32 protein-coding genes are annotated in these 41,601 nt (G+C 38.4%); 13 read left to right on the top strand and 19 right to left on the bottom strand.

Features of this window, described 5'->3' with window-relative positions; genetic code table 11:
* On the bottom strand, positions 1-2,107 hold a 2,107-nt coding region (locus PLA12_06750; protein HOQ32192.1), incomplete at its 3' end, for a VCBS repeat-containing protein.
* 84 nt (positions 2,108-2,191) lie between these two features.
* Between PLA12_06750 and PLA12_06755 the strand changes: the two genes are divergently transcribed.
* On the top strand, positions 2,192-2,905 hold the full coding sequence (locus tag PLA12_06755; protein ID HOQ32193.1) for a metallophosphoesterase: 714 nt from the start codon (positions 2,192-2,194) through the stop codon (positions 2,903-2,905).
* A gap of 45 nt (positions 2,906-2,950) precedes the next feature.
* On the opposite strand, the gene PLA12_06760 is transcribed toward PLA12_06755, so the two are convergent.
* Entirely contained in the window at positions 2,951-3,685 is a 735-nt protein-coding gene (locus tag PLA12_06760; protein ID HOQ32194.1) for a hypothetical protein, read from the bottom strand.
* 141 nt (positions 3,686-3,826) lie between these two features.
* The gene (locus tag PLA12_06765) at positions 3,827-4,147 is read right to left on the bottom strand and encodes a flagellar biosynthesis anti-sigma factor FlgM (protein HOQ32195.1); all 321 of its coding nucleotides are present in this window, start codon (positions 4,145-4,147) and stop codon (positions 3,827-3,829) included.
* A 238-nt stretch (positions 4,148-4,385) separates the two neighbouring features.
* Between PLA12_06765 and PLA12_06770 the strand changes: the two genes are divergently transcribed.
* The 6 genes from PLA12_06770 (at position 4,386) to PLA12_06795 (ending at position 9,376) form a co-directional block, all read left to right on the top strand.
* The gene (locus PLA12_06770; GenBank protein ID HOQ32196.1) at positions 4,386-5,774 is read left to right on the top strand and encodes a hypothetical protein; all 1,389 of its coding nucleotides are present in this window, start codon (positions 4,386-4,388) and stop codon (positions 5,772-5,774) included.
* Positions 5,764-7,554: a hypothetical protein gene (locus tag PLA12_06775; GenBank protein ID HOQ32197.1), complete on the top strand. Its 1,791-nt coding sequence runs from the start codon at positions 5,764-5,766 to the stop codon at positions 7,552-7,554. Before PLA12_06770 ends, PLA12_06775 begins: the two co-directional genes overlap by 11 nt.
* A gap of 311 nt (positions 7,555-7,865) precedes the next feature.
* Positions 7,866-8,033: a hypothetical protein gene (locus tag PLA12_06780; protein ID HOQ32198.1), complete on the top strand. Its 168-nt coding sequence runs from the start codon at positions 7,866-7,868 to the stop codon at positions 8,031-8,033.
* A 78-nt stretch (positions 8,034-8,111) separates the two neighbouring features.
* On the top strand, positions 8,112-8,603 hold the full coding sequence (locus PLA12_06785) for a hypothetical protein (protein HOQ32199.1): 492 nt from the start codon (positions 8,112-8,114) through the stop codon (positions 8,601-8,603).
* A 12-nt stretch (positions 8,604-8,615) separates the two neighbouring features.
* A complete protein-coding gene (locus tag PLA12_06790) occupies positions 8,616-8,894 on the top strand; it encodes a hypothetical protein (GenBank protein ID HOQ32200.1) in 279 nt (92 codons plus the stop codon).
* Positions 8,895-8,980: 86 nt separating this feature from the next.
* Positions 8,981-9,376 (top strand): YkgJ family cysteine cluster protein, encoded by a 396-nt coding sequence (locus tag PLA12_06795; protein ID HOQ32201.1) that lies wholly within the window; start codon positions 8,981-8,983, stop codon positions 9,374-9,376.
* 70 nt (positions 9,377-9,446) lie between these two features.
* Here PLA12_06795 and PLA12_06800 read toward each other — a convergent pair whose 3' ends face one another.
* From PLA12_06800 to PLA12_06820, 5 genes are all read right to left on the bottom strand, one after another.
* Entirely contained in the window at positions 9,447-9,704 is a 258-nt protein-coding gene (locus PLA12_06800; protein HOQ32202.1) for a hypothetical protein, read from the bottom strand.
* A complete protein-coding gene (locus PLA12_06805) occupies positions 9,705-11,585 on the bottom strand; it encodes a DUF4838 domain-containing protein (GenBank protein ID HOQ32203.1) in 1,881 nt (626 codons plus the stop codon). It abuts the gene before it with no gap.
* A gap of 223 nt (positions 11,586-11,808) precedes the next feature.
* Positions 11,809-13,287 carry a sulfatase-like hydrolase/transferase gene (locus PLA12_06810; protein ID HOQ32204.1) on the bottom strand — a complete coding sequence of 493 codons (1,479 nt, stop codon included), beginning with the start codon at positions 13,285-13,287 and terminating at the stop codon, positions 11,809-11,811.
* A gap of 102 nt (positions 13,288-13,389) precedes the next feature.
* Positions 13,390-14,313, bottom strand: coding sequence for a DUF1559 domain-containing protein (locus tag PLA12_06815; protein HOQ32205.1), 924 nt, complete (start codon positions 14,311-14,313; stop codon positions 13,390-13,392).
* 134 nt (positions 14,314-14,447) lie between these two features.
* Positions 14,448-16,376: a SurA N-terminal domain-containing protein gene (locus tag PLA12_06820; protein ID HOQ32206.1), complete on the bottom strand. Its 1,929-nt coding sequence runs from the start codon at positions 16,374-16,376 to the stop codon at positions 14,448-14,450.
* Between the two features lie 141 nt (positions 16,377-16,517).
* Between PLA12_06820 and PLA12_06825 the strand changes: the two genes are divergently transcribed.
* Positions 16,518-17,534, top strand: a complete 1,017-nt coding sequence (locus PLA12_06825; GenBank protein HOQ32207.1) for an alpha/beta hydrolase family protein — start codon at positions 16,518-16,520, stop codon at positions 17,532-17,534.
* 20 nt (positions 17,535-17,554) lie between these two features.
* Here PLA12_06825 and queF read toward each other — a convergent pair whose 3' ends face one another.
* Positions 17,555-18,037 (bottom strand): preQ(1) synthase, encoded by a 483-nt coding sequence (gene queF, locus PLA12_06830; protein ID HOQ32208.1) that lies wholly within the window; start codon positions 18,035-18,037, stop codon positions 17,555-17,557.
* Positions 18,038-18,124: 87 nt separating this feature from the next.
* Between queF and PLA12_06835 the strand changes: the two genes are divergently transcribed.
* The 3 genes from PLA12_06835 (at position 18,125) to PLA12_06845 (ending at position 23,776) form a co-directional block, all read left to right on the top strand.
* Positions 18,125-20,143 (top strand): VCBS repeat-containing protein, encoded by a 2,019-nt coding sequence (locus tag PLA12_06835; protein HOQ32209.1) that lies wholly within the window; start codon positions 18,125-18,127, stop codon positions 20,141-20,143.
* A 131-nt stretch (positions 20,144-20,274) separates the two neighbouring features.
* A complete protein-coding gene (locus tag PLA12_06840; GenBank protein HOQ32210.1) occupies positions 20,275-20,889 on the top strand; it encodes an MBL fold metallo-hydrolase in 615 nt (204 codons plus the stop codon).
* Positions 20,890-20,899: 10 nt separating this feature from the next.
* Complete coding sequence (locus tag PLA12_06845; protein ID HOQ32211.1) at positions 20,900-23,776, top strand: LysM peptidoglycan-binding domain-containing protein; 2,877 nt, start codon at positions 20,900-20,902, stop codon at positions 23,774-23,776.
* A gap of 226 nt (positions 23,777-24,002) precedes the next feature.
* Here the strand turns inward: PLA12_06845 and PLA12_06850 are convergent, their stop codons facing one another.
* From PLA12_06850 to PLA12_06860, 3 genes are read right to left on the bottom strand one after another with little or no spacing between them, the layout of a single operon-like run.
* Positions 24,003-25,049 carry a metallophosphoesterase gene (locus PLA12_06850; GenBank protein ID HOQ32212.1) on the bottom strand — a complete coding sequence of 349 codons (1,047 nt, stop codon included), beginning with the start codon at positions 25,047-25,049 and terminating at the stop codon, positions 24,003-24,005.
* Entirely contained in the window at positions 25,046-26,188 is a 1,143-nt protein-coding gene (locus tag PLA12_06855) for a hypothetical protein (GenBank protein HOQ32213.1), read from the bottom strand. The genes PLA12_06850 and PLA12_06855 overlap by 4 nt, the downstream gene beginning before the upstream one ends.
* Before the next feature lie 32 nt (positions 26,189-26,220).
* Positions 26,221-29,928 carry a M4 family metallopeptidase gene (locus tag PLA12_06860; protein ID HOQ32214.1) on the bottom strand — a complete coding sequence of 1,236 codons (3,708 nt, stop codon included), beginning with the start codon at positions 29,926-29,928 and terminating at the stop codon, positions 26,221-26,223.
* A gap of 344 nt (positions 29,929-30,272) precedes the next feature.
* Between PLA12_06860 and PLA12_06865 the strand changes: the two genes are divergently transcribed.
* Positions 30,273-32,060 (top strand): SpoIIE family protein phosphatase, encoded by a 1,788-nt coding sequence (locus PLA12_06865; GenBank protein ID HOQ32215.1) that lies wholly within the window; start codon positions 30,273-30,275, stop codon positions 32,058-32,060.
* An 86-nt stretch (positions 32,061-32,146) separates the two neighbouring features.
* Entirely contained in the window at positions 32,147-33,634 is a 1,488-nt protein-coding gene (gene rmuC / locus PLA12_06870; GenBank protein ID HOQ32216.1) for a DNA recombination protein RmuC, read from the top strand.
* Here the strand turns inward: rmuC and PLA12_06875 are convergent.
* The 7 genes from PLA12_06875 to sufB all read right to left on the bottom strand — a co-directional run bounded on the left by PLA12_06875 (position 33,631) and on the right by sufB (position 41,121).
* Complete coding sequence (locus PLA12_06875; GenBank protein HOQ32217.1) at positions 33,631-34,611, bottom strand: DUF1559 domain-containing protein; 981 nt, start codon at positions 34,609-34,611, stop codon at positions 33,631-33,633. The two genes, rmuC and PLA12_06875, sit on opposite strands and share 4 nt — an antisense overlap.
* A gap of 56 nt (positions 34,612-34,667) precedes the next feature.
* Complete coding sequence (nadA, locus tag PLA12_06880) at positions 34,668-35,729, bottom strand: quinolinate synthase NadA (GenBank protein ID HOQ32218.1); 1,062 nt, start codon at positions 35,727-35,729, stop codon at positions 34,668-34,670.
* A 95-nt stretch (positions 35,730-35,824) separates the two neighbouring features.
* Complete coding sequence (locus tag PLA12_06885; protein ID HOQ32219.1) at positions 35,825-36,280, bottom strand: SUF system NifU family Fe-S cluster assembly protein; 456 nt, start codon at positions 36,278-36,280, stop codon at positions 35,825-35,827.
* Positions 36,277-37,491 carry a cysteine desulfurase gene (locus PLA12_06890; GenBank protein HOQ32220.1) on the bottom strand — a complete coding sequence of 405 codons (1,215 nt, stop codon included), beginning with the start codon at positions 37,489-37,491 and terminating at the stop codon, positions 36,277-36,279. The genes PLA12_06885 and PLA12_06890 overlap by 4 nt, the downstream gene beginning before the upstream one ends.
* A gap of 86 nt (positions 37,492-37,577) precedes the next feature.
* A complete protein-coding gene (gene sufD / locus PLA12_06895; protein HOQ32221.1) occupies positions 37,578-38,891 on the bottom strand; it encodes a Fe-S cluster assembly protein SufD in 1,314 nt (437 codons plus the stop codon).
* Between the two features lie 11 nt (positions 38,892-38,902).
* Positions 38,903-39,691 carry a Fe-S cluster assembly ATPase SufC gene (gene sufC / locus PLA12_06900; protein HOQ32222.1) on the bottom strand — a complete coding sequence of 263 codons (789 nt, stop codon included), beginning with the start codon at positions 39,689-39,691 and terminating at the stop codon, positions 38,903-38,905.
* Entirely contained in the window at positions 39,688-41,121 is a 1,434-nt protein-coding gene (gene sufB / locus PLA12_06905; protein ID HOQ32223.1) for a Fe-S cluster assembly protein SufB, read from the bottom strand. The genes sufC and sufB overlap by 4 nt, the downstream gene beginning before the upstream one ends.
* Positions 41,122-41,601 lie beyond the last annotated feature (480 nt).

The following is a 41,601-nucleotide window of genomic DNA, read 5'->3' on the forward strand; positions in this document are numbered from 1 at the left end:
ATACCACCGAGATAGTACTATCTCCATTAATAGATATTAAGTCTGGAAACCCGTTATTATCAATGTCCCATGAAAACACGGATTTGGGATTTTTACCTATCTTAATGGAACCTGTGCTTACAAAACTTCCATCGGGCTTTGCTCCAAAAACAACAACGGTTTGCCCCGTAGGATGAATGGTAACCGCCTCCAAATCTCCATCACGGTCTAAATCCACCATTAATAACCCCCTCGGATTTCCGTTAGTTGCATACCTCTTTTGTGTGCTTTTATCAAATGTTCCATCTCCATGGCCAAACCAGCATACAAAACGGGATGGAGATTGGTCATCGGCATCATTCGGGTCTTTACTACTTACAAATAACAAATCTAACTTACCATCATGGTTTACATCAGCTAACTTCACCGCCATTGGGTAATCGCCTACAATTGTTTCTTTAGCGGAACCAAAAGCACCTGTGCCATCTCCTAAAAGAACCGAGACCGTATCTGCCCCCGGATTAGCTGTAACAATATCCTTGTTCCCATCATTATTCACATCACCTACAGCGACTGATGATGGATAGGGAAGATGAGAAAAGGTAGGATCTTTAATAGAATAAGTTCCTTTTTTTTGAAAAACCCCTTGACCATTATTCAAATAAACGGTTACACCCATTACCTCTCTTTCACAAAAAACAAGGTCTACGGAATTATTGTTATTATCAATCGGAGTAGATACAATAGACTGAATAACACCCGAAACATCCCATTTCCCTTTCTCTGTTAAAGAAAGGTCTGTGTTAACCTGAAAAACCTTAAAATAGGCACTTCGATTGGAACAGATAATAATTTCATTTACAGAATCCCCATTATAATCGCCAAAAGTCATTGTCCCTATATCTCCATCCAATAGAGGCCGCGTTTCCATCCTGCTAAACGCCTTTCCATCTCCATAGATTACACCTACACGATTTAATCCCGAAAGAGTAAATATCAAATCTTTTTTAGTATCTGCATTCAAATCTACTTTATCTATATCAATAGCACCAACACCTAAATTTATCATTTTTTGATATGTAAAATTTCCTCCTTGTGAACCATAAAAAATCTCTGCAGCTGCAAAAGGTCCGTTAGCAAGTTCCCCCGTGCTTAATGTCAATTCCCCGTATAACAATCCAAGTATATCTAAATACCCATCTTCATTCAGGTCTTCTATTAAAATCTTCATCGGAAATGCCTGTGATTGTAAAGTATTTGTTAAGGTAAAACCTCCATGGGTATCATTGATGAATAAGGAGTAATTTCCACTCCCTGCATTTGCAACGATTAAATCTGGATAAGTATCTGCGTTAATATCCATCGTTTCTATACCTCGGGGATAAGTACCAACGGCATAATCTAACTTTGTTGAAAAAGGACTATTGGTCTGACTTAATAATACAGAAATATTATTAGAATCCCGATTAGAAACGACCAAATCCACTTCTCCATTTTTATCTAAGTCAATAGATAATAGCCATCGAGGACTACTACCGCATGGAATATATTGGCACTCACTCCAAGTCCTGTTTCCCGCATTTAGAAGATAACCAATCTCCCCTGTTCCTGATGCCGCCACAAGAATATCAGCAAGTCCATCTCTATTAATATCCGAAAACACCAGAGCCAACGGCTTTGCCCCTGCTTTTAAAGCAATTGCTTGCGACGGCTCAAAAGTTCCATCTCCCTTCCCATAAAGAAGGGAAATCGTATCCTCGTTTTGATTTACCACTCCTAAATCCCCATATCCATCACCATCTATGTCCTCCGCTTTTACCATCCCCGGACCTTTTCCCACAGCATAATCTACATGCAAACGGAAATTTCCCTTCTCAGAATTGCGTAACAAAACGGCTACTTTATCCGTATTATAATTGGTAACCGCAATATCGGGTGCTCCATCTTGATTAAAATCCCCGTAGGTTAAAAAATGACTGATACCCCCGGTAGGATATTGATAAATTGAATGGAAAAAACGAACGGAAACATTCGGGTCAGGATTTTCCGTTCCATCGCATCCAATAAAGAAAGGAAGAACCGTGAAAAGCAACCAGAAATAATGTTGCAAAAAAAAGATTTTATGCATAAAACACCTTTTATCAGTTATACTTTTATACATAGAAAACTCTCTGAATATAATACAGAAAATATATTATAAAGTATATCATCCATGAAAAGAATTTCCGTTGTTTCGGATTTACATATATTTTGTTCTCGCTCTAACTGGGAAGCCAAGTTATATGCGGTAGATGAAGCCATACAATCTTCCGATATATTTGTTTTTAATGGAGATACCTTTGATTTCCACTGGGTCGAAGAAAAATCTAACGAACAAGTTTTCCAGAAAGCTATTGATTTCTTAAAAACACTTGCAGAAAAATATCCCCATTGTCATATTCATCTCAATCTGGGAAATCATGACCATCGCTGCGAATTCTGCCAACTATTAAGTCAATTGGAAAAAGATGTCCCTAACTTTTCATGGCATCCCTATTATTTGAGGGTAGGAAAAATTGTCTTTCTTCATGGCGACGCCTCCATTCGCAAAATGAACCATAGCCAGTTGACAAAATATCGAAACCGCTGGGAACGCAAACCCTTGCAAAGAAATTACTTTGTCAATCAAATTTACGATATAGCAGTAAGCATGAGAACCCATGTGGCTATATCTCATATTTATTTTCGACATCGAAGAACTGCTCGAAATTTACTATGGTATTTAAATGAATTGGAACTTGGGACCGACGCAGGTATTAGTGAAGTATATTTTGGACATACACATGTTCCCCTGAGAAATTTTCGCTACAAAGGCATTACATTTCATAATACAGGAACCGCTTATAAAGGAATGAAACTTCATATCCTGCGCACATTAGTTTTATAAATTCCTTACGAATACATTATCAGAAAAAATTTATTCTGTCTCCGCCTACAATCCCAAATCATCCATAACTTTATTTTGCTTATTGGAATAGTCATTCTGAACATTTTGTACACTCTGGCGAGAATAAGAACCTACCGCACCTGAGGAGTTTGTCATAGTATTTAATTGCTGTTGGACAGCCATCCCTCCTGTAACAGAATTCATAGGATATGACCCCACTGGTGTTGCGGGAGTAGTTGTTTGTGGCGTTTGTGCTCCTGCAAACAAGGGATGAGAAACACCCCCTGTTTGTGCATTGTAGATAAAGGCTTGTCCATCACTTGTTCGTGGAACAAAACTTAAATAGGTAGGGTAGAGACTATCCAATGTCGCTGGATAGTAACCCGTTGCCCGTGCATATTGAGCAATGGCATATTTTACCTGTTCCATCTTGCGGATATCTTCAGATGGAATACTTGACGGGACTGTGATTATCTGACCTGTAATCGGGTCAAAACTATATGCACTATCACCCGAGGGGGAAGGTAACGAAGGCAAGTATTGAGGAACTAATTCATTGAGCGATGATGGATACCTACCCTTTTCTGCCTGAAATGTTTGAATAGCCCGTTCTAAATTTATTTTGCCTGTTTGGTCAGCAATACCTTGAACCTGTCTCTGCATACTTTTCAGTTGTTGCGCCTGCAATTCACCTTGAATGGCTGTTGTTGTAAGTAATTCTACTCCACAACCTGAAAAGACAAGGGGAACAAAACATATAAAAATAATAAATAATCTCATATCAAACATTCCTTTTTTCTTTTCTATATTCTACCATGTAAAACGATTTTTGCACACATATTGTTTCCGTAAAACCTTTAAAAAAACAAACGGCGTATGTTTTTCAACATACGCCGTTGGAAATGGCAAGTTTAGTAGATGTTATCTTAATATTTTCAAAATTCTCTCTGCTATTTTTTGAACAATTTCCGGTTTCTTATAGTCCCCTCGTTCCAAATGTTGTTTTGCTTCCTCTACTTTTTCAGGGCGAACCGCTTCCTGTTCTTTACTGACTTGTATCAACCGCGATAATTCAGCCGCCGCTTGTGCTTCGGAACTGATAACCACCTCATCTTCTTTTGGGGTATCTACCTTTCCGTAGCCGCGTATATCTTTCATACTGCTATCGCGGTCGCTTTTTACTTTCGTCGGTTTTTCCGGGACCGGCTCTGGTATCCCACCGACACTTTGTATTCTAACCATTTAACTTTCCTCCAAATATATATCATATTTTATCTTACATATACTTTATCGGCAAAATAAACTTTTTCTTTAATTTAAACCCATATTTTTCACAAAAACATAAGCCATTGTTATATAATTACTTATATAAAATATGCCTGTAAAATGCATTGTAATTTTTCTTTTAATGATAAGATATGCTTTATTATAACAAACATTCAAACTCAATTAAACTCTCATGTATAAGCAAGTAGATAGAATGAAAATAAGATGTAAAAAATTTTTAATATTCATTTTTTTTCTATCTTTCTGTATTACAGGATTTATCTTTTTTTTAATTCCTGAACAAGGTTTCCGTGGTTATATAATTCAAGACACAAATTTATCTGTATATTTTCCTGATTTTCCGTCCTTCTGGAGTTCTGCAAAGAAGCAACAAATAACCGTCTCTGCCACTAAACATCTTTTCAATTACTTATATGACATAGAACTATCTTTCCGAAAAAAATGGGGTATACGACCTACACTATTTCGTTGGTATCTCTGGGCTGGAAAACCTTTACTTATCAGCTGGAACGAACAAGGGGATTACCTGGTATCTATTAAACCGCGACAATTATTTCGCCTATTTCTTTTACCTTCATGGAAAATATCAAACAATATTACTTATGGCGGAGATTACTATTACCTCTGGAAAGGGAATGAACTTCTAATTAGTAACAAAGATACTGTTTTAAGTCAGGTCGTCCGTTTCTCCAACATACCTTCAAATACAAACAATAATACGGCTTACATAGAATTAGGGAAAAATCTAAAAGCATCCTTTTCTATTCATGCGGAAAATAATTTTTACATCGAGGGAAAAATCGCTTCTAATAAAAAACCCCTTGATGGTCTTTCTTCTTTTTCGGACTTTTTTAATTCAAACCTTTCATCAGTCCTTTTGGATTGCCCTTTAATAGATACTTTTTCAGATACTTCATTAAAAAATACCCTTTCTTCACTAATACCCCAAAAATTGTTGCAACCCATCTTTATAGGGTTACTATCTTTTAAAGATACCTATCTTGAAAAATTATATTTACAATTAATAAATAAAGGACTACTTAATAGAAGTGTGTTTTTTTATTATGGAATATCAGATAAGTTTTCAAATCCGATACCTATTTTTGGCTTCTGGTTTCCTTATGAAAATAGTGATATTACGCAACTTTTCTCTGAACTTAATTTAGAATTGCCTTACTATTCACACCCATGGAATTCGTTTGATGGATATATAGCACCTGTATGGAACAACGCTCTTTGCCTTTCTATGGTCTATTATAAAAAAGGTTGGATTATTTGCTCTCAGGAAGCACTTATGGCCGAAATAACAACCTTACTTCATGAAAACAAAAGCGACTTAAAAACAAATCCCGTATTCAATATTAACATTGCACAAGTTAGCGAGGATATAGAAAAAATCTTCCTCTGGTGTGCAAAGCAGGAACTATTAAACGGTATTAATGAAAGAGACATGTCAGGGCTTTATTCTCCATGGAAACAGTTTCTCAAAGAAATGGGAACTCTTAAACTGTCGCTTCTTCCCTTAGAGAATAACCAGGAAAACTATTTTCTAATTCGTGGGGGATTTGTCAATGATAAGTAAAAAATATTACCCCTATATCTTGCTCATTATTGCAATAATTCATATATCTATATCCCCTGAAAGTTCGGGAAGAGAGGCTCAATTCCTGATTGGGAATGGGAATATGCTTGTTGGAGTTTCATCAGATGGAAATATTTCTTTTGCAAGATGGAAAGGAATTGGTGGAAGCAATCATTTGGGAGCGTTTTATAGTTCCGTGTTACAAGAAGAAGATAAAAAAGTTTTCATAGAACCTACTATATCCATGTTACAAATTCAGAATTCTATTTATACACTCACAGAGCCAAACAATCTAAATATTAAAGGGAAATATGCAACACCAGAAATCCCTTTACTCGAATTTGAAGGAACGATAAAAGATAAGGAATTAGCCTGGAAACAGGAAATATTTGTTCACCCTTCCAGAGATATCATTTGTGTTCATTTCCATTTCAATAAAAATCCACAAAAAGATGTAGTAGAAAATTTCATATCTTATCAAAATATTTCTCCTAAATCTCCACCCATCCCTGAAAATGCTTTTTTGAACAATCCGGCAAATTTTCAGAAAGATATTTGTGTATTCTGGGATACAACATCCCAAGCACTGATATATTTCCGCCCTTATAAATCGGGTAATTCTGATTTATACAAACTTGAGCAGATAAAGGATACTTCCAATATCCCGCAAAAATTCTGGCGAAAATTTGAAGAAGGAGTATATATTGGAATTTTTTCCACGAACCCCATTAAAGGAGCAAATATACAAAACTATCCTCTACTTAAAAATGACATATCTTATATTACAAATCAAAAATTCCCAACAACTCTACATATATTGGATGATTACTGTTCCTCTTTAATCACTCAGCCCATAGAAACAACAGAGAACACAAAAGAAATCAACCTTTTCTATGTCTTCGCCCAGAACTATTCCGAAATGGAAGAATTAAATCAATGGATAAAAGCAACCCATTATAATCAAGCAAAGCAAGACTTATTCTCTTATTGGAAACTTAAATGGGAAACAGCAAAGAAAGATATAAAAGAAGAATTTGCAAATAACTGGTTACAAATTGCCTTATGTACAGAACCCACAACGGGGGCTATATTAACCAACCCTTATGACCCTATCTGGGGCAACCGAATTTCATTACAGAACTGTTTCTCTCTAATTCAATCGATGAACAACATGAACATGTTCGATTTCTCCAAACAACTTGCTTCTTTCTGGTATCGAATAGGTAAAGAACGAAAACTTTCTGCAAAACAAACCTTCCCTTTATGGGCTTATACCGATGGAACTCCTGCATGTCCCGATTATTGGATGGATGTATCACAGTCCGCTTATTTCATCTCTATGATTTACGCTTTAACAAACAACATGAATTTTACAGAGAAAAAAGACTTCCTAACTGAAAAATGGGATGTGCTTACATGGAGCATAAATAACCTCTGCCTCTGGAAAATCCCCGGGGACTTACTTCCTGCACCTTCTTTCTCAGAGGCATTCAATCGAGATATGCAAACGGCCAACCTACTTATACAAACACTTATAGGGATACAAAAAGGTATTCAACTGGCAAAAATGATATTTGAACCCGTTCCAGAGCTCTGGGAAACAAGGGATAAAGAACTACAAACCTATATCCGACTTGCAATATTAAATAAGGAAACTCTGGCGTTCTTATCGGACACAGACCTCCCCGATTGGAAAAAATTCTTTCCCGATAACAATATTCTATGGCAATTACATGTAAAGTATAATGGAAATATCATGCTTCTGAAAGATATAAAATAACCCTAATTATAAACCCTAATAAAAAAGTTATTTATGGGTATAAAGTATAAAAAATCGGATTACATAGGAAAGAATGGTCTTTATAGGGTAACGGGACTTCATCTCTATAAAAAAAGAATGTTTTCTTTTTCCTACTTTTCCTTTGCATATCCCTTTTCTTCTTTTCGGGACTTTTTCTGAACCAACAAAACTCCCAACAAAAACTTACCTATACAGAAGGAATTGTTATTAACAAAACGGATATAGGAGAACAAAAAAAAGACCCTTCAACTTCAGAGATAATAGGCTGTCAAATTACTATTGAATTTTCTTTGTATAACGGACGGAAAATACAGAAGGAAATTTCTCTGGAAAATGAATTTTGTTCTTATATCAATACAGGAGATTTGCTCTCTGTCCTCTATCATCACAACCAATGGAACGGTTCTGTGGAAATCGTATCTTATAGCCGTATGCCTGTAAAAAAAGGTAATGATTAAGAGAAATTCAAAGCCTGCAAGCGTTATAATATTAAACAATAAAAAACACTTTCACAAACCTATATGTTGGGAAGTATCATGACATTAAATCGAGAAGAAATGTATCGAATTTTTGCAGAGACAGTAATTATTAAAAAACCCCGTTATGGGATTATTAAAGGTTATCATGAGTTACCCTATATTTGTCTTGGTGAAGCATTAGAATCCCATTACGGTTCTTTATGTGTTCGCGGAAAAATTCATGTCTCTCCCCAATTTGTTATAACACCCTCTTACTACAAAACGAAATATAGCGACCTGTTCGGTGAAGACAATGTCAATGTTGAGATTGCAGGGCGTATATTCGGTTTTTTAGGTTTTCCTGACCGACCCATAGAGTGCAAATCTGAATTTCTGGAAATTAAACATCTGGAAGAAAATATTGATACGGCTCTATCCAACAGTCTGGATGAACTGGAACGGAAAGAAGACATTACTACCGGTATCTTTATTACACCCGATAGCCGTTATTATCCCATTTCAATAGAAAGATTTATTACCTCAATACTTGATGATGAATTCTCTTTTTAAGGAGGGAATATTATGAAAAGTGCGTATGAATTAGCTATGGAAAGATTAAACAAGATGAGCGGGGAAGTAAAAAAACTGACCCCAGAACAAAAGGAAAAGATTGCAGAGATAAATCGTAAATACGACTCAAAAATCGCCGAAGTCAAAATATCATTTGAATCCCGATTAAATAATGCCTCATCTTATGAAGAATTGGAAATGATAAAGGCAGAGATGAGTAACGAGATTCAAAAATTAGAAGAAGAACGACAAAAAGAAAAAGATAAAATCTGGGAAAAAGATACAAAATAAACAACATAGATTGATTTCCTATAAAATATCCACACATGAAGAGAACAATTGAGAGAGAATATGAAAATAAGGGTATAAAAGGGAATATGGTAAATCCGTGTTTAACTTGCGGTGCATGTTGTGCCTTTTATAGGGTTTCCTTTTACTGGAGAGAACGAGGCGATTTCCAGGCAGACGGTGTCCCGGAAGAATTATGTGAAGACCTTACTCAGTTTCGTTGCGTTATGAAAGGCACAAATCAACCTCATCCGCGCTGTATAGCACTATTAGGAACTATTGGGAAACATGTGCTCTGCAAAATCTACAATCGAAGACCTGTTGTATGTAGAGAAATAGAACCTTCCTATAAAAACGGCTATCCCGAAATAAAATGTGATAAAGCACGCCTTGCCTATGGATTACCCCCTCTAACCCCGGATATATGGAAAACAAAACCCGAGGATAGTAATTCTTCCCCGAACCCATTCCCCCTCTCCGCATAACTACCTACATCCAAATCTCACCATTTAAAAACAAAACCAAAACATGTATATAAAAAAATCTTTTGCCTCTTCATATATTAATGACATCCACCCCATCCGCCCATTCCTTCTCTTGTCCCATCTCTCCCCTCTGTCCCATCCGCCCATTCCTTCTCTTATCCCATCTGTCCCATTTGTCCCATCCGCCCATTCCTTCTCTTGTCCCATCTGTCCCATCTGTCCCATCCCCCCATTCCTTCTCTTGTCCCATCTGTCCCATCTGTCCCATCCCCCCATTCCTTTTCTTGTCCCATCTCTCCCATGTGTCCCATTCGTCCCATCTGTCCAACTACTTTTTCGATTGCAACAAATATTCTTCCTTCCCTTTGACCATCCAGTCCCAGAGTGCTTCACGCCATTGCTGAACCCTCTGTTTTTCTGCATCTGTTTGGGCTAAAGATTGAGCCTGTGAGATAAGTTCTCCCAATTCTTTCATTCGTTCTTCTGTCCCCAAAGTAGTCCATGCTACACTCTTCCAATCAATCCCATTAGGCTTGTAATAGGGCTTTGGGTAGTTCTCCCGATTGCAGGCGATTTGCTCAATTTGGAGATAAAACTTTTTCATAGGCTCACTCGCATTGCCAAAATAGAGGTGAAAGAACTCATCCAAAATTGCATCTACATCCTGCGTCGGGTCGTCCCAGATTTTTGCAATAACATACCCTTCTAACATATCTTGCTCTCCACATATAAAAATACCTCGTATCCCGTCCTCGATAAACTTTCGCATAATTTTTGCCGTCTCATGAACCATGATGTTAGGGAAACATTTAAATCCTCCTCCCAATCCTGCTTCCATCGGGTGATGGTAATAATTCCACAAAAAAACAGGTGCCTTTGCCTTTTTTAGCCATTCATGATATAGGTTCATATCGTTTTCATATATTTCTTTGTGGATAGCATAATAACAGGTATGTAAACACGGGGCTATGGATACATTGGGTTCGATGTCAAAACCACGGGGAGGCAAAGCATATTCCCAATAGGCAAGGGCAGCAATGTATTTATCCGGATGTGTCTTCTGCAATTCCCTTGCCACCGCATTTACAAAGGAGAAAACATAATTGCTCATGCGACCACTGCTAAATTGTCCTGTCCACATATTGCGACCGGAACTTATCAATTCCTGACAACGCTCACATCGGCAGAATTTCAGATTATCATCGGGAACAATAGCGAAATAGTTTCCTACGGCTTTCCAGCCTTCAGGCACATCCTTTGTTCCATCAAAAAAATCATCTGCTATTTGCGACACTTCTTGTATCAGTTTTGGATGTGTATAACATAGTTGAGTACCTGAACCGGGCCCTTTTGCCTGATATTCTGGGTCCGTAAAATATTTTTCAATGGTTTGTTTATGAAATGTATGGTTACCTGCCCATTTCTCGCCACCTAATCGCAATCGGCGCCAGAATAGAAAAATTTCAGCACGGGATACTGTCCCCCACTGTTTTTGCATAAAGGGCCAATTACCTGACCATAAAGCATCTCGATATTTCAATGCAGGCGCACGGCGAATATCCATGCCTTTTACTATAAGCGTAGGCTGTGAAGGAATAATAATACTTATTTCGTTTGGACCATACCAACGAACACCACAGAATTTTTCAAGGAAATGATATACTGCATAACAGGTTCCTTGCTCGTCATATACGCCCGGTAATTCTATTTCGCCCTGACTACGCAATGGCATACCGACGGTTTGCCAATAATCAATCTTCTGGCGCGTATCCGCGAGGGTATTCCCGCAATTCATAGGTCTTCCCAATTCACGACGATTGAGTTCCGTATCTTCCCAATCCCGACCTAAAAGAATTAGCGTATCCGGACGAAATGCAATAATATACTCCTGGGAAGCGAGGTCTGAACCTTGAAAACCTAAATCATGGGTAAAACGGCTATCTCCAATAAGTATTTTCCGTCCTGATACAGGTTTTGCATCATTCTTAATAGGCACTTCTACACCTGTCATCTTCAAAACATGATATTGCAACTCCAATGATGCAAGATGTGCCGAAGGTGTCGGATTTTCGGATACAACAATACAACAAGCAGGTTTCCCCTTCTTCACCAATACAAAATCTGTCCCTCCATCTCTATCACTGCCAAATACACAGATACAACACATGCCTATAAAAAGAAAAGTAACCAAAAACCTTATCTTCATCATACCTATATCCCGTTCTTTTAAGAATAAGTTATTTCTAAAAATATATATCCTCTATATCCTGTTAAATCACGAACTGAAAAATCAAACCTTGAAATCGGAATATTAAAACCAGATAACAAATTATCAAAAGGAATAGTTATAGAGGTTGGTTTACTAATTGACCACGACAAACCAAAATAATTGATTAGAATATTGCATTACAACAGAACACTCCATGGGTATTTTATGTAGTGGAAATCTTTTTCTGGGTTCTTCTCTTGGCTTTGTTTTCTTTTCGTTCCTGCTTGTTCTTTCGTTCTTTACTCCGTTCTTTATTCCTCTCTGTAGGTGGACCTTCGTGGTCTAATTTAGGAGCGGGAAGTTTTTCCAAAAGTTGGTTGAAATATTCTTTGGCTTTGATGACTTCTGGGTCATCGGAATTAGTTACTTCTTTATAACCCGTTCCATCACGACTATCTCCGCAGTCATACAGTCTTCCATAGTGTAGAGGCGAATTATCTTCCAATAGCCAGCGTTTTGTCCTCAAAATGCGTCTGTCCGCAATGAAACTGAATATCCATTCACGGGTTGTTTCACATTTACCTATTAAAAAAGGCATTAAGGATACACCATCCATAGGTCTATCTTTGGGTACAGGGACACCTGCCCAATCGCATAGTGTCGGCAGAATATCTGACAGGTCTGTTAATTCCATTACACTACCCCGTTGTTTAACATACCCCGGTCCCCAGATTATCATAGGCACGCGTGCACCTAATTCTGTGGGTTGACCCTTACCGGAACCACCGGTACCGTTATCCCCTGTGAAGATAACAATGGTTTTCTCTTTCATTCCCGCCTTTTCAATTTCCTCCAACAATTTTCCCATCAATTTATCTAAATACTCCACATTATCCTTAAAAATTTTTTTATCACTTTTTGTTAAATCATCGCCGTCTTTCTTCGAATCCGGCGTTGGCAAATGAGGAGCATGCGTCAGGCAAGTCGGATAATAAATCACGAAGGGTTGCTCTTTGTGGCGGTTCAGAAAATCGATAACGAACTGATTATGTATATCGGGTCCATAATCATCGGGTTTTGTTGGGATATATTCACCATTGCGGACGATGGACGGATGCCAATATCGGGCATATTTGCCATCGCCTTCAAATCCACTTGTATATGCAACACCCGGCGGAATATATTCTTTATACGCCCAGGTGCAATATTCATCAAATCCACATTCAAAGATAAGTTTGGGTAGTTCACCCGACAGTTGCCATTTGCCGGACATGGCTGTGGCATAGCCTGCCTCTTTCAGCAGGTTGATAAAGGTTCGATGACTTTTAGCAATATCTTCTATATCACTTTTAGGCTTTGGACCACCTCGCCTATTCGCAAAATTATAAACACCGTTATGACAACCGTATTGTCCTGTCAATAGCATGACCCGCGTCGGATGACAAATCGGTGTTGCGTAGCAGGTTTCGAATTTAACGCCTTCCTGAGCCATACGGTCTAAATTGGGCGTGTGGATTTCTTTATTCCCATAGCAGGACAATTCCTTGGCTCCGATGTCATTGGCTAACACGACAATAAAGTTAGGACGGTCCTGTTTCTTTTTTTTATTATCCTCCGAATATGCCATTTGAGAAAGTATAAAGGAGCCAAGACCGAATGCGGATATTTTCTGCACAAACTCACGACGCGACAGATTATTCATATTTCATTCCCTTCCCGATGGTTTTAAGAATTAAATTTTTTAATACTTCTCATTAAAATTACAATCTGATAATCATAAACACCTGTGGAGGTTTTTAGTTCCCTAATGGAAGCCATTTATCTGATTGCATACGGTTGCCCATACACGAGTATAAGGGAATTGGTAAGGATAACGAATAAATTCGACATGCCCATCCAGATATAAAACATTCCCTCCTCCCGGTTGATGATTTAGCATAGGAGTATTATAACCTTCACCCTCACCTTTTTTGAATAGGTTATCCCACATCATTGGGATTTCCGATGTAGAAGTGTTGGAATTCAAAAATCTTTCAACACCGTCCCTCATACGATATACTACTCGTTTTTGAGTGTCCCCAGGGTAAAAAGGATAAAACGATAAATCGCGGTCGTATATCTTTGCAACAGAATTAAGGGGAGCACCTATTGCTTCATCAAGCATCTCTCGAAATACGGTAACAAAAGCCCCTTCGATTTCTGTGCGTGGGTCAGGTGCTTGTTCATTTCCATTGGGAACTAAATAAAGCGATGGGATAATTACCCAGCCCAAATAACTGTATGAAATATCGTTAATTTTACATAAGTCGGGTTCTTCGGTTTCCTCATTCAGCCAACCTCCCGGTCCCAAGGCTACATCGCGGTCAATATCCGAAGGACAAATTAATACCTTCAAGTCGGATAGGTATTCAGGATACATCCACTTCGGTTCAAAAAATGACTCTTCCGTATTTATTACACTACAAGGGCTTGCATTCGTTGTCCAGGGGGTTTTTATTGCCTTTACAGGAGGATAGACATTCCCTTTACTTTCATTGGCATACATAATTAAAGATAAACCAATCTGTTTCAGATTGTTTGCACAGGAAGAGCGGCGGCTTGCTTCACGGGCACGGGATAAGGCAGGTAAAAGAATAGCCGCAAGAATTGCGATGATGGCAATAACGACCAGCAATTCAATTAAGGTAAAACCTTTTTTCCTATTATGAAATACCTGATAGCATGTCATATCTAACATTATATAATATGAAACAATCAAAAACAGATTTTTATTACAATTTTATAAAGAAGGAAATTATAGGTAAAACAAAAAAATTGGACAGGTCTCGTTTAACCAACCTGTTCAATTTATGAAAAACTTTATTAATCCCCGATAAGGGTGTTTAATTTCTGCAAATCATTGACGGGATTAGATGGTGCTTTCCCCTTTTGGTTTTCTTTCTTTTCAGCCTCTTTATCTTTGCCTAAAATAGAAGCAATCAATTGCTGATTTATTTTTATCGGCACGCCACTTTTCATTGCTTTCTCCCGCAGATAGAGGCGATAATCTTCCAATATCTCATTCTGAGCCATACGAATTTCCATTTCCCGCATCTGCTTCTTATCTTCTTCCATTTTAGGCTTATCCGCATCCGTAGGTAAAGTTCTTTCTAATAATTGCACAAAATAATGTTCGTTACTAAAATCTTTAATAGGTCCTACAAGGGCCCCGATATCCTTCCCTTCCAGTTCATTGAAAATACTTTCCGGTGAAATCATCAATCCTTCCTGGAAAAGATAATCTTTCGCTGTAAAAGGATTTGCGGTTTCTTTAATTTCTATATTCAAATCGGGGAACAACTTGGGTAAGTCATCAATAGATTTTGCTTCTGCTTTTATCTTGTTGGAAATTTCTTCTACCCTCTTTTTGTAATCATCTTGAAGTTTTACCATATTCGTATAGTCTTTCTCTACACGCTCACGCACCTTATCAAGCGGCGGTATTTCTCCTTTGGTTCTCTCTAAAACTTTTGCGACAAATACATTGTCTCTTGCTGTAATTACCTGATATTCCGAATCCTTCTCCGGTTCCATAAAGGCACTTCGGAATTGGTATATATCAAACTGATTTAATCCCTCGACGGCTTTGGATTCTTTAGTAAAAGGACCTATCTTCACAATTTTCAATCCTTTTTCTTGAGCCACCTTTTCAAGGGTCTTTTCTTCATTGGCTTTTTGGGCAATTTCTTTTGCCTGTTCTTCCCTTTGTTTCTTTTCTTCATCACTCAATGAAGCACGAATCATAATCTGGCGTGCATGAACTTCGCGGACACCCGTTTCTGCATTTGTCCGTTCCTCTTCTACCTTAAATATATAATAAGCACCAAAGGTATATACAGGTTCATTTATCTCACCTACCTTCAATGAGAATAAAACCTGACGATGGGGAGGGTCATTTTCCCGTGGAGATTGCCATCCCAAATCACCACCCGGTTGACTTTTCTGGTCCGAATAGGTTTTTGCCAGTTCCGCAAAATCTTCACCTTGTTTGGCTTTATTATATGCCTCGATGGCTCTATCAGGAACCGGAGGGACCAAAGAAATCTTTACCGTTTCCGCAACTATGGTATCCGGGTCGCGATAGGTTTCTTTATTCTCCTCAAAATATTTTGCCAGTGCATCCTCTTTTATTTCTATCGGCGGAGCAATCTTTGCATATTTAATGCGGATACGAGTGAAATTGTTCATCACTTTTTTATCTATGCTCGTAGGGTCAAATCGTGCAGGTGCCAACAATGTATTCATAAAAACCTGACGCGATATAGACTTTTGAAGGTCTGCATAAATCTCATTCCAATTAATCTTTCCTTGATTGGCTTCGACCCATGCATTCCATGCTTCACGGTCCAATTTACCATCTTCCGTGCGGAATTGAGACCATTTTTGCATCTGCTCAATAAGCAGGCTGCGGTCTACTTTGAAGTTCCGTTTCTGCTCTTCTAAAGTAATCAAATTGGAATCTATCATTTGTTGTAAAATCTTATCCGTTTCACCGTTTTTCTCTAATTCCTCAATAGATGCAGGTTTATCTGGTGTTGACCTTTGCTGAATAAGCATATTCAAATTGCGGCGGAATTCACTCTCCAACACAGGTAGATTAGAAACAGTTGCTATCGGATTATCTTTAAATTCAGGCGTTGCAGACCTATATTTCCCCGGCATACCAAAGAACAGAACGAACGGCACCGCAATCACTATAACAACAAATAACAAAATAGCACGACGATGTTTCCTCATTAAATCTTGAATCATAGACAGAAACCTTTTATACTTAAAATTCCAGTTAAGATTTATTGAAAATCAAACATAGTTGCAAAAAGGCATTTTGCTAACCGAACAATAAATGTATCATAAATGGTATTTTATACTCAAATAAAGGAATTTCCTAACATCATGATAAAAAGAAAACGAAACAAATTGCTTTCAGGTTTCCATAACCTTTTTTTGCTGTATACCCTATTTTTGTTTTCCTCTATTTCAACGATTTTAACAATCCCTTCCTATGCAGAGGATAAACCTTTGCGTCAGTTGAAAATTCCAGAATTATCCCTTGGACAGGAAGGTATTAGTTCCTGGCAGGAAAAAGTTCGGCATGAACTATCACAACGGCTATCTCTTCCAAATACAAAGCCTCCCTCTTTTAATGAAAAACACATAAAAAAAGAGGAAAACCTTAAATGGAATTTAGAAGAAATAGAAATACAGAGCACTTTACAAAGACGGATTTACATTTCTCTTGCTACCCTTTCTCCCAAAGAAGAGAAAAAATATCCTGCGATTGTATGCATTCACGGACACGGAGGAAATCGGTATACCGCTTTTGAAAATGAGCCTTCACCCTATCATGAGTTCGGCAAAACATTGGTGCAGAACGGGTTTGTGGTAATAACGACAGATGTAGGTCAACATGAGGTCTATGAAAAAGACCGAACCTTAATGGGCGAACGATTATGGGACCTGATGCGTTGTGTGGATTATCTGGAAACACTTCCCTTTGTAGATAAAAACCGTATAGGATGTGCAGGATTATCGTTAGGTGGAGAAATGGCAATGTGGTTGGGAGCCATGGATACTCGAATTAAAGCAACCGTCGTTTGCGGTTTTCTTACCTATATGGACCAGATGGAAAAAAATCATTGTATGTGCTGGAAATTTGAGGGTTTGCGGGAGTTAGTTGATTTTCCTGACATCTATGGGCTGATAGTTCCCCGTGCTCTACAATGCCAAAACGGCGAAAAAGAACCGTCAGACCAGTTTCCACCTTCTTTAGCCAAAAAGGCATGGGCAGAAATAATACCGGCATACAGAGCCTTTAATGCGGAAGAAAAAGCAGAATGGATTATCCATAGCGGTGGACATGAAATTGCCATAGAGCCAATGTTAAAGTTCTTAAAGAGAAACTTATCCTAAAAGGTCAAACAGGTCGGATATTATCCTTTCCATTCTTCCGGAGTGCCCATTGTGTCAGCATCATAACTTGCAGAGACAGTGCTGGCAATACCGCCCCGTGGATTACATTCTATTACTATAGCCATTTTTCTGGGTCTACAAGCAAAAACAAGGTCTTCTAACATTTTATTAACTAAATGCTCATACCAGATACCCACATCACGATATGATAAAAGGTAATATTTTAAAGAACGCAGTTCCAGGCAGTATCTGTTCGGGACATAACGAATAGTTACCTTGGCAAAGTCCGGTAAACCCGAAAACGGACATACTGATGTAAACTCATCCGTTGTTGTAACAATTTCCATATTCCTACCCGATTCGTTTGTCGCATATTCATATTCAAAACATTCTAAACAATTACTTTCTATGGCTTTCGGGCTTTTGAAGGGAAGCGTTTTCCCTTGCGGCTTAAAATTACGAATTACTTTTACCTTTCCTGCCTTATCCTTCTTCTTTTCCATAACCAATCATCCTTTTCCCGTTCATATTTATATTATTGAATGATATAATACGATAAAATAGAATGATTATAAAAAAGGAAATATTAAGTGATTTTACGGTTAATCGTTGCATTTATCCTTATTTTTTTCATAGGAATAGGTGTATTCGTCGTCTTTAAAGGTTCTATTCTTTCGATTTTCAGAAAAGAGGAACCTATAAATCCACAGATTTTATTAGGACCTCCTTCATCCTTAGACGAAACAGGTTTGCCACGATATGAACTTTCCTTTTCGACCCTCAAAAAACCACCTTTCCAGTTTGAACCTGTTTCCGTTCCGATACATCGGTATCAACTGTTTGACTTCGGTGTTGCGGATATAAATCAGGATGGGCTTCTCGATATATTTTCCAGCAATTGTAATTTTCGTCCTTCTATCCTCTTGAACCGCGGACAAATGACTTTTGAGAATGTTATCTCAGAATTAAAATTGGGATTACAACCTGAGCTGCCCGAATTTGCGTGTAGCATGGCACCTCACAAAGTGGTGGAAAGAGGTTTATATATTTTCTACATCTGGCATAAAGTCCATATCTATTATTTAGAATTATCCAAAGATGCCCTTCCACTACAAATTGAAGTTACTGTCCCTCATTCACGAACAGACATAATAGAAACAAAAGGGGAGATAGCTATCAGAAAAATCCAACAGATTGAATCCGAAAAAGAACCGGGATTTACACAGTACAAATTGCATATAGAACACGAAGCCCTCGTTGTAATTGATATTGACCGTCCTGCCATTCCTACACAATTTACAATCCCCCATACATTTCCCTTAAACAAAATATACATCGGTCCAGCAAAAATATCCCCCACAGAACACACTTTCACATTAAATACCTTCGACCGACACAGTTATAGTTGGGCAGACATAAACGCAGACGGCAAAATAGATGTGTTTTCAGGTAGAGGTGGATTGCGGGGAAGTCCTGAATATGCCCATTTACGGAGAAAAATGAAAGACCAATTATTCTTAAATTATTGTGGGAATTGGTTTGAAAATGTTTACGATACAAGCGGATTGGAAAATTGCAGTTGCGGAACACGGAAATCATGCTGGATAAACATCGATAATGATGATAATCTTGAATTGTTTATTATCTGTGCTCGAGATGAACCATGCCGACTGTTTCGAAAAGGGAACAAAGAGGATACATATAAAGAATGTGCTACGGATTATGGTCTGGACATTCAAGGAGACCAACCTATTTTCTGGTTCGATGCAAATAATGATGGTCATACAGATTTATTATCTTTTTACGATAAAAAACTTGCTATTTATATAAATCAACAAGGCAAACACTTCCAAAAACAAATTATCGAGGGCAAGGAAAATAGGGAACTGGCTCCCTCTTTCCTTGCTCCTTGTGATTTCAATAACGATGGGACTATGGAATTTTTCCTTAACAACCAATCAGACCTTAAAACTTTTGCATTCCGACACACAGGAAACACTGCGTTTGAATGGTTAAATCCCGAAGATTTCCAATTACCTTCAATATCTCTCTGGGCGTGCTGGGCAGACCTGAATAACGATGGATATGATGACTTAATCTCCATTCCAGATGGCATATACTTAAATCATCAAGGTAGCACCTTCGAACGAATGGATTTGTTAGCATTAACGCACATTCCTATAATAGATATGAGTGATGCCCGCGTTCAGAGTTTCGACGCAGACAACGATGGGCGTCTGGATATTATGTTAGGCTACCGTATCAAAGGAGATAACCCCTCCGGTTATGGCGATTGGTGGTATTTAAGTTTCCTGAAAAACACAAGTAATACAGGAAACTGGATAACATTAGAACTTCAAGGACCTAATGGAAATCCCCATGCCTTTACTACCCCAATTTTGTGTAAAATAAACGAGAACACCTCAAAATTGCGTATCATGGGCGAAGCCGAACATTCACGAGCCAATCAAGGAAATTATCGTATCCACTTCGGGTTAGGCTCACAACAAGAACTCCCTCCCTTCTTCATTCTTACCCATGAAGGAGAAAAACCCATCAAAAACCTTACCATCAACACCTTAAATAAAATAAACCTTAACCCCAATTAAACATCCCCTTCCCATACAAAACATAATATACATTGCAACAAACTATAACAAAAAAATAAACCTGAAATTTATATTGATTTCATGTTTTCAATATAATATAAAAAATATAAAAAGATATAAGGAGTTAAGCTTTGGAAGTTAAAGTATATGAAATCACACCTTTTTTAGTGAATACTTATATTTTGATTGATAATGGGGAAGCCCTTGTTATAGACCCTGGTGAGGATAATTTTCGGCTAATTAGGGATTTGGGAAAACTAAAAGTGAAAGCGGTCATAAATACTCATTGTCACATTGACCACTGTGGGGGCAATGCCAGTGTTTGTAAAGCGACATCGGCACCTTTGTTAATGCATCCGGAAAGTGAGGTTGTTCTTCAAACATTGGGACAACAGGCACTACTGTTCGGTGTTCCTTTCCAGGCCTCTCCTCCACCGGATGGCTATTTGCAGGAAGGGGATGAAATCCAGGTAGGTAACTTAAAATTGAAGGTATTATATACCCCGGGACATGCACCGGGACATATATCCCTTGCAGGAGATGGCTTTGTTTTTGTTGGCGATGTCCTTTTCCAGGGCTCAATTGGAAGAACCGATTTACCTGGTGGAGATTTTCAAACTTTAATATCATCTATAAAGGAAAAATTGTTCCTTTTACCGGATGATACTATTGTTTACTCAGGTCATGGACCTGCAACCACTATAGGAGAAGAACGAAAATACAATCCTTTCGTAGGTGAATATTAAGGAATTATTCATGTTACCTTTCTTTATGCTATGTCTATTAACAGTTTCCTCTACTGTCCCTTTTGAAGTAACCCTAACTCCTGACCAGGTCTTGCCGATAACCTATACAAACGAACCTCTTATCATAAGTGTTTCGGGACCACCCAATACCCCCTTTGATATGCTCATTACAATCGTAAAACCTGATGGCGAAACCCTCACCCAATTACAGCCCAACAAGCCAGCTACTTACCTGAACGGGAAATATTGGGTAACGGTGCCCGACCTACCCGCTAACCGAGGATATTTTATTTCCACTATATCTATTAGATATAAAAATGAGACTCATAATTGGGAAATTCCTTTCTGTAGAATAGATAGGAATACAGATAAGGTAATGGTTCCTCCTTTTGCTCTACACAACCCCGATGGAGCCGGGTTATATCTTGCACAAATGCAGGGGATTAAAGAGGTATCTTTCGATAGTAATTTTTCTGACCTTCTGGAACAGGTAAAAAAAGCCGTATCCTTCGGATATCGAGTTACAATCGTTTTCGATGTGGATAAAAATAATTCTCCTACAGATATTTTTGAAGATTTAAATAACAAAATAGGGGGGTTGGTTAGTGTTTGGGAAATTGCAGGGAATTATACACCGGAACAACTCCGACATTTCTTTGGACAAGTCAAAAAGACCAAAGGAATTGCCATTTTCCGCATTTCGATTTCCAATATCGAAACTTTACCTAAAATCCTTTGCTCCGTTCCGGAGGAAATAATTAATGAGATTTCCTGGTGTGGGCACTCTTTTACAACAGAGGACTTAAAACAATTAAGGGATACTATCATTTTGCATAGAGGGGAAGGGACACCTTTTTCTTTGCGTTTCGATACAGAAAATATTTCTTCTAATCCTATAGAACTGATACAACAAATATGGATTGCCAAATATGTAGGGGCTCGGACAATAACACTTCCTTATTCTGCTCTGGTAAAGGATGGAAATATATCCCAATTATTCTCATTCTTATGCGGAACTACGCGTGTATGGTCGGAGGGTATCGAACCCTTGGGCTGGTATAATCATTCCGAGACATCTCATGCGTTTGTTTTTCATGCAGTCCCTCATTGGATAATGGTTTTTTGGGGGACAGGACCTCTGAACCTTTCGGGAGAAGGGCTTGCCACAACACAATTCTTTGATAGTTACGATAACCCTTCTACACTTCCCCAAGTAAATGAAAACTCTCTGGTTTTAGATGAAAAACCTTCTCCGCAGTATCTTATAGGCAATGCTTATGAAGTGCTTTACGCCACCGCAGTTAATGAATTGAAAACCCTTGCGGAGGAAATGAATACCAACGAATTTTCTTCCTTGAGAAATCCCGTAATTTCAGAAGCATTAAAAACAATATCGCAAGACCCAAAAAACAATCAAAATCGTGTGCATGTATTAAATCTATTTCGGGAATTGCCTCGTCTCGAAGAACAAAAATCAGATACCTACGAGGCACAGGCTCAAAAGAGACTTTTTATAGCAAAACTTTCTGATTTCTTACGATGTGTTTGTATCACAGAACAATATCGGGGCGAACCTTTCCGTGAACCCCTGCTGGATATTATCGCCCGTAGTGAAGAACGACTTACAGAATATCTGACAGGGTCCTCTGCCTCCTCAGAAAAAGATTACCGTGCTAACTGGATATTAGAAGAAGTTCACCAACTCATTGACCGTGCAGGGAAAATAACCTCTAACGGCAAAAGAATTGAAGCGGTAGGTTTAGCCTATTTAGCAGAAAGCCGAGCCCAATCACTGGAATTTCTGCGACAAAACCCCATAACAAGAGAAGTAAACAAAACTATGACACCTGCAACCACAGTGATAGCCAAAAAGGAAGAAAAAACAACTTCAAAACCACCCACTCCAACAACACCTGAGAAACCAGCAAAACAAGAAACACCTAAAATCCCGATAGGAAAAGAAATATCGCCAAAAACTACAGGACCTATAGAACATACCGTAAAAAGAGGAGAAACTATCTCTTCTATATGCAAACTTTATGGCATTACCGAAGACGAATTTTGCTCATGGAATGGCGTCCGTAAAGGAGCCACATTAAAAGCAGGGAAAGTTTATAAAGTCAAGATAGATAGAACACAAAAAGAAGAAGAAACAAAACCCGCTGTCCCATCAACAACCACACCCAAATGGGAAGGAACAGAATATACTGTTATGCCAGGGGATTATCCAGGATTAATTGCTAAAAATTTAGGTGTTTCAACAGCAGATTTGCTTAAGGTCAATAACCTAACAGAGAAATCTATACTAAAAATAGGTCAAAAATTAAAAGTGCCTTCATCGAAACCACAAGAAACGGAAAAACCAGTGGAAACATCTACTCCTGAAAAAAAGGAAACCCCTGAAAAAGCACCCGAAACTACTCAACCATCTACTCCTGCCCCTGAAACCGATAAGCCCGCCCAACAAACAACTTCCCCCGGAGAAGTTCAGACTTATAAAATTAACTCGGGAGATACTCCTGTAATTATAGCCAAAAAATTTGGTATCTCTGTTCAATCTCTTCTGGAATATAACGATATTAAAGATCCTACAAAACTACGAATTGGACAGGAATTAAAAATCCCTTCCCCAATACCTGAAAAATCTCAAAAGCAAGCATCCGAAGCCCAAGAACAAAAAGAAAAAGCAACTCAAAGCAAACCTAAGGAAGAACAAAAAAACACAGAACCTATAACGCACACCGTCGCAAAAGGTGATAACCCTTATACCATTAGCAAAAAATATGGGGTTTCATTAGATGCTTTATTAGAAGCCAATCAATTAACACCTCAATCAACTCTCCACATCGGACAAAAACTCATCATCCCTCCCAAGAAAAAAGATTGATGAAAACCTATAAGATATAGGAAATACATAGGCTTCCATTCAATCTTTTCATTTCTTGATGAGTGAACATATCACCCCTCGATATATTCAGCACCCCCTTAATGCAGCACAGACATTTTTGTCTGTGTTTTCTTCTATAAAACATGCATTTACGACAAAACGATTTATATTATCACAAATGGGGGGAGCATGTATTTTGGGTTAAAGTTGATAATTGACACAGGGGTTATTTGCCTTTAATATTTTGTATTGGGCGGGGAAATAGACCCCCTTCACCTACATCGAAAATTCGATAGTAGCCATCTTTTTCTGCGGGCACAACATACACGCGTGTTTTTCCCCACGGAATTATCGCTTCTTCCTTCGTATTTTCGCGATGAATGTGCCCATACAAAATAAAGTCAATGGGATCATCTACAAAAAGTATCATCTGGGAACGAATGCCCATAGTAAATTCGTATCGGTGGGTAATCCCGAAAGTCCAGCGACTGGATTTTAATTCTCTACGATAGCGATAAAGTAAGGTATCCTGTTCTCCCCAACTATCGGCAGTTCGATATTCCCGTGTGTCATATACAATATAGCCATCTTTTCCATAGCGGAAAGCATAAAGTGATGAATAAAACATTTTTTCATAATTATCTCCATCACGGTCATGGTTTCCCGCACAGACGAAGGTAGGCTTTTGGGCTTTGTTTAAAATTTTAAGAAATACCTGCCATTGCTCTGGTAGTGCATTATGCGTCAAATCGCCCGTTAGTAATATGAAATGGGCATCGCTCTGATTGAGTTTTTCTATTACCTTTTGAAAAGTAACAGCATATTCATCCTGTGGGTCGCCACTGCGAATATGTATATCGCTTATGTGGGCAAATATATAATATTCCTTAAATTCATTCTGTACCCATACGGAACGAGGATTTATATCCTTTTCATTTGTCTCCGAGATAATTTGTATTGCATAGGGTCCCTGTTTTATCTCTTTATCGGTTAATGTGATGAGACCTTCATATATCTGCGGATTTTTCTTTTCCCATTGAGAATTTAGAGGGATAATGCGTTGCTCGTTGTCAATCAGGAAAATATCGCCTTTTTGTTCTGTAGTAACTTTAAATGTCTGTCCCGGAGCTAACATAACGGGGCAACCTTCATTGGGCAGTTTGATGATACCTAATGTTCCATCTTCAAGCCGAGCATATCCATTTGTGAAGCAGTAGAATATCCCTATTATCAGAAATATTACATATTTTTTCTCATGGAATTGGAACATCATTTTATTTTAGGTCTCCAACAAGGTGCAACACAAATGGATTTTTCTATTAATGGGAGGATTTTATCTTCCTCTATACTTTTCAAATACAATTGGGGTTTGCCGTACATATTGGATACGAAACATATCCAATGACTATCGGGCGACCAGGTAGGACTCCAAGCATCATAATCACCACTAACGACCAGCGGGAAAACACGAGCCGTCTCCGGAAAGACACGATAAATACCTCTTCGTCCATGACGGAAGGATTCAAAGGCAATCCATTCCCCGTTGGGAGCCCATACAGGATTCCAATCCGCCGAATGATGATTGGAAATATTAGAAATGCCTCTTCTTCCCAGATAGTAGATTTCACGGTCTCCAGATTCGTTCGTTTCAAAAACCAAACTGGAACCCTTCGGTGATACCTGCGGATTTAATTCCTCAAACCTTGCCGATTCTAACATTAACTCTTTAGGTAAAGGGGTTGCCTGCGTTTTACTGAAAATAACCAATTCGGTAGTCAATCTTTTTTCTGCTAATGGAAATACTGCTACACCTATTAGCACACCTGTGTTATAACCTTCTTCAAAGAATTTGTTTATATCAAATCCTTCTGTATAGGTAACCTGCGAAACAGTCGCACTCATAGCATTCAGAATATCTAATTTGGGAAACCATACCGGGTTTATTACTGTTGGAATTTTTTCTCCTCCCCAGAATTCTTCCGTTCCACTTTGTAGTTCATACACAGCGGTTTTTTGGTCCGTCAGTCCCTTTTCGCACGAGATATAAGATATTCGTTTACTATCGGCAGACCACGCAGGGTTATCATTCCAGGAATATTTATGTTTTAATATCGTATATTCGTCCGTATTGCTGTCCCAAATTACGATAAATAAACCTCCTTCCATCTTGGCGGAGAAGGCAATTTTCATTCCATCCGGCGACCACACAGGTGCTCCATGATGAGTTCCCGTTGTTAATTCTTTTTCTGTTTTCGTTTCCAAATCAAGAATATGTATACGGAAAGTATCTATGTCGGAACCATAGAGATAAGCAATATGTCCCTTAGGGCTTTCTGCAGAAAAAAGATTTGGGGAAAGTATAAGATAGAAAGAAAAAATTATAAAAAAAACCGTAGAAAATACTTTTTCCAAAGATAAACCACCTACAATAAATAGATTTTAAATTATTTTACGGAAGACTTTTTTGATTTTTTGTAATAGAAACCTATCAACAGAAGGGATACGAATAATACATCACCAAACATATTGCTTTCATCATAAGAAATACGGCCACAGGAGATAATGAAACGCCTTTTTGGTGGTTCAGGTTCCGGGGTGGTTTCTTCATAAAATTCAAATGCCTGAGACAAAGATGATGCTCCACCTGCAGTTTGGATGTATACATCAACGGTACCGGGTAAACTTTGAGGTGTTATAACTTCTATCTCTGTCTCACTGATAAGACGGAAAGACGGCACGGGAATTCCACCAAATTTTATACTGATTATTCCGACAAAGCCATTACCTCTAATGCGAACCGGTTCGCCTCCTGTTATTTTTCCACGATTTGGGTATATGCTGGTAATCTGAGGTTGTCCCACCACATAAATAATGGGAGAAACAGCTTCTTCACCAACGATATTTCCTAAGGATATAGGAATTACGCGGAAATACCAGATATCACCCCCTTTTGTAACATTTGTGGGAACGGTAAGATAATTGGTAAGAGAAGGTATCATCTCGTGATTACGGAACCAGTAAAGAATGCTAAGCCCTTCTGCGTATTGTGTTGGATTTTGAACCATTAAGGGATGGACATAGTCATAACTTGCAACCAAGGGCCTGCCTGCGGAAACTACACGAGACGCAGAAGTATCTTCTGCGGGAGATTGTGAAGATATACGCAGATTTAATGCCTGCGGTTTCACGATTATCGGGTTAACAATAATGGGTATGTCCTGATATGCGTATTGGTCACCTAATCGTGCAAGGACCCTCAAAGAATAAGAGCCTGTATCTTCCTGCTTTGGTAACCATGAGAATTTTCCTTTACCGTTTTTAAGGTCGGCAAACGGCGGGACATCATCTCGCAGCCATGTAGCATATAACTGGGGAACGCTACCACCTGTAAACCATGTCTTTACTTCAAAACTAATATTCTGGTTTGGCAAAACGGTGTATAGAGGAGATGGATCAAAACTTAACCGCGTTGAAGCAAATGGAAGTTGTGCAAAATTTGTATATCTCTGCAATGAATACGGAATAGTAGTTGAAAGTAATTGTCCCGGGTCTACGGGAACACCTCTACCATCGGATAGTCCCACAATACAAGAATTCGGGTCTAATTGTAGGTAGGTAATTCGAATATGTCCACTAAAGAAGAGTTCTACCTGAACCGACGAACCTGGATTGGCACCGGATAACGAATTTGGAATGCCTCCTGCTGCATCTTTCGGGACATTCTCAAATGTAATAACAAATCGGTCTGGCAATCTTCTTGTCCATACCTCTCCCGCAGAATCCGGAGCAAGGTCGCTGAACAAGAAGGAAATACGAGGAATTGCAAAATGGCTGGAAAGACTTGGAAAATTCTTGGTGCTTTCTAAAGCCACCGGAACAAAAGATATATATCCATTGGCTCCCAGATATATTGTCCCATATTTCTTACCAAAGAACGGGAATTGAACATCTGTCAGATTAAAACTAATAAGCCCGTTCGTGGAAAGAGGAATTATATATGAACTCCCTGTGGCATCCTGCCGTTTCACGGGGAAGGAAAAGACCTCCGGGATAAATATAGCATCGTAATTATAATATCCTCCCAAATATTTATTTCCATCTAAAGGATTAACAGGCGCCCCGGTAGGGATAAAATAAATCTGACTATAAAAAATCTCTTTTGCTACCGGCTCTCTTGGGTCTAATGATTTAAATTCTTGTGTCAAAACCTGCGGAGCATAACTCCCTGCCACAGCACTGTCATACAGTTCTACCGGTGGAAGTTCGACCATATCTACAAACAGCGAATAAAAATACTCAATACCCGAAGAAACATTTACATCCAGAAAATACGAGTCTTTGCCTTCAAAAATCTTGTCTCCATCCACAGTGCTGGTTGGATAACTTCCTGCCTTTTTAACCAGAGTAACTTGACTGTATGCATCCGCTGGAGGAGGTGTCCATGACAATAAAATAGCCGGGGTATCGTCATCCATTAAAAGGGCTGTAGCACGAAAATCACGGGCACTCATTTCATCGGATTCTTCTGGCAATATTTCTACGGCACTTAATGCACGACTAATATTAAAACGGTCTTCAATAGATAAACCTTGTGATAAGGCGGAGGCATTTAAGGCTAACGATAACATGGTATAATCTGCCACAGGAGGTAATAATTCCAAAGCACCATAAAATAACTTTGCTGTCCGAACAATTCCAAAACCCCGTACCTGTTCACCATTAAAAGTATCCCCATCTGTAAGCAAATAGGCCAGCTTGTTTCCTACCCCGCTATTTGTATGAACTCCTCCATAATCTTCAAGAGATAAAGAAGTGGTTTTTATAAAAAGTGGACTATTGTAACGGTCAGGCTGGTTATAAATGGTCGGGTCTTTCATACTCCTTATAGCAGTTCCTCCTTGATTACCTTCCCAGGTTACCCCTGAAGGAAGTTCTTCACCAATTAACCAGCGAACGGCATCTGTATCTACCCCCTTTTCATTTGTCAAATCTACAAATTCGCCCCACATATCGCACATACTTTCTGTTATGGCTCCCGGTTCACCGAAATAGATCAGATCGGCAACATTTTCTACTACCGAATGGGTATATTCATGAGCAACAACATCATCAACACAAAAACCTGTTCCAATCCAGAAAATTTTTCGTGTAGGGTCCCAATATGCATTCTGGATAGGGATTCGAACAACCGCTCGAAGGGTTGCCCCTTTATCATCATAACTATCACGGTCATGATTTACGGCGAAGAAATTATAAGCATCCCCTAAATAATTAAATACATTATCTACATCAGCGATTCCTGTTTCTTTATCCCCTTCTTTCCGTGCTATGGTCGTTGGTATATTATAAGAACCATTGGCATCATAAATTTCCCGTTCAATAACGGCAGAGTGCAGAGGATAATTTAACCGAATTTCTCCTGTAATAGCATCAACCAGTAAACGATAAACTTTTTTCTCTTCACTGTTCGTTATCAATGTAACTATATACACAACACAGGTAGCCCCCGATTGTTTTAACATTCCAGGGTCATATACAGCCAGATAGGTCTCTTCTACTCCTTTTATATCCTGATTCTGCAAATCGTTATTGTTATCTAATATAAATCGGACAGCCTGCTCTTCTGCCTTTGTCTTATCCACAGGAAACGGTTGAGAAAAATCTATATTTGTTAGCCCTGTGTCATCTCGTAATACATCACAAGAAATGGCTACAATTTTCCCATCTCTTGTTATTTTTACAACAATCCCCGAACCAAAGACTGGCAAAGACATATAATTCTGGGTTATTCGAACAATCGAGTAATCCTCTTTTTCCTGTATAGATTTAATTTCTAAAGTCGTTTTATCATCTATCCCGCTAAACGCATGAATATTCTGTTCTATATACTCCTTTACAGCACTGCTTATATCAAATGATTTCTGTCCTATCGCAGGAGTAGCAAAATATCCACCTTTCGGAGCAGAAAGAAATCTTATAAAGCCTCTTGTATTTTTATGAACAATCGGCATTTCCGTTGTCCCTGCTCCCTGATAGGTGCTTAATATTTTTGCAACGGATTGAGGGTCTGCTTCTTTTAAATTTTGGGAAAAAGCAGTGAAACAAAAACCTACGGCAAATATTAATAAAAAGAACATGAAATATCGTCGCATAATACTAATTCTCCAGAAAAGTTTTATCTATTATATCCTAATACCTATCTTTTTTGTGAATTCCTTATATTCAAATTTTACATTCAACCTTGAATATCCTACTCTTATTTTTACAATAGAATAGATAGGAATGTCAAGAAAAATATTGACAAATTTTCAAAGTTTTATTATATCAAATCAGTATTTAAACTTTTATCCTTTTCGTTAATATTTTTTTAATTTTTATCTTAAATTATAATACACTTCCTTATTAAATATGTTATCATGAAATAGACACAAGATAAAATTAGTTAAGTAGGATTCGAATTCCTAAATAAAATTATTAAAATTGGAAGGTAACCATTATGAAACCTTCATTATTGATTGTAGATGATGAACCCTCTATATTGCTTATGATGGAACGAGTCCTGACCAGTCGGGGATATGATGTGCAGACCTGCAAATCTGCTGAAATGGCGATGTCTATATTGATGCAACAAAATTTTGACCTTGTCTTGATTGACCTTTATTTAGAAGGAAAAATGGATGGCTTTGCGTTAATGTCCTGGTTAAATGAAAACAAACCTCATTTAATAAAAATCGTTCTTTCGGGAACAACCAAGATACAGGATGTTGTCAATGCGGTTCATCAGGGTGCTTATGATTTCATTCTAAAACCTATTGATTCATGGGATATGTTTACACTCCAGATAAACCGTGCCATCGAACATAAACGGATAAAGGAACATAATGAACAATTATTAGAAGAGATACAAAAGAAAAACATTGAACTGGAAAATCGGCTTGCAGAATTAGAATTAGCTTATCAACTGGTTCAGGCACAAACGGAAGTATTTCAGCAAGACCTTCGAAGGGCAGAACGAATTCAGAGAGCACTCCTCCCTAAAATTGTTCCTAAACATCAGCAAATTTCTACCGCCGTATATTATCTCCCATTAAATCGTATTGGTGGAGATATGGTAGATATTTTACCTTTAGATGAAGAACATATCGGGATATATATTGCAGACACATCGGGACACGGGATAGGTTCTGCTCTGGTAACAACTTTTTTAAAATATGCATTCCAGCCCAAATGTGTAAATAACGGCAAAGGGCACCGAATTATTTCGCCTCAGGAACTCTTAAAGGAATTAAACGAAAAATTAGTCTATGGTCCCTTTGGATATGAAATGTTTATGTCCCTTTGTTATGCCGTCATTGATTTATCAATGCAAACCATAGAAATTTGTAATGCCGGACATCCGTCTATTTTATGGAGACATCAAAAAAACAACGATATTGAAATAATACGCGTTCCCGCACCAGCCTTAGGTATTGTATCCCGTGCTAAATTTACTTCGATGACTTTTTCATGGGATTGGGGCGACACATTTCTGTTCTATACAGATGGGATTGTAAATCTTCAAGACGACGAAGGAAATAAATTTACCCAACAAAACCTGGTTCAGTTATTGGAACAAGATACGGGAAATCCCCAGGAAATGCTTCAAAAGTTAGATAATGAGTTATCCCACTGGACAAAACAGAAATCACAAAAAGATGATATGACTCTTATCTGGTTTACATTGAAGGAACAGGAAAATCCCCAATTGATATATTTCCCCCTGCAAGAGACCTGCTCTTTGAATATCAACATATCCACACGAGGAATTCTGCATGCTATTCAATCGGATACCTGCTATATAAAAATTATTGGCACCGGCACATGGCGGGAAGCCTACGGAATGCATGACTTCCTGCAAAAACTTAAAGAAGAACGAAAAGACATTACCCGCTGGGTTTTCGATTTCTCCGAATGTGCTCAATTGGAAAGCACTTTTTTTGGGGTTCTTCACCAACTATGTTACCTTTCGGAAAAGGAAAACTATCCACAAATTTCACTGCAAAATATCGGCCGTCCTCTTCTTAAAGAATTTAGCGAATTGGGCTTGGCAGATATTCTTGTTCACTTTTTGTTTGAACCGGAACCTCTTCCCGCTGAATTAAAGCCCGTGGCTATACCTGCTTCCCAGGAACGAATGGTTGATTTCATATTAAATGCTCACGAATTGCTTATCTCGGCCAACCCTCATAACGCACCCCGATTTGAACAATTGATTACCCTTCTCAAAGAAGAAAAGAAAAAATAAATCCCCCAATTTTTAAGATATTGGCATTTCCTGTATAGTTATAATATCCCTAAAAAGCAAATTAAAATAGAAGGAGCGAAAAAATTATGGAATCCATTATGCAGTTCAATATGGAATATATTGTCAGTATCTTTTCTATTGTTTTATTACCTACGATTTTCCTTCTAACCATTTTCCTATTATTCCTTTTCTTAAAGTACTTGAAAAATTATAAAACCGAACTTACAGAAATAACACAGAATATTCAGAAAATAAGCGAGTTTTATTCAATAATGAACAAAACCTTTTTAGACGAAACAAGCAGAAACCGAACAGAGATTTTGAATGGTATCCATACAACACTAAATTCCCTTTCTCAAAAACAATTAGAAAGTTTAAGGATTTTCTCGGATAATTTGAACCAACTCACACAACTAAACTCGAAGCATTTAACAGATATTAACGAAACACTTAAAAATGAAATTCAAAAATTGAATGTAAATACAAATTCCACATTAAAAGACCTATCGCAATCTCAGTTAGAACAACTAAAAGCGTTTACAGAAAACTTAAATCAGTTAATACAACTCAATGCAAAGCAATTAACAGATATGAATGAAACCCTTAAAAATGAAATTCGCCATTTACAGGAAAAGAATGACGCTAAATTGGAAGAGATGAGGAAAACGGTGGATGAGAAACTTCAAACGACCCTTGAAAATCGGCTCACCCAATCATTTAAAACGGTTAGTGAACAATTGGAAAGTGTTTATAAAGGTCTGGGTGAAATGAAAACGCTCGCCTCGGATATTGGAGACTTGAAACGAGTTCTTACAAATGTTAAACAACGGGGTGTTTTTGGTGAGTTACAGTTGGAAGGAATTCTTGAAGATATTCTTACACCTCAACAATATGAAAAGAATGCTCATATCAAACGCAACACAACGGTTGAATTTGCAATAAAAATTCCCGCCAAAGATGAAAGCAATAAATACATCCTGTTACCTATTGACTCCAAATTTCCGCGAGAAGATTATGAACGGATTTTGTCTGCACAGGAAAACGCAGACCCGAATGCATTGAGCGAGGCCGTAAAATCGTTATCTAACCGTATTACAGGAGAAGCCAAAGATATTAGTGAAAAATACATTGACCCACCCCATACAACGGATTTTGCCATTATGTTTCTGCCTGTGGAAGGACTGTTTGCCGAGGTTTTGCGGATACCCGGCCTTTTCGAAAAGATACGAAAAGATTGGAATGTTATTATCACAGGACCTACCACAATTACCGCTATACTGAATAGCCTACAAATGGGATTTCGAACCCTAGCTATAGAGAAAAAATCACAGGAGGTTTGGAAAGTTTTAGGCGCCGTCAAAACAGAGTTTAAGAAGTTTAACGATTTATTAACCAAAACAAGAGAGAAATTAGAATCAGCGGCAAGTGAAATTGAGAAGGCACAAAAGCGGACCCAGATGATAGACCGAAAACTCAAAGGGGTTGAGCAATTAGATATGAATGAATCTCAAAGAATCCTTGCCTTAGATAATTTAGATAATTCAGAAGAGATAGACATATTAGACGAAAATTAGAACATACTATAATCTATCTTTTCTAAAGCGTTCGTTGCCGCAGCAACACCACCATTTACGGGTGCCGGTCCTTTCTCCTGATACCTTAAAAACTCAACATGTCCATCAAAGAATAGAACATTAGAACCGCCGGGAATATGGTTATATAAGGACGGGTCGGAAGTCAGTTTATCCATCATTACCCATAAACTACTTTGTGCTTTGGCTGAACTTGCCGGGTTATTAATATCAGTAATGAGAAATCGTTCTATCCCTTCGCGCAGTCTATAAATTGTATTTCCTCCTGCATTACCGATAGGCGGTTGACCTGTTAATGCCGCTGTGGTTGCCGATATGACAATATCATTGTCCCCTCTTCCATTCTCATGATTAATAAAGAAAGGCAAAACGGCTTCTAACAAACCTTGTATTATCTGTGAAGGTGCTGTTCCATCAACAATATTCAAGAAAGGAACCAGCGTTAAATTCGTTTGTGGGTCTGTTGTATCTCCACGGTCGAAAACCCAACCTAAATAATAATAGCTGGCTTGCATATTCCACATACCCCTTCCCCTTTTTGAACAAGGAACAGTTATATCTGTTTTTTCCGTAAATGGGCTTATCAAAGAGTCCGGAGTATGGGATGGGTCGGAAGGGCATAACAGAATATTTACATCAGTTAGATATTCTGGATATATCATCTCTGGATGAGGTCCTGCCACAATGATAGATTTCATACCGGCTGAAGGAAATCCTGCTTGTTCACAATCCACCGCAGCCCTATAATCCATAACTACTGGCGGATATTTGGCTCCTTTCGATTCGCCCGAGTACATCTTAAAAATGAGCCCCCATTGTTTTAAATTATTTTGACAGGACGCCCGACGAGCGGATTCTCGAGCCCGTGCTAAAGCAGGTAATAAAATAGCCGCCAAAATTCCTATGATAGCTATCGCTACCAATAATTCAATAAGTGTAAATCCCGATTTCTTCTTCATAAAAAACAGACCTTATTTTTGGATTATGACATAACGGATTAAAATTTTACATAGATTTAACGAATTTCAATCATTCGCTGGATAGGTAGTTTGGCTTGTTCGATAATATCCAAAGGAACTTCCACCGGATACTGTATTTCTTGTAACGCCTTTAATGTTTGTTCAAGGGTGATAAGATTCATGTGTTTGCAGCGGAGTGTACAGGCACGGACAATGTCCATCTCTGGAAATTCTGCCTGAACATTATCTCCCATAGCACACTCTGTAAATAAAGCAATTTTATCTTTTGGGTGTTGTTTTACATAACTAACCATTCCCTGAGTACTACCGGAATAATCTGCCTTTCGTATAACTTCAGGCGGACACTCCGGATGAGCAATAATTTTTACTCCGGGATATTGTTGACGAACGCGGTCAACATCCTCCGGTTTAAACAACTCATGCACTTCACATCTTGCTTTCCAGCCAATAACAACCGCATTGGTATGGGCTTTCACCTTTTCCATGGTTATTTCTTCCGAAAGGAAAAAATCCGCATTCAATTCCGTTGCCGTGTTCCTTGCTAAATATTCATCAGGAACAAAAATAACTGCTTTATGTCCTTGTTTGAAAATATAAGAAAGGACTTTTCCCGCATTTCCAGAGGTGCAACAATAATCAGACTCCGCCTTTGTATCCGCGTATGTGTTTACATAAGATACAACAGGCACACCCGGAAATTTCTTCTTCAATTCCAGCAAATCATTTCTATTTATCCCCTCTGCTAAAGAACATCCCGCTTCACGAGATGGAACAAGCACTGTTTTGTTGGGATTTAATATCTTGGCTGTTTCACCCATAAACCATACACCGCAAAACACAATCATGTCCGCTTCTGTTTTGCTGGCAATGGTAGAGAGATATAACGAATCGCCTACATAATCAGGTATGGAATGATATAAAGCAGGCTCCATATAATTATGCCCAAGAATAACTGCATTCCTCTCCTTTTTTAATTTAATAATTTCCTGAGCGAGTTGGGCTTTTAATTCAATTTCAAATTCAGGCAAAACCCCTTTTAGTCTTTTCCGCATTCGTTCAAGAACGGTTTCTGTATCCGGGACTGTATCCGAACTCATAATAAAAATTCCTTATAAAATTGTAAAATATTGATTGCAACTACCATTTTATAATTATAACAAAAAGTTAGGCATTACTTCTTTTTGATAGGTAACTATTCGGTAGTGATTGTATTTTCAGTTCCCTTTAAAATATTGAGCAGGGAATGCCACGCTAATGAAGCACATTTTATACGAATAGGAAATTCGCGAACCCCTGCAATAGCGGCAAGTTTTCCCCATTGTTCTTCATCCACAGGGGTATCTGGTGATGTTTTTAATAATTCAAGAAAATTCTCAATCATTTCTACGGCTTTATCGGCCGGTTGTTTTTCAAGAAAAGTAGTAAGCAAAGATGCCGATGCCTTTGAAATGGCACATCCCTGTCCTGTGAAATGTACCTTTTCAATTATATTTCCATTACATTTTAAATAGAAAATAAAGTGGTCGCCACATAAAGGATTATAGCCCTCTATTTTTTTATCATAAGTATCGGGTTCGCCATAATTCCTGGGGCTTTTAGCATGGTCAAGTAATACCTTTTCGTATAAAGCACGCGAAGCAGAACTCATTGAAAAATCTCCTGCACTTTGTATATGGCATTTACCAATCGGTCAATTTCATCAACAGTATTATATACCGCAAACGATGCTCGTGCTGTGCTGGATAAACCATAGCGTTCCATAATAGGCTGAGCACAATGGTGACCCGCACGAATAGCAATCCCTTCCTCATCCAGTATCTGACCTATATCATGGGGATGAGCACAATCCATTGTGAAAGAAATCACACCTGCTCGGGGTTTTTTGGGTCCTAAAATATGCACGCCCGGGATATGTGAAAGACTTTCATAAGCATATTGTATCAGGGCATCTTCATAATGGCATATTTCATGCATACCTAACGATTGTAGAAAATCAATAGCACTGCCTAAGGCTATTACTCCTTCAATATTAGGCGTCCCTGCTTCAAATTTCTGAGGAGCATGGGCATATATCGTTTTTTCCAATGTAACATGAAGTATCATACTACCCCCAGTTTGATATGGCTCCATGCTTTCCAGCAAGGGAGCTTTCCCATAAAGAATACCAATACCCGTCGGAGCATACATCTTATGACCAGAACAGGCAAAGAAATCACAATCCAATTCCTGCACATTTATTGGTGTATGGGGTGTGCTTTGTGCTCCATCTACAACAAAAACGGCTCCTACTTCATGGGCTCTTTTAGCCAAATCTGTTATGGGATTGATGGTTCCTAAAACATTTGAAACATGAACTACCGATACAATCTTTGTCTTTTTCGTAATCAATTGTTCAATTTGCGTTAAATCCAAAGTTCCTTCATCTGTAATCGGAATTACTCTTAATTTGGCACCCGTCTGCTGGCATACCACCTGCCAGGGTATTAAATTGGAGTGATGTTCCATCTGGGTGACTAACACTTCGTCGTCGGGGTGAAGGCGTGGTCGGGCATACGATTGGGCGATTAAATTTATGGAATCCGTAGTGCCTCGTGTAAATACGATTTCACAATCTACCTTCGCCCCTAAAAAACGAGATACTTTGGAACGAACCTCTTCGTATTTCTCCGTAACCTTTTCGCTTAAATAATGTATTCCCCGATGAACATTCGCATTCTCATGCTCGTAATATCGGGTAATCGTATCAATAACATTTTTAGGTTTTTGGGAAGTTGCCGCATTGTCCAAATAGACTAAGGGTTTACCGCGAACAAACCTTTCCAAAATAGGAAATTGAGCACGGATACTTTCAATACCTATTTTCCGTGCCAGTGCTTCGACATGCCATCGGCGTTTTTGTCTTCGATTTTCATTCACGGCTTTATTCTCTTTTGATATATGTAAACTCATTTTTTCTTCTCAGAAACATTTATGTAACCGTCAATAAAATCTTCAACACCATCAAAAGGAAATTCCTTTAAAACCCGATTTACAAATCCACGGATAAGTAAATTGCGGGCTTTATTCGGATGAATTCCACGAGTTTGAAAATAATATATCAAATCGGGTGGTGGTGGACCTACTGTGGCTCCATGGGTGCAACGCACATCATCGGCATATATTTCCAGTTGCGGTTTAGCATCAATAATCGCCTGGTCGGAAAGAGATAAACCTTTAAACTGTTGTATCGAATCGGATTTCTGAGCATCGGGAGCAATATAAATTTTCCCGCGATATACAGTTTTACTCTGTTCCTGTCCTAATCCACGCCAGTGAATTCGGCTTATCCCATGTCCTTTTAGATGTTGTATTAATTGTTGGGTTTCAGAAAAATGATGTCCCTGATTGATAGTCAAACCATTAATTTGAGTGGTAACATTTTCCCCTTTAATTTCAACATCTATTTCGGAACGGATAAATTGCCCGGACAAGTGTAGAGAATTGTAATTCAAAGAACCGTCTTCTTCTATTTCAACCGAAGTTGAAAGAAACCGAAGTGCATTATCGGTCCCTTGAATACTGTTCAGATATTTTAGATGGGCATTTTTACCCAAATAAATCTGCTCCTTTGTGTTTATCCATAATGAATTCGGTTCCGTCGTGTCGGCTATATAATGAACCGTAATAGTAGCCTGTGCATTATCTTCAAGATAAATGAAAATACGCGGGACATCCATTGTATCCGTGTCCCGTCCTTGACTTATTATCGCAATATGAATAGGCTTTTCAATAAAGGTCGCCTTGGGAATGTAGAGAAAAATTCCATTATGCATCAACATATCGGATATGGCTTCAAAAATATGACGGGGTTCTTGTCCAGATACAAGTTTCTTATGAACAATTTCACCCCATTGCGTTTGTAGGGCATCTCTAAAACTTTTAATAAACACAGAGGGAAAGGTATCGGCTTTAATGTTTATAGCACCATTTTCCCATATCACCGAAGGGGAAAAAGTATTTTTTATATTCTGGGGAATACTTTCCTCATGGGTTTGTTTTTGTATCTTCAGCATCCATTTCCTTTGCGGATTAAAGAAAGGGGCAAGATTTGTTTCACGCCAATCTTCTGTCTTGGCATGAGGTATCGGCAAAATCTCAAAAGCATCCAAACCATTACGAAGAATATGTTCCCACCAATCAGGATATACAAACCCATTGCGTAAATGGGTTGTTGCTCCCAGTAATGAAAGTTTTCTTTCGTCATTTAAATTTATAGTCATAGAAGACCCTTTCATGAAATAGCCCCAACAGAAGAGGTTTCCGTTTCTTCTTCCGTCTTAAGCCAGTCATAACCTTTTTGTTCCAGTTCAAGGGCTAATTCAAATCCGCCTGACCTTACAATTCTTCCTTTATAAAGGACATGCACAAAATCAGGTCGGATATAGTTCAACAATCTTTGATAATGGGTTATAACAATAAAGGAGCGTTGTGGCGACCTCATTCGATTGACACCTTCCGCTACGGATTTGAGAGCATCAATATCGAGCCCGGAATCTGTTTCGTCCAGAATGGAAAGAATAGGTTCTAATACCGCCATTTGAACAATCTCATTCCGTTTCTTTTCCCCGCCAGAGAAACCTTCATTCACAGAGCGTTCGGAAAAAGAAGGGTCTAAACCTATTTCCTTCATTTTTCCCTTTAATTGTTTTTCAAAATCCCAAATATCTATCGGTTCTAATCCTCGTGCATTTCGTATCTCATTCACGGCTGTATGCAAAAATTCCGTATTGGATAGTCCCGGAATTTCTACCGGATATTGAAAAGCAATAAAGATCCCTTTTCGTGTCCGTTCTTCCGGTGGCATGGAGATAATATTCTCACCCCGTAGCAAAATTTCACTATCCGATGATACCTCATAGTTTTCATTCCCGGCGAGAATTTGGGCTAATGTGCTTTTTCCCGAACCATTCGGACCCATAATGGCGTGAACTTCTCCGGGATTAATTGTTAAATGAATACCTTTTAATATTGTTTGCCCTTCGATAGAGGCTTTTAAATTTTTGACTTCGAGTAAACTCATCCGACGCTTCCTTCTAAACTTACGCTTAATAATCTTGTTGCTTCTACGGCAAATTCCATAGGTAAATGTTCAAATACTTCTTTACAAAAGCCATTCACAACAAGTGAAATGGCATTTTCAGGACGAATTCCACGAGCACGGCAATAAAACAACTGCTCCTCATTGATTTTGGAGGTAGTAGCCTCATGTTCCACCGAGGCAGAAGAATTCCGAATGTCCAAATGAGGAAAAGTATGTGCACCACAACGATTGCCAATAAGCAAAGAATCGCATTGTGTATAATTTCGTGCATTTTCCGCTTTAGGCATAACACGAACCATTCCCCTATAGGTATTTTGACTCATACCTGCGGATATGGTTTTACTGATAATCGTGCTGCGAGTATTCTTTCCGATATGTATCATTTTGGTACCTGTATCGGCTTGTTGTTTGTTCCGTGTTAACGCTACCGAATAAAACTCGCCCGTCGAGTTATCTCCCTGCAAAATACAACTGGGATATTTCCATGTAATGGCAGAACCCGTCTCTACCTGTGTCCATGAAATCCGAGAATTGTCTCCCACACATTTACCCCGTTTTGTAACAAAGTTGAAAATACCGCCTCGACCTTCTTCATCACCTGCATACCAGTTTTGAACAGTAGAATAACGAATCGTAGCATTCTTATGGGCAACAAGTTCAACTACAGCCGCATGCAACTGATTTTCATCACGAATAGGAGCGGTACATCCCTCCAAATAACTTACCTCCGCACCTTCATCCGCTATAATCAATGTCCGCTCAAATTGCCCCGTCTGTGCAGAATTAATTCGGAAGTAAGTAGACAAATCCATCGGACATTTAACCCCTTTCGGGACATAAACAAACGAACCATCACTAAAAACAGCCGAATTTAAACTTGCATAAAAATTATCACTGGGCGGAACAACCGAACCCAAATAGCGTTGCACCAACTCCGGGTAATTGCGAATTGCTTCCGACATAGAACAAAAAATAATTCCGAATTTTCCTAATATCTCTTGATGGGTCGTTGCCACAGAAACACTATCGAAAACCGCGTCCACAGCAATTCCTACCAATCTTTTCTGCTCTTCTAACGGAATACCTAATTTCTCAAAAGTTTTAAGTATCTCCGGCTCTACCTCTTCTATACTATTAGATTTCTTTTTCATTTTCGGTGCCGCATAATAACGAATGGCTTGAAAATCCGGCGTTTTGTATTTAATAAAAGCCCAATGCGGTTCTTGCATTTGTGTCCAGGTGCGATATGCTTTCAATCGCCATTCAGTCATCCATTCCGGCTCTTCTTTTTTTTCGGATATTTTACGGATTATATCCTCATTCAAACCAAACGGGAATGGTTCTTCTTCTATGGGAGTTACCCAACCATAGGCATATTCTTTATTCACAAAATCATTTATCGCAGACATATCTTCGCCATTCTTCGTGGTGCCGTTTTTCTCTTTTTCAGGTATGTTCATCTTTATTTCAGACATCTTTATCAGGCTCCCCTGATTAATTGTTTCTTTATATAGCAAAACACCATTTGTATATAGATTATTCCTATATACAATTACCCAACCGAAGCAAGGACACTTCATTTTCATAAGGGTAATGATTCTTAAATGTATGTGGGCTATTAACCAATCAACTCTAAAAAAAATAATTCGATAGATTAACAAGGGTTTTATAGACCATGAATTCACGAACAAGAATCGATTTTTCTCTTTGTTTTTATTCGTAGTCATTCGTTATATTCGTAGGAATAAATTCTTTAACCCAACTTAATACCAATCCCCTTAAGTTTCATTACTCCCATGAATCCCCCTCCGTCCCCTATGCCTCATTAGTCTCCGTCTCATCTACCCCATCTGTTCCCTCCGTCCCGTCCGTTTCATCTGTCCTATTTG

It is taken from the genome of Candidatus Hydrogenedens sp. (assembly GCA_035378955.1).
Taxonomy (GTDB): Bacteria; Hydrogenedentota; Hydrogenedentia; order Hydrogenedentales; family Hydrogenedentaceae; genus Hydrogenedens.

Bases quoted from the DNA above. Each gene is read 5' to 3' on its own strand.
- PLA12_06755 (HOQ32193.1), top strand. From the start codon at position 2,192: ATGAAAAGAATTTCCGTTGTTTCGGATTTACATATATTTTGTTCTCGC.
- PLA12_06815 (HOQ32205.1), bottom strand. From the start codon at position 14,313: ATGACATGCTATCAGGTATTTCATAATAGGAAAAAAGGTTTTACCTTA.
- PLA12_06765 (HOQ32195.1), bottom strand. From the start codon at position 4,147: ATGGTTAGAATACAAAGTGTCGGTGGGATACCAGAGCCGGTCCCGGAA.
- PLA12_06810 (HOQ32204.1), bottom strand. From the start codon at position 13,287: ATGAATAATCTGTCGCGTCGTGAGTTTGTGCAGAAAATATCCGCATTC.
- rmuC (HOQ32216.1), top strand. From the start codon at position 32,147: ATGGAATCCATTATGCAGTTCAATATGGAATATATTGTCAGTATCTTT.
- PLA12_06825 (HOQ32207.1), top strand. From the start codon at position 16,518: ATGATAAAAAGAAAACGAAACAAATTGCTTTCAGGTTTCCATAACCTT.
- PLA12_06785 (HOQ32199.1), top strand. From the start codon at position 8,112: ATGACATTAAATCGAGAAGAAATGTATCGAATTTTTGCAGAGACAGTA.
- sufB (HOQ32223.1), bottom strand. From the start codon at position 41,121: ATGTCTGCGATAAATGATTTTGTGAATAAAGAATATGCCTATGGTTGG.
- sufD (HOQ32221.1), bottom strand. From the start codon at position 38,891: ATGACTATAAATTTAAATGACGAAAGAAAACTTTCATTACTGGGAGCA.
- PLA12_06805 (HOQ32203.1), bottom strand. From the start codon at position 11,585: ATGATGAAGATAAGGTTTTTGGTTACTTTTCTTTTTATAGGCATGTGT.
- PLA12_06820 (HOQ32206.1), bottom strand. From the start codon at position 16,376: ATGATTCAAGATTTAATGAGGAAACATCGTCGTGCTATTTTGTTATTT.
- PLA12_06885 (HOQ32219.1), bottom strand. From the start codon at position 36,280: ATGAGTTCTGCTTCGCGTGCTTTATACGAAAAGGTATTACTTGACCAT.
- PLA12_06850 (HOQ32212.1), bottom strand. From the start codon at position 25,049: ATGATGTTCCAATTCCATGAGAAAAAATATGTAATATTTCTGATAATA.
- PLA12_06795 (HOQ32201.1), top strand. From the start codon at position 8,981: ATGGTAAATCCGTGTTTAACTTGCGGTGCATGTTGTGCCTTTTATAGG.
- PLA12_06790 (HOQ32200.1), top strand. From the start codon at position 8,616: ATGAAAAGTGCGTATGAATTAGCTATGGAAAGATTAAACAAGATGAGC.
- PLA12_06860 (HOQ32214.1), bottom strand. From the start codon at position 29,928: ATGCGACGATATTTCATGTTCTTTTTATTAATATTTGCCGTAGGTTTT.
- nadA (HOQ32218.1), bottom strand. From the start codon at position 35,729: ATGAGTTCGGATACAGTCCCGGATACAGAAACCGTTCTTGAACGAATG.
- PLA12_06875 (HOQ32217.1), bottom strand. From the start codon at position 34,611: ATGAAGAAGAAATCGGGATTTACACTTATTGAATTATTGGTAGCGATA.
- sufC (HOQ32222.1), bottom strand. From the start codon at position 39,691: ATGAGTTTACTCGAAGTCAAAAATTTAAAAGCCTCTATCGAAGGGCAA.
- PLA12_06865 (HOQ32215.1), top strand. From the start codon at position 30,273: ATGAAACCTTCATTATTGATTGTAGATGATGAACCCTCTATATTGCTT.
- PLA12_06760 (HOQ32194.1), bottom strand. From the start codon at position 3,685: ATGAGATTATTTATTATTTTTATATGTTTTGTTCCCCTTGTCTTTTCA.
- PLA12_06845 (HOQ32211.1), top strand. From the start codon at position 20,900: ATGTTACCTTTCTTTATGCTATGTCTATTAACAGTTTCCTCTACTGTC.
- PLA12_06770 (HOQ32196.1), top strand. From the start codon at position 4,386: ATGAAAATAAGATGTAAAAAATTTTTAATATTCATTTTTTTTCTATCT.
- PLA12_06775 (HOQ32197.1), top strand. From the start codon at position 5,764: ATGATAAGTAAAAAATATTACCCCTATATCTTGCTCATTATTGCAATA.
- queF (HOQ32208.1), bottom strand. From the start codon at position 18,037: ATGGAAAAGAAGAAGGATAAGGCAGGAAAGGTAAAAGTAATTCGTAAT.